51 protein-coding genes (2 of these 51 cut by a window edge) are annotated in these 57671 nt (G+C 55.3%); 37 read left to right on the top strand and 14 right to left on the bottom strand.

What is annotated here, in order from left to right; genetic code table 11:
* The 4 genes from ET33_RS19600 to ET33_RS19615 all read left to right on the top strand — a co-directional run.
* Positions 1-775, top strand: partial view of a Gfo/Idh/MocA family protein gene (locus ET33_RS19600; RefSeq protein ID WP_036685558.1) — the 3' portion only. Its footprint begins 305 nt before the window's first position; 775 of the gene's 1080 nt are visible here — the last part of the coding sequence; the start codon falls outside the window, past its left edge; it ends in the stop codon at positions 773-775.
* A gap of 5 nt (positions 776-780) precedes the next feature.
* Positions 781-1431 carry a trimeric intracellular cation channel family protein gene (locus ET33_RS19605; RefSeq protein WP_036685561.1) on the top strand — a complete coding sequence of 217 codons (651 nt, stop codon included), beginning with the start codon at positions 781-783 and terminating at the stop codon, positions 1429-1431.
* 1 nt (position 1432) lies between these two features.
* Complete coding sequence (locus tag ET33_RS19610) at positions 1433-1951, top strand: hypothetical protein (RefSeq protein ID WP_036685563.1); 519 nt, start codon at positions 1433-1435, stop codon at positions 1949-1951.
* Positions 1952-2031: 80 nt separating this feature from the next.
* Positions 2032-2769 carry a YhcN/YlaJ family sporulation lipoprotein gene (locus ET33_RS19615; protein ID WP_036685564.1) on the top strand — a complete coding sequence of 246 codons (738 nt, stop codon included), beginning with the start codon at positions 2032-2034 and terminating at the stop codon, positions 2767-2769.
* 104 nt (positions 2770-2873) lie between these two features.
* Here the strand turns inward: ET33_RS19615 and ET33_RS19620 are convergent, their stop codons facing one another.
* The gene (locus ET33_RS19620; protein ID WP_036685566.1) at positions 2874-3584 is read right to left on the bottom strand and encodes a response regulator transcription factor; all 711 of its coding nucleotides are present in this window, start codon (positions 3582-3584) and stop codon (positions 2874-2876) included.
* Between the two features lie 190 nt (positions 3585-3774).
* On the opposite strand from ET33_RS19620, the gene ET33_RS19625 reads away from it, so the two are divergent.
* On the top strand, positions 3775-3957 hold the full coding sequence (locus ET33_RS19625) for an aspartyl-phosphate phosphatase Spo0E family protein (RefSeq protein WP_036685568.1): 183 nt from the start codon (positions 3775-3777) through the stop codon (positions 3955-3957).
* A gap of 63 nt (positions 3958-4020) precedes the next feature.
* Complete coding sequence (locus tag ET33_RS19630; protein WP_036685987.1) at positions 4021-4245, top strand: hypothetical protein; 225 nt, start codon at positions 4021-4023, stop codon at positions 4243-4245.
* A 44-nt stretch (positions 4246-4289) separates the two neighbouring features.
* Here ET33_RS19630 and ET33_RS19635 read toward each other — a convergent pair whose 3' ends face one another.
* On the bottom strand, positions 4290-4607 hold the full coding sequence (locus tag ET33_RS19635) for a winged helix-turn-helix transcriptional regulator (RefSeq protein ID WP_010494072.1): 318 nt from the start codon (positions 4605-4607) through the stop codon (positions 4290-4292).
* Positions 4608-4863: 256 nt separating this feature from the next.
* Here ET33_RS19635 and purT point away from each other — a divergent pair, with 256 nt between their 5' ends.
* The 6 genes from purT (at position 4864) to ET33_RS19665 (ending at position 9240) form a co-directional block, all read left to right on the top strand.
* The gene (gene purT / locus ET33_RS19640) at positions 4864-6054 is read left to right on the top strand and encodes a formate-dependent phosphoribosylglycinamide formyltransferase (RefSeq protein ID WP_036685572.1); all 1191 of its coding nucleotides are present in this window, start codon (positions 4864-4866) and stop codon (positions 6052-6054) included.
* A 173-nt stretch (positions 6055-6227) separates the two neighbouring features.
* On the top strand, positions 6228-7016 hold the full coding sequence (locus tag ET33_RS19645; RefSeq protein ID WP_036685575.1) for a TIGR00266 family protein: 789 nt from the start codon (positions 6228-6230) through the stop codon (positions 7014-7016).
* Positions 7017-7082: 66 nt separating this feature from the next.
* On the top strand, positions 7083-7358 hold the full coding sequence (locus ET33_RS19650) for a hypothetical protein (protein WP_036685577.1): 276 nt from the start codon (positions 7083-7085) through the stop codon (positions 7356-7358).
* Between the two features lie 150 nt (positions 7359-7508).
* Positions 7509-8015 carry a metallophosphoesterase family protein gene (locus ET33_RS19655; RefSeq protein ID WP_036685580.1) on the top strand — a complete coding sequence of 169 codons (507 nt, stop codon included), beginning with the start codon at positions 7509-7511 and terminating at the stop codon, positions 8013-8015.
* A gap of 22 nt (positions 8016-8037) precedes the next feature.
* Positions 8038-8379 carry a bacillithiol system redox-active protein YtxJ gene (gene ytxJ, locus ET33_RS19660; protein WP_036685583.1) on the top strand — a complete coding sequence of 114 codons (342 nt, stop codon included), beginning with the start codon at positions 8038-8040 and terminating at the stop codon, positions 8377-8379.
* A gap of 39 nt (positions 8380-8418) precedes the next feature.
* Positions 8419-9240, top strand: coding sequence for an alpha/beta hydrolase (locus ET33_RS19665; RefSeq protein ID WP_036685587.1), 822 nt, complete (start codon positions 8419-8421; stop codon positions 9238-9240).
* 89 nt (positions 9241-9329) lie between these two features.
* Here the strand turns inward: ET33_RS19665 and ET33_RS19670 are convergent, their stop codons facing one another.
* On the bottom strand, positions 9330-14471 hold the full coding sequence (locus ET33_RS19670) for an AAA family ATPase (RefSeq protein ID WP_036685591.1): 5142 nt from the start codon (positions 14469-14471) through the stop codon (positions 9330-9332).
* A 224-nt stretch (positions 14472-14695) separates the two neighbouring features.
* On the opposite strand from ET33_RS19670, the gene ET33_RS19675 reads away from it, so the two are divergent.
* Together ET33_RS19675 and ET33_RS19680 are read left to right on the top strand one after the other, a co-directional pair.
* Positions 14696-15598 (top strand): TIGR01777 family oxidoreductase, encoded by a 903-nt coding sequence (locus ET33_RS19675; protein ID WP_036685593.1) that lies wholly within the window; start codon positions 14696-14698, stop codon positions 15596-15598.
* A gap of 7 nt (positions 15599-15605) precedes the next feature.
* Positions 15606-15914 (top strand): hypothetical protein, encoded by a 309-nt coding sequence (locus tag ET33_RS19680; RefSeq protein WP_036685595.1) that lies wholly within the window; start codon positions 15606-15608, stop codon positions 15912-15914.
* Positions 15915-15939: 25 nt separating this feature from the next.
* Here the strand turns inward: ET33_RS19680 and ET33_RS19685 are convergent, their stop codons facing one another.
* Positions 15940-18084, bottom strand: a complete 2145-nt coding sequence (locus ET33_RS19685; RefSeq protein WP_036685598.1) for a DNA topoisomerase III — start codon at positions 18082-18084, stop codon at positions 15940-15942.
* 118 nt (positions 18085-18202) lie between these two features.
* Here ET33_RS19685 and ET33_RS19690 point away from each other — a divergent pair, with 118 nt between their 5' ends.
* A complete protein-coding gene (locus tag ET33_RS19690; protein ID WP_036685601.1) occupies positions 18203-19762 on the top strand; it encodes a diguanylate cyclase domain-containing protein in 1560 nt (519 codons plus the stop codon).
* 14 nt (positions 19763-19776) lie between these two features.
* Here ET33_RS19690 and ET33_RS19695 read toward each other — a convergent pair whose 3' ends face one another.
* A complete protein-coding gene (locus tag ET33_RS19695; protein WP_036685604.1) occupies positions 19777-20613 on the bottom strand; it encodes an AraC family transcriptional regulator in 837 nt (278 codons plus the stop codon).
* Between the two features lie 137 nt (positions 20614-20750).
* On the opposite strand from ET33_RS19695, the gene ET33_RS19700 reads away from it, so the two are divergent.
* From ET33_RS19700 to ET33_RS19720, 5 genes are all read left to right on the top strand, one after another.
* Positions 20751-21764, top strand: coding sequence for a Gfo/Idh/MocA family protein (locus ET33_RS19700; RefSeq protein ID WP_036685607.1), 1014 nt, complete (start codon positions 20751-20753; stop codon positions 21762-21764).
* A gap of 13 nt (positions 21765-21777) precedes the next feature.
* A complete protein-coding gene (locus ET33_RS19705; RefSeq protein ID WP_051775448.1) occupies positions 21778-22752 on the top strand; it encodes an aldo/keto reductase in 975 nt (324 codons plus the stop codon).
* A 238-nt stretch (positions 22753-22990) separates the two neighbouring features.
* Positions 22991-23716 (top strand): class I SAM-dependent methyltransferase, encoded by a 726-nt coding sequence (locus ET33_RS19710; RefSeq protein WP_235206772.1) that lies wholly within the window; start codon positions 22991-22993, stop codon positions 23714-23716.
* Between the two features lie 5 nt (positions 23717-23721).
* Entirely contained in the window at positions 23722-24585 is an 864-nt protein-coding gene (locus tag ET33_RS19715) for a carbon-nitrogen hydrolase family protein (protein ID WP_036685613.1), read from the top strand.
* A gap of 33 nt (positions 24586-24618) precedes the next feature.
* Positions 24619-25281, top strand: coding sequence for a GNAT family N-acetyltransferase (locus ET33_RS19720; RefSeq protein ID WP_036685993.1), 663 nt, complete (start codon positions 24619-24621; stop codon positions 25279-25281).
* 44 nt (positions 25282-25325) lie between these two features.
* On the opposite strand, the gene ET33_RS19725 is transcribed toward ET33_RS19720, so the two are convergent.
* Both ET33_RS19725 and ET33_RS19730 read right to left on the bottom strand, forming a co-directional pair.
* Positions 25326-27215, bottom strand: coding sequence for an alpha/beta fold hydrolase (locus ET33_RS19725; RefSeq protein WP_036685616.1), 1890 nt, complete (start codon positions 27213-27215; stop codon positions 25326-25328).
* A gap of 78 nt (positions 27216-27293) precedes the next feature.
* Entirely contained in the window at positions 27294-27890 is a 597-nt protein-coding gene (locus ET33_RS19730; protein ID WP_036685619.1) for a TetR/AcrR family transcriptional regulator, read from the bottom strand.
* Positions 27891-28027: 137 nt separating this feature from the next.
* Between ET33_RS19730 and ET33_RS19735 the strand changes: the two genes are divergently transcribed.
* On the top strand, positions 28028-28648 hold the full coding sequence (locus ET33_RS19735; RefSeq protein ID WP_081890393.1) for a superoxide dismutase family protein: 621 nt from the start codon (positions 28028-28030) through the stop codon (positions 28646-28648).
* 57 nt (positions 28649-28705) lie between these two features.
* On the opposite strand, the gene ET33_RS19740 is transcribed toward ET33_RS19735, so the two are convergent.
* A complete protein-coding gene (locus ET33_RS19740; RefSeq protein WP_036685622.1) occupies positions 28706-29308 on the bottom strand; it encodes a DedA family protein in 603 nt (200 codons plus the stop codon).
* A 225-nt stretch (positions 29309-29533) separates the two neighbouring features.
* Here ET33_RS19740 and ET33_RS19745 point away from each other — a divergent pair, with 225 nt between their 5' ends.
* Complete coding sequence (locus tag ET33_RS19745) at positions 29534-30622, top strand: DUF3900 domain-containing protein (protein WP_036685625.1); 1089 nt, start codon at positions 29534-29536, stop codon at positions 30620-30622.
* A gap of 156 nt (positions 30623-30778) precedes the next feature.
* On the opposite strand, the gene ET33_RS19750 is transcribed toward ET33_RS19745, so the two are convergent.
* Positions 30779-31426, bottom strand: a complete 648-nt coding sequence (locus tag ET33_RS19750; protein WP_036685628.1) for a TetR/AcrR family transcriptional regulator — start codon at positions 31424-31426, stop codon at positions 30779-30781.
* Between the two features lie 145 nt (positions 31427-31571).
* On the opposite strand from ET33_RS19750, the gene ET33_RS36515 reads away from it, so the two are divergent.
* The 6 genes from ET33_RS36515 to pepV all read left to right on the top strand — a co-directional run bounded on the left by ET33_RS36515 (position 31572) and on the right by pepV (position 39446).
* Positions 31572-32831, top strand: coding sequence for a M24 family metallopeptidase (locus tag ET33_RS36515; RefSeq protein ID WP_051775449.1), 1260 nt, complete (start codon positions 31572-31574; stop codon positions 32829-32831).
* Between the two features lie 441 nt (positions 32832-33272).
* The gene (locus tag ET33_RS19760) at positions 33273-34925 is read left to right on the top strand and encodes a peptide ABC transporter substrate-binding protein (protein WP_036686001.1); all 1653 of its coding nucleotides are present in this window, start codon (positions 33273-33275) and stop codon (positions 34923-34925) included.
* A gap of 102 nt (positions 34926-35027) precedes the next feature.
* Entirely contained in the window at positions 35028-35963 is a 936-nt protein-coding gene (locus tag ET33_RS19765) for an ABC transporter permease (protein WP_036685632.1), read from the top strand.
* A gap of 2 nt (positions 35964-35965) precedes the next feature.
* Complete coding sequence (locus ET33_RS19770) at positions 35966-36895, top strand: ABC transporter permease (protein ID WP_036685636.1); 930 nt, start codon at positions 35966-35968, stop codon at positions 36893-36895.
* A 54-nt stretch (positions 36896-36949) separates the two neighbouring features.
* Positions 36950-37957 carry an ABC transporter ATP-binding protein gene (locus tag ET33_RS19775; protein ID WP_036685638.1) on the top strand — a complete coding sequence of 336 codons (1008 nt, stop codon included), beginning with the start codon at positions 36950-36952 and terminating at the stop codon, positions 37955-37957.
* A gap of 16 nt (positions 37958-37973) precedes the next feature.
* On the top strand, positions 37974-39446 hold the full coding sequence (gene pepV, locus ET33_RS19780; protein ID WP_036685641.1) for a dipeptidase PepV: 1473 nt from the start codon (positions 37974-37976) through the stop codon (positions 39444-39446).
* Between the two features lie 173 nt (positions 39447-39619).
* On the opposite strand, the gene ET33_RS19785 is transcribed toward pepV, so the two are convergent.
* Positions 39620-41329: a vWA domain-containing protein gene (locus ET33_RS19785; protein WP_036685643.1), complete on the bottom strand. Its 1710-nt coding sequence runs from the start codon at positions 41327-41329 to the stop codon at positions 39620-39622.
* A gap of 74 nt (positions 41330-41403) precedes the next feature.
* A complete protein-coding gene (locus ET33_RS19790; RefSeq protein WP_407668108.1) occupies positions 41404-42711 on the bottom strand; it encodes an AAA family ATPase in 1308 nt (435 codons plus the stop codon).
* 218 nt (positions 42712-42929) lie between these two features.
* Between ET33_RS19790 and ET33_RS19795 the strand changes: the two genes are divergently transcribed.
* From ET33_RS19795 to ET33_RS19810, 4 genes are all read left to right on the top strand, one after another.
* On the top strand, positions 42930-43412 hold the full coding sequence (locus ET33_RS19795; protein WP_036685645.1) for a glutathione peroxidase: 483 nt from the start codon (positions 42930-42932) through the stop codon (positions 43410-43412).
* A gap of 212 nt (positions 43413-43624) precedes the next feature.
* Positions 43625-44479, top strand: a complete 855-nt coding sequence (gene larE, locus ET33_RS19800) for an ATP-dependent sacrificial sulfur transferase LarE (protein ID WP_036685648.1) — start codon at positions 43625-43627, stop codon at positions 44477-44479.
* A 21-nt stretch (positions 44480-44500) separates the two neighbouring features.
* Entirely contained in the window at positions 44501-45493 is a 993-nt protein-coding gene (locus ET33_RS19805) for a 2-hydroxyacid dehydrogenase (protein WP_036685652.1), read from the top strand.
* A 726-nt stretch (positions 45494-46219) separates the two neighbouring features.
* Positions 46220-47485 carry a YheC/YheD family endospore coat-associated protein gene (locus ET33_RS19810; RefSeq protein ID WP_081890394.1) on the top strand — a complete coding sequence of 422 codons (1266 nt, stop codon included), beginning with the start codon at positions 46220-46222 and terminating at the stop codon, positions 47483-47485.
* A 32-nt stretch (positions 47486-47517) separates the two neighbouring features.
* Here ET33_RS19810 and ET33_RS19815 read toward each other — a convergent pair whose 3' ends face one another.
* From ET33_RS19815 to ET33_RS19825, 3 genes are all read right to left on the bottom strand, one after another.
* Positions 47518-49689, bottom strand: coding sequence for a HelD family protein (locus ET33_RS19815; protein ID WP_036685656.1), 2172 nt, complete (start codon positions 49687-49689; stop codon positions 47518-47520).
* An 87-nt stretch (positions 49690-49776) separates the two neighbouring features.
* Positions 49777-51126 carry an FAD-binding oxidoreductase gene (locus tag ET33_RS19820; protein WP_036685660.1) on the bottom strand — a complete coding sequence of 450 codons (1350 nt, stop codon included), beginning with the start codon at positions 51124-51126 and terminating at the stop codon, positions 49777-49779.
* A gap of 100 nt (positions 51127-51226) precedes the next feature.
* On the bottom strand, positions 51227-52324 hold the full coding sequence (locus tag ET33_RS19825) for a GerAB/ArcD/ProY family transporter (protein WP_051775450.1): 1098 nt from the start codon (positions 52322-52324) through the stop codon (positions 51227-51229).
* Between the two features lie 132 nt (positions 52325-52456).
* Here ET33_RS19825 and ET33_RS19830 point away from each other — a divergent pair, with 132 nt between their 5' ends.
* The 5 genes in view from ET33_RS19830 to ET33_RS19850 are tightly spaced (at most 26 nt apart) and all read left to right on the top strand, a layout consistent with a single transcriptional unit that may run on beyond the window.
* Positions 52457-54088, top strand: a complete 1632-nt coding sequence (locus tag ET33_RS19830) for a spore germination protein (RefSeq protein ID WP_063761671.1) — start codon at positions 52457-52459, stop codon at positions 54086-54088.
* Between the two features lie 23 nt (positions 54089-54111).
* Complete coding sequence (locus ET33_RS19835; RefSeq protein WP_036686012.1) at positions 54112-55314, top strand: Ger(x)C family spore germination protein; 1203 nt, start codon at positions 54112-54114, stop codon at positions 55312-55314.
* A 3-nt stretch (positions 55315-55317) separates the two neighbouring features.
* On the top strand, positions 55318-55560 hold the full coding sequence (locus ET33_RS19840; protein WP_036685665.1) for a hypothetical protein: 243 nt from the start codon (positions 55318-55320) through the stop codon (positions 55558-55560).
* Positions 55561-55574: 14 nt separating this feature from the next.
* Complete coding sequence (locus ET33_RS19845; protein ID WP_235206765.1) at positions 55575-56687, top strand: GerAB/ArcD/ProY family transporter; 1113 nt, start codon at positions 55575-55577, stop codon at positions 56685-56687.
* A 26-nt stretch (positions 56688-56713) separates the two neighbouring features.
* On the top strand, positions 56714-57671 hold the 5' portion of the coding sequence (locus ET33_RS19850; protein WP_036685669.1) for a GerAB/ArcD/ProY family transporter. The gene runs 143 nt beyond the window's last position; only the first 958 of its 1101 coding nucleotides appear in the window; its start codon is at positions 56714-56716; the stop codon falls past the right edge of the window.

The raw sequence follows: 57671 nt of genomic DNA on the forward strand, positions 1-57671 counted from the left end.
CGTCAATGCGGCTTCCGCCAAAGAAATTGTCAAGGCACACCTGAAGTCGGGTAAAGTGCTGATGATGTCGCACCAGATGCGTTGGGAATCGCTTAACATGCAGGTGAAGGAACAAATCGACAAAGGCGCGCTCGGCAGTATCTATAATGTAAAAACCGGCTGGCTGCGCCGCAAAGGGATTCCGGGCTGGGGCACTTGGTTTACGCAAATGCATAAATCGGGCGGCGGGCCGCTGATCGATATCGGCGTGCATATGCTGGATTTGTCGCTGCACTTGATGGGCAGTCCGAAGCCGGTCTCCGTCTTCGGGACAACCTATGCCGAGTTCGGACCGAAGAAGCGCGGTATCGGCACTTGGGGCAAGCCAGACTGGAACGGCTTTTATGACGTTGAAGATCTGGCAACCGCTCTGATCAAGCTGGATAACGGCAGCACGCTGTCGCTTGATGTAAGCTGGGCGGCCAATACCGATTTTATCGATAACGGACCTTATATTTACCTGATGGGCTCCGAGGGGGGCGCTTCTCTGCGTGCAGGAAGAGGAACGCTTCATACCGAGCTGTTCGAGCGGACCGCCGACGTAGAGCTGACGATGGATTCGAACGATGAAGGGCCTCGTCAGCGTATGAGCCGCCATTTTCTGGATTGTATTCGGGAGAACCGCGAGCCGCTTACATCTGCGATGTCAGGCCTGACGAACAGTTTAGTGCTGGAAGCGATCTATGAGTCGTCCCGAACAGGTCAACTCGTTACGCTGGATTGGAGCTTAGATTAACCCTTATGGATGAACTGCTTCAAGTAAATTTGCAATTGTTCAGCATTATCGGCACGATCGCGTTCGCTATTTCCGGCGCGGTCGTTGCCATGGAAGAAGAGTACGATATTCTGGGCGTTTTTGTGCTTGCCTTTGTGACGGCGTTCGGCGGCGGGGTAGTCCGGAACTTGCTGATCGGCATACCGGTCAACACGCTTTGGACGCAGGGACTTTACTTGAAAACGGCGCTCATCGCGGCGTTTCTTGTTTTTATCGTTCCCGTCAGCTGGATTCGCCGCTGGAAAACGTGGGAATCCTTGTTCGACGCTATCGGCTTGGCGGCTTTCTCCATTCAAGGCGCATTGTATGCGGTTCAGATGAATGCTCCGCTAAGCGCCGTCATTGTAGCGGCGATGATGACCGGGATCGGCGGCGGGATTATCCGCGACGTGCTGGCCGGACGGAAGCCGCTTGTGCTGCATGATGAGATCTATGCGGTTTGGGGAATGCTCGCGGGATTTCTGATCGGAATCGGCTGGTTCCAAGGGTCGTGGCCGCTGCTCGGACTATTCGCGCTTATTGTTATTTTGCGGATGCTGTCAGTGGTGTACAAATGGCGGCTGCCGCGGCGCACGCTGCGGCTTAATGAGGAATCAAAGCAAGCTAAGGGGGCTTAGCATGATGTCGGAAGCAAACGAATCGAACGCGTCCTGGAGCAGCCGGAAGCGTATCCCAGGCGAAGAAATCGGGGAGCGGCTCGACTCCGTTCGCATGTTGAAAGAAGATGGGCTTGAGCTGTATGAAATCGCTAAAGACAAGGCGACGGGGGAGCATTACCTGCATTACGCCTACTTGCATCGGAATTTGGCCGCGATCCCGGCGGGACCGGAGGCCGCGCAAGAAGAATCGTTTCATCACTTGATGCCGCTGGAAAGCGACGAGGTGCTCGTTTTTTTATTCGGGGAAGCACCATACGATTATCCGGCCCACTGGAGCAAGCCGTTTCTGCGCAATGGCCCCGAAGGCGATTATGTGTGGTTCGATCCTGGCTATGCGGCGGCAGAAGCCGAGCACGAAGCGATCGGCCGCGACATTGCGGAGCAGCTTGCGCTCTTTAAGCAAACGGGAGACGTATCGGAACAAAAAGTCCGCGAGCTGCTGGAGCGGTTGAATCCCGGCGATACCGAAAAGAAGTAGCGCTGCGCATATTTTCCGGCGGGTGATTCATCCTAAGCGTGAGCCTTACGAGGGCACGTCTACAGGAGGGACACGACAGGATGAACACCGTGATACACCGAAGGGGGCTGCTTCTGCTCGCAGTCGCCGGCTGCTTGCTGCTGCAAAGCGCGTGCGGCGGGAACAGGCCGCAGGCCAGCCGGCCCGGCGGCGGGCTGGAGGATTACCGGCAGCAAGCCTTGTATGACCGCGATTCCCGCAATAACGAAGACGGATCGCTTGGGGTCAAGCAGCGTTGGGTAGACGAGCAGCAGGCCCGTCAGGGGAAGGAATACAGCGGACGAAAACAGCTCGATATGACGAACCGGCACTCGGCGAGTACGATGGCATTTGCGCCGCAGATTGCCGAGCGGGTGAAAGGCGTCTCCGGCGTTCGTGAGGCCCAAGTGCTGCTGACGGAAGTGAACGGCTATGTGGCGGTCGTTTTGGACGGTCATAGTCCGGAAGCCGAGGCGTCGCCGGACATGCTGGGATATCAGGTAACGTCGAAAGGCGGAGTCGGGATATTCGGAGGAACCGATAAAGGGCCGAACCGGTATTCGTGGGCGGAAACCGGGGGGTTGTCGACAGGAAAAGCCGATGAAATCCGCAAGCTGGTGCTGTCGATGGCGCCCACCAACATTCAGCAGGTATACGTATCGGCTAACCCGAATTTCGTGCAGCGCGTCCGCTTTTATGCGAAGGAAGAGAAGGAGCGCGGCACCATGACCAATTATATGAACGAGTTCAATACTTTGATCCTGCATGTATTTCCGGACGATGCGAATACCCGCAAATAACGAGGTCGTCGTATGCAAAAATCCGGCCGGTCGCAACACTTGACAAGGTTGCGTGCCCGGCCGGATTTTTTGTGCTGATAAAAATGCGCAATTGGTGAGCCTGGTTAATTCGCCTTCATTGGCATTTCGAATTTATATCCGACACCCCATACGGTTTTGATATATTTGGGCTCTTTAGGGTCCGTCTCGATTTTTTTGCGGAGATTCGTAATATGTACGTCGACCGAGCGTTCGGTCACAAAGGAATCGATGCCGCGAATTTTGTTCAGCAGCTCTTCTCTTGAGAATACTTTGCCCGGATGAAGCCAGAAATTTTTCATGATTTCGAATTCGGAATAGGTCGTTTCCACCGCTTGCCCGTGCAAGTAAATGCCCCGCTTTTCCAAATCGAGGACGATATCCTTCGTTTCCATAGGTACAGGGTCCTCTGCTGCAGGTCTAACCGCTTGGGTTAAGGCGGAGCGGCGCAGAAGCGCACTCGTCCGAGCGGCCAGCTCCCGCATGCTGAACGGCTTACACAAATAATCGTCGGCGCCGATCATCAGCGCGTTGACGCGTTCGGACACCTCGCTTTTGGCGGAAACGATCATGATCGGTACGTTGGAGACGGTGCGAAAGTGCTTGCACAGCTCGATACCGTTCGTATCCGGAAGCATCAAATCAAGGATAACGACATCCGGCTCATGCCGGCTGAACAATTCTTTCCCCTGCTCGCCGTTGGCTGCACAATACACGGTATAATTTTCTTCGCTCAAGTAAATGGATATCATATCCGCAATACTTTGATCATCCTCAACCAGCAATACTTTAGACATGACGTGCCACCTCGACGAAATGAAGTATTAGATAAATGTTAAGAAACTTAATAAAAATCAAATATGCAGCTGCTACTTTTTTAAAGAATGTCTTTCATAATTGACGTCATAGAAAGCCCTAAGAGCGAAGAAAACCACATGGAAACGGCCAACCGTTCGTTCGCGAGAACAAAGCCAAGGAGGTATACCGATGCTGATTCAGGCACAGTTGGAACACCGAATTCGCAGCTGCATCGACGAGTTGAACGCTTTGGTAACCGGCCAAGGCTGCTCGTTGACCGATCCGGAAGTCGTACATAAAAGCATGGAGCTCGACGAGCTCATTTTACTTGCCATGCGCCCGCTGCAGCCGGCCGGGAAAGTCGCCGTATAAAATCGCCGGCAGGAGGCCATACCAAAGAAGAATACGACTTTTTTGGAAGGATGTGCCTCTTCGGTGAGCAGCGCTTACAAAGTTTGTGCTTCCTGCAGCGCTTCAAGCTGCAACTATGCCCCTCAACAAGATGCCTTCCGGACGGTCAGCCATGAATCGTCCTTTTCGCTTGCGTTATTTATGAACGGCTTGAACGAGCTGGACATGAAAATCAAATGCCCGCAGTGCGGGCACCGTATGTTCTATTACCCGGTCACCTGGATGGCCGAGCCTGTCCACCACGATTAACGCTTCTTCCATTGTAGCATGGGAGGGCATGTCAAGAAACGGGGTCATTTGACCCACGTTTCCCCCCACTTTTGAACCGCATTCATGACCGGCTCCAGTGCTTTTCCCTTATCTGTTAATTCGTACTCGATCCGGACCGGCGTCTCGGGATAGACGTGCCGGCTGATTAGTCCGGCGGCTTCCAGCTCTTTGAAGCGTTCGGCAAGCATGCGATCGCTCATCCCGGGAATCATCTCGGAGATATCTTTAAAGCGGCACGGACCTCCCAATAATGCGCGGATAATCAGACCGGTCCAGCGCTTGCCTAAAATTTCAAAGGCGGCTTCGAATTTGGGACATAAATGATGCGGATGATCTGCCATCGTTTTCACCTCTTCTTACTCCTCATTTTAGCATAAGTTACTTGACAAAAGTAAGTTTTTTGTTTTCGTTTTTGTCTGTTTTGCCATCCCGAAGTCCCGGCAGCTCCGTTCGCCCCAGGCGTGGCGGGGCTTTTCCTGGTTCTGAACGAAATTTGTCGATTTTCGTCGCAGAATGGAGTTGAAAAATCGAATAAAGTAAAGTATAACAGCGATAGGACTTTATGAAAATCATACCATCATTCAGGAGGAACCTTCCATGTACGGTGCACCGTTATCGACGAACGCGAAAAAAATGATGCTGCTGGGAGCAGGCGAGCTGGGCAAGGAGGTCATTCTCGAAGCTCAGCGTCTTGGCGTGGAAACGATCGCGGTCGACCGTTACGCGAACGCGCCCGCTATGCAGGTGGCGCACCGATCCTATGTCATCAACATGTTAGACGGCGAGGAGCTGCGCCGAATCATTGAGAAAGAACGCCCCGATCTTATCGTGCCCGAGATCGAAGCGATTGCGACGCCCACCTTGGTGGAGCTGGAAAGCGAAGGTTACCACGTCGTGCCTACGGCAACCGCCGCAAGGCTGACGATGGACCGGGAAGGCATCCGCAGGCTGGCCGCGGAGACGCTTGGTTTGCCGACAGCGAGGTATGCGTTCGCCGACAGCTTGGAGGAGCTGCAGGAGGCTGTCGCGACGATCGGAACACCGTGCGTCATCAAGCCGATTATGAGCTCCTCGGGCAAAGGACAGAGCGTCTGCCGTGTGCCGGAAGACGTAGAAGCTTGCTGGAACTACGCCATGGAAGGCGGCCGGGCCAAAAAGACCCGCGTCATCGTGGAAGAATTCATCCGCTTCGATTCGGAAATTACCCTGCTCACCGTCCGATCCGTCTCCGGAACGACGTATTGCGCGCCCATCGGCCATATTCAAAAGGATGGCGATTATATCGAATCCTGGCAGCCGCATACGATGAGCGAGGCCCAAATCGCGGAGGCCCAGCGGGTGGCGGGAGCGATCACCGAAGCGCTTGGCGGCGCCGGTATTTACGGGGTGGAATTGTTCCTTGCGCCGGACAAGGTGTATTTCAGCGAGGTCAGTCCCCGCCCGCACGATACGGGAATGGTAACGATGGCCTCGCAGGATTTGTCCGAATTTGCCTTGCACGTACGGGCGATCCTCGGGTTCCCGATCCCGAATGTGCGGCTGCTGACACCGGCGGCCTCCTACACCCTGAAGGCGGACCGGGAAACGTCGGACTTTCGCATCGGCGGTCTCGAACAGGCGCTGGCAGTCCCGAATTCCCAGGTTCGCGTGTTCGGCAAGCCGGAGACGAAGCCGGGCCGGCGCATGGCTGTTGCTTTGAGCTCGGCGGAGACGGTGGAAGCCGCCCGTCGGCAGGCGAAGGAATCCGCTTCGCACCTGCGCATCGAGTACGGGACGGACAAGGCTTGAGGCCGCGAAACCGCGGTATCCGGATGTGCGTATAACATCTCATGTGGATCATAGAGTCCGGTAAAGGGGACAAAAGAGGACGAAGCGCTTGCGTAACGGTTGCCTGCTCGCCGGATTTCTGCATTCCATCATTTTGACCACGGGTACAAGCCCCCTAAAAGGAGAGATCGTCCATGAATGCGCATGAAGTGGATTACCGGATTATCGGTTCGGAAATGCAGTTTGTCGAGATCGAGCTGGACCCGGGAGAAACCGTTTTTGCCGAAGCCGGAGCGATGATGATGATGGATCAGAATATTCAGATGGAAACGATTTTCGGCGACGGCAGCGACCAGAACAAAGGCTTCGTCGGAAAGCTGTTCGGCGCGGGCAAGCGGCTGCTTTCGGGCGAGAGCTTGTTCATGACCGCGTTCACGAACCGGGGCTTCAGCAAGGAATGTGTCAGCTTCGCTTCTCCTTATCCCGGCCGCATTTTGCCAATGGATCTAGTGGAGCTGAACGGCAAGCTAATCTGCCAAAAGGATGCGTTTTTGTGCGCGGCGAAGGGCGTTTCTGTCGGCATCGAGTTTCAGCGCAAGCTGGGCACCGGATTTTTCGGCGGCGAAGGCTTTATCATGCAGAAGATCGAAGGCGACGGTCTGGCGTTCGTTCACGCTGGCGGGGCGATTCATGAGCGAGTGCTGGGCCCCGGCGAAATGATCCGCGTGGATACCGGATGTCTGGTCGCGATGACGCAGGATGTGAATTACGACATCGAGTTCGTCAAAGGCGTCAAGACGGCGATCTTCGGCGGCGAAGGGCTGTTCTTCGCCACGCTGCGGGGACCGGGCCGGGTATGGATTCAGTCGCTGCCGTTCAGCCGGTTGGCGGATCGGATGATGAGCGCGGCACGGACAGGCGGACGCAAGGAGGAAGGCAGCATTTTGGGCGGCGTCGGAAAACTGCTTGACGGCGACCGTTAAAAAACGATATGATTGATAGTACGATTATTTTTGCCGCTCACTATATCGTCGAAAGAGGTGCTGTAGATGGCGTACCAACCAACGGTCATCGATGCCAAAATCGTCAGTCACAATCCGAAAAACGGATTGTTCGAAATCGTAGCACAATTGAAGGATCGGACGGTTTGCCGTCTTATTTATGAACGGGACGCCGCAGGCAATGTCACGCCAACCCATATTAACCGGCTGCTGAAAGAGCCTTGCCCGATTTGCCGCAAAGACTTTTTGTGCAACTGCATGTCCAAATTCAAAGAAAACATCTCGTCTCAAGCGCTTGACTTGGCGGGTACTCCGCAAGCTTAAACCGGCGGACCGTTCGAACGACCCGTGGACTTCTATTGTTCACGGGTTTTTGGGTTCGATACGGGCAAGCACCCTCGCGGTGCTTTTTTCTTTTCCCGTCGTTATATGGTAAAATGAAGAAATCAATGTAAATGGAAGGCGGGAGCTGCCATGCGCATCGGAATCGTATCCGATACTCATATGTTCAGCCGGGCCAGAGCGCTGCCGGAGCCGCTTGTTCAAGGCTTGCAGGGGGTCGATCTGATTCTGCATGCGGGAGATTGGGTGGACGAGGCCGTGTGCGATCTGTTTGAGGCGTTGGCCCCCGTTGACGGGATTGCCGGCAACAACGACGGTATGGACATCGTTAGACGCTTCGGCCGCCGCAAGCTCCTCGAGCTCGGCGGGTACCGTATCGGGATGGTGCACGGCCACGGCGGCCGTTCTACGCCCGATACGGCTTACGAATCCTTCCGCGATGCGGAAGGGAACGGGACGGCGGACATCGTGCTGTTCGGCCACTCGCATATCCCTTACAAAGAAGAACACGGGGGCATGCTGCTGTTCAATCCCGGATCGCCGACCGATAAGCGCCGGCAGCCCCGGTATTCCTATGGTATCCTTCAGCTCGGAGACCGGGTGGAGGCCGACCATTATTTTTTTGATAAAACCAATTGATTCAAGAGACGGAGGAAGCGACATGGCACAGTGGAAAGAAATTACAACGAACGAAGAATGGGAACAGCTTTTAACGGCGACGACGGAACAGCCGATCGTTGTGCTCAAGCATAGCACGGCATGCCCGGTCAGCTTCAATGCGCTGCAGGAATACGAGGCTTATCTCGGAAAAACGCCGAACCCGGATGTCGAGTATGTATTGGTCAAGGTGATCGAGTCCCGTCCGGTGTCCAATCAAATTGCCGAGGATACGGGCGTAAAGCACGCTTCGCCGCAAATTTTATATATCAAGAACAAAGAAACGATTTGGAATACGTCGCACTGGGCGATTACCGAAGAACATATGACCGCCGTATTGAACTAAAGCCGGCAAACCGAGGCTAAGGAAAGGGGAACGACCGCTATGGGAGTGACGCCGTTTGCGTTTTTTTCCGGCGCATTGTTTGCGCGCAAGCTATGCTACGTCTATCTTCCCCCGAGCTATAACGAGTCTGAGGACACCCGCTACCCGGTTATTTATTTGCTTCACGGGCTATACGGGAACGAAACGAGCTGGAGCGTGAAAGGAAATGCCGAGCAAACGATCGAAAAGCTTATGGCTTCCGATGACCTTCGCGAAAGCATTGTAGTCATGGTCAGCGACGGAGGTTACGGACACGGCACGTTTTACGTCAACTGGTTTGACGGCTCGGGACGCTTCGAGGATTATTTCTTGTACGATCTTATTCCTGCGATCGACCGCGAGTTTCGCACGATTGCAGCTCCTTCCCATAGAGCTCTCTGCGGCCTGTCCATGGGCGGCTACGGTTCGTTCGTGCTGGCACTGCGCAATCCGCACCTTTTCGGATCGGCGGCTAGTATCGCCGGCGCGCTTATGTCCGCCGGCCTCATGACCGAAGCGTTCCTTCGTACGGATGTGTGCCGGATGATCGGACCCGCACACGGGCCTTACGCGCAAGAGCTGGATTTGCACGTGCTGGCTGCACGGAGGGTGAAGGAAGAAGTCCGTCCCGCACTTCATTTCAACTGCGGGACGGCGGACTCGTTATTCCCGCTCAACTCCGCTTATCAGGCGCTGCTGAAGCAGATCGGCTACTCGCACGAGTATATGGAATTCGAAGGGGATCACAATTGGGAGTATTTCGGAGGGCATCTGCCTGAGGCACTCCGGTTCATCGAGCGCTGTTTCGCTGGATCGGTGCCAAAGCATACTCCGGCGGTTTGACAACCAGTATTGAAAAGCCCGCCGTCTACCGTGGATGAAATGCATCATTTCATCGCTGTAGACAGGCGGGCTTTTGTATACCCAGAGCGTTAATTCAATCCGGCAGCCACAGCGCCCTCATGGATCGTGCCCGGCCCTTTTTTACGCAAGTGCACGGTAAACGTCGTTCCCTTCCCCGGATCGGAATGGCACTCCACGCATCCTCCGTAATGCTGAAGATAATTTTGCACGATATGCAGACCGAGACCGGAATTCGTGACGTCGGATTTGGTGGAGAAGCCTTTTTCGAATATGTTTAACCGATCCTCTTCCTTGACATAGGAGCCGGAATTAAATACGGAAATCGTATACCGGTCTTCGGCTTCTTCGATCGTCAGGCGAACGGTGCGCAGCAAGTCGTCGGCCGGTATGGCCTCCACGGCATTCTTCAGCAGATTGTGCATAATGCTGGAGAAATAACAGATCGGCAGCGTTAACTCTTCGAACGTGCAGTCAAGCTTCCCGGCGACCTGCAGATCGATTTTCTCCGCGATGCAGATAAGCGACAGATTGCTCAGAACGACGCCGAGCACCGGAAATTCAACCGATCCGATGACCGATTGCTGCACGATCTCTTTGCACCAGACGGAAATATATTCCTTCGCCATATCGAACTTGTTCATCATCAGCAGAGCATGAACGGTTTGCACATTGTTGATCAGCTCGTGCTGCGCTTTGCGTATATTCAGCATGGTCGCTTCCGCAGACTGCACCCAGCGTTCTTTCTCGTCAAGCTGCAGACGGATGTTTTTCTCCTGCTCCTCCATGAGCTGCAGCTTGTAATCTTTGTATTTGAGATGGTCGTACAGCTTGGAATTTTCGATCAGCATTGCGACCTCCGCGGCAAGCAGCTTGAGCGTGTCGAGACGCTCTTCTTGAAATACATGGCTGGCGAGGCTGTTCTCCAAATAAAGCGCGCCGATCAGAATGCTCTGCTTAAGAATAGGCACGCAAAGAATCGATTTGGGCTGCTGCGTCAAAATGTAGGCGTCCCGGGCGAAGATGTCCGAGACTGCCGCATCGTGCAAAAGCACCGTTTCGCCGGTCCGGGCGGCATACTGTATCACCGTAACGGCCGCGCTGCGGCAATCGTCCAAAGAGGCCGAATGCAGCGACTCGAACGGGGTGTGGAGCGCCTTTTCCACTTCGACGAACAGCCGGCCGTTCCGTTCAAGCACGAGGAGTCCTTTGTCCGCACCCGCATTTTCCAGCAGGATCGTCATGATGCTTTCGAGCATCTGTTGGAATACGGCTTCGTTCGAGATGGCTTGAGACGCTTTCATCATACAGGAGAGGTCGATCGTCGATTCCCCGGCCTGTGCCCTGCTGAGCAAGGACGGATAGCGGTCGTCGAGATCGGATACCTTCCGGTTGGCGCCCCACTTCGCATATAAGCTTCGCGCTTCCATTAAATAGGAGCGGGCCACCTTGAGTTTGCCGGCCTGCATATAGTACTTTGCGGCATATTCCCCGGCCATTGCTTCGAGCGGCACGAAGCCGTTTTTCGAGGCATGATGAATGGCTTGGTCGTATTTTTCCACAGCCAGCACCGGGTCATCGGAAATGCGATGCCATTCGGCTTCGACAAGCAGCTTCATAGCAAGAAAATTAGCCGGCGAGAAGGCCGACCAACGTTCCAGAAACCGGATGCTTTTGCGGATACGGGCTTTGTAAGCTTTCCGCTCCTTAGCCGACGCCTTGGCGTACAATCCGGCAAGCGCCAAAGCATATTGAAAGTGATGCTGGTGCACGTGCGGCAGACCGAAAACCGACTTGATGCCGGCATCTGCGGTCTCGCAAATGGCTTTGGCTTCGTCCGGGCGCTCCAGCAACAAGTGCGTTTGCGCTTGAAACACGTAATACGTATGGGCGATAGCCTGATTGGTCAAAGCTTTCATTTGCTTCGCTTCGTTCGCGTTCATGAAGGGCTCGCAGCCGTTTGCGCCGGCCGGGGCAGGTAGGACATCTTCCTTCAAAAACATCATATAACGCTGAAGCACGGTATAGATCCAAATCGTATCCCGGTCTTTTGACTTATGTATGAACGTATGGTACTGGTCCGTTTCCTTCAGCACTTCCGCCAGTGGATCGCCTTTAAGCAGCCGCATAAAAAAGCTGAACGCGATCGAATAGCCTGCGTATATGAAATCCCCCGATTCTATACCGTATTGATAAGCCTTGCGCAAATATCGGACATTTGCTTCGATATGCTCCTCGGCGTTGCTCGTAAAGGAGCCGTAAGCAAAGTAGACTTTGCATTTCATGGACAAATCGTTAAACGTATCGCTGAGCTTCGCTCCAAGCCGGCCATATTCCATGCCGGCCTTCAGTCGTCCGAGCAGCGAGCTTAGAATGATTCCGTACGTCGAGCAGGCGAGGGCCGAGCCTTCCGAATGGCCGTGAACGAGCGAGTAATTGAACATTCGCAACATAAGATAAACATATAATTCCGAATTTAAAAAATAAGCCGGAGGCGTCAAATTCACCATGAGCCGCATGACCGCTTTATGGTTCGGGTCCGTCATGACTGGCAGATCGAGCAGTTCTTGAGGATGCCGGGTTCCTACGAGCAGATGTGCCTTCACCAGCGCCCGCCCGATGCTCAGCTTGCCGGGATTCGGCCGGATCGGAAGATCGAACAGCTTCAATCCTTCCAAGCCGATCCGCAACGCTTCTTCATGCTCTCCCATATTGGTGAAGAGCACCACCATCAGGTTGCAGGTTTCCGCTTTTTCCAGCTTCGTCCGAGCATGCTTCAGTACCGTCTGAAACGAACGCTTCGCTTCTTCAAACTGACCGCACAAGTACTCCAGCTCGGCTTGATCCAGCTGCAGGGAGAAGCTCAGCTCGTACTGGTGCACCCAGCAGTCTTCCTCCAGCAATGCGATTCCTTGGGCCGCATAACGCAGCGCGATGTCATAAGCGGAATTGGTCTTCGCTTTCCGGCATGCCGCTGCATTCAAGCGGGCCAATTGATCTTTTTCTTCGGGGAGCGTAATAAGCTCCGAACCGAGATTGAGCTGATTCGTCATTTCGAACAGCCGCTCTTCCTGCGCATCCCCCTGATAATGGTTTTGCAGCAGCCTTCCGATATGCAGATGAATCTCTTTTTTCCGCTCCTTCGGGACAAGCGAGTAGACCGCTTGATAGACCCGGTCGTGCATGAATTTGAAGGAGAGCTTTTCCGGCGGAGCTTGGCGCCCAAGCCCGGCCTGCAGCAGAAGCCCATCGGCAACCGCTTCATGCAGCAGGGGGACGATCGTGTCCGGAGGCCGGCCCAGCACATGGGCCAGCGTATCGGTATCAAAATGGTGTCCGACGCAGGCGGCATGCATCAATACTTGCTGCAGCGGCCCGGAGAGACGGCGGATTTTGTTCATCATAAAATCCACTACGTTGTCGGTAATATGCAGCTCGCCGATTTTGTCGGGGTCCCATTCCCAGCAGCCGGCGTCATAATTGAAGCGCAGCAGCTGATGATCGTACAGCGTCCGGAAAAACTGCTTGGTAAAGAACGGATTGCCTTTCGTTTTATCCATGATCAGGCCCGCCAATTCATTCACCGGCTGGCGGATTGGCCGGAGCGAATCGTTCAGCAGGCGTTCGATGTGCTCTTCCTGGAGCGGTTCGAGCCGGATTCGCATTCTGTTCGGCAGCTTGCTTCGCTCCATCTTGTCCAAGAACGCTTGCAGCGGGGGAGGTTCGCTAAATTCCCGGTCCCGGTAGGCTCCCACGAACAGTCCGTATTGCAGCCCCGAGCCCAACGCCATATCCTCGATGATTTGGACGGAAGACGGGTCGGCCCATTGCAGATCGTCCAAGAAAATAACCAGAGGCTGCTCTTTGGCCATAAGGGCGGACAGAAATTTTTGCAAGGTTAAAATAAACCGGTTATGCGTTTCGACAGGCGGAAGCTTGGAGAGCGGCGGCTGCTTGCCCAGAATCAGCTCGATATCGGGATTCATCTCCACCAGAATCTGTCCGTTAGGTACGACGGCCTCCAGAATCCGCTGCTTCAGCCCCTGGAACCGTTCTTCGGGAAGCGCTAGCAAATGCTGCAGCAGCTGCCGTCCCGCTTGCTGAACGGCATGGTAGGGCGTATCGCGCTTGAATTGGTCGAACTTGCCGGTAACAAACAAGCCGCCGCCGTTCTGCACCGATTGTTGAAATTCATGGATCAAATACGACTTGCCGATCCCGGACAAGCCGGAGACGAGCACGATCTCGAGATTGCCGAGCTGTGCGCGCCGGTAAGCGCCCTGAAGCTGCTGCAGCTCCGCTTCACGACCGTAGATCGCATCGGAGATGCGGAATTGGTCCGACATTTCTGTGCCACTTACGGCGGACTCGTCGATGTAGCCTTCCGTCTGAAACTGCTTCAAGCAGCTCTCCAAATCCCGCCGCAGCGCAAATGCGCTCGGATACCGGTCCTCAGGATGCTTGGCCAGACATTTCATGACAATGCCGGAAACGGGCTGCGGCACCTCATACGCCCGCTCGCCGGGCGGGACGGGCTGCTTCGCCATATGCTGATGTACCAGCTCGCAGGCATCCTCGCTGTCGAACGGATACACTCCGGTAAGCATCCGGTAAAACAAAACGCCCAAAGCATACACGTCCGTCCGGGTATCCGTTCGGCGGTTCATACGGCCGGTCTGCTCCGGGGCTGCGTAGAGCAGCCGTGCCGCTTCGTAACGAGGCGGTTCCGCAGCGGCGTCCGGCAGTGCGGCTACCGGCGTTACGTTATATAAATCGGTAAGCTTCATCTTTTTTCTATCGGATTCGACAAAAAATGCAGACGCCGAAAGGGCCAGGTGGGCGAATTTCAAGTGGTGCAGCTTTCGGATCAGTTCCGACGCCGCAACGGCCCACTGCAAAAAAAGGCCGAGCTCCATAGGCTGCGGAGTCAGCAGGGAAGAAAGAGGGCACCCGTCCGTGTGCTCCATGACAAGCGCGGAAGCGCTGCCGATCGAGATCATCCCGCGCGGGACGAGAATGTCGTCCAATGGAATGGTTTTGCCGATTTTATATTCTTGATGCAGCCAGTCGGGTTGCGATGGCTGGGAATATTCGTCTTTTACGATTTTAACGAGCCTTGCCTCGCCGGAAGGAAGCTCTTCGCCGCGGTAAAGAATCGTGAAGCCGTTTTCGCCGATCGGCTCAAGCGACTTTTCATTTACGTTCCAAGCCAATGGAATGCCCTCCGATAAACTGCTTTGTTCATTTCATTGTACTTATTCACAGGAGTGGAAGCAACCATTAATCCCATTATCCGCCATTAGAAGAAGCCTGCGCCAGCACTTGCGGCACCGGAAACGAGATGGAAAGTAAAGATTTTCGGCGCAGCATGGCTTCACGAAGCGATTTCCGATATAATGAATGTCAAAAAGATATCAGTGTAAGCGGAGGAACATTCATGAAGGTCGCTATTGCAGGGGGGACCGGCTTTGTCGGCAAGCATTTGACCCAGTTGTTTTTACAAAAAAAAGATACGGTAATCCTCATTTCACGGAAAAAGCGACGTTCGGATCATCCGTTAATTCGCCACATGACTTGGGACGAACTGGAAAATAACATTAAACCGCTGGAGGGCGTCGACGCGATCGTCAATTTGGCGGGGGAAACGATCAACCAGCGCTGGACGGAGGAAGCCAAGAAACGGATTCTGGAATCGCGTCTGGATGGGGTTAACCGCGTCCAAGCCCTGATCGAACAACTGGAGAAAAAACCTGTGCTGGTCAATGCGTCCGGCATGTCGATCTATGGCACGTCAGAGACCGAGTCGTTCACGGAGGAGAGCGAGCTGCGCGTAGAGGATTTTTTGTCCGGCGTCGTCGACCAATGGGAGATGGCAGCGGAGCATATCCCCGATACGCGCGTCGTTCTGCTGCGGATGGGACTTGTGCTCGGCAGCGACGGAGGCGCCTTCCCGAAGATGAGTCTGCCGTTTAAGCTCGGTGTTGGCGGACGGGTTGGCAGCGGCCATCAAAAAATGTCGTGGATTCATATCGAAGACCTGTGCCGGATGATTGAGTTCTGTATCGAGCATGAAGAGATCGAGGGTCCGGTCAATGCGACGGCGCCGATTCCGGTGACGAACGACCAGTTCGGGCGCAGCTTGGCCAAGGCACTCCGCCGGCCGTACTGGTTTCCGGTTCCGGCATTTATGCTGAAAGCGTTGTTTGGCGAAATGTCCGAGCTTCTGCTAAAAGGTCAACAAGTATTTCCGAAAGTCGTCACCGACCTCGGATTTCGTTATAAATATTCGGTGATCGATCATGCGCTGGAAAATCTGGTGCGGTCCGGCAAGAAAGGGTGAACGCGAGATGATCGAATACGGTAATCCGGACATCCGGGAGCTGCGGTTCGCGCGGTTTCGTTCCCGGGCAGAGGCGCGCAGCGAGCAGTGGATCGATGTGGAAGTAAGTCTGGAGCTGGAGAAGGGCAGCGAGGCTCCGGAAGAGATCGTTGAACTGGGAGCGCTCATCGTCTGTACGCGCCGGGGAGACATCGTTGAGATCGTCCCGCAGGACGAAGGAAGAGACTGCGAGTACCAGTTCACGGAACAGGAAAAAGCGCAGCTGCGGACGTATTATGAGCAGGAAGTCCGGCCGACGGTGGAAAACATGCGCTAAAAAAAGATTGAAGCCAGTTGCGGCTTCAATCTTTTTTGTGCTTCGTCATCGCGGCTTTCAGCGCTTCTTCCAGGCTGGAGCCGAGCGAAACGTTATCGCTGTACTGCTTGGCGAGCTGGGTTTGCTGCCGCTTCGCTGCGCGTCCGCCGCCGCCGGATTCGCCAAGCATCTCGACTACATTGCATGGACGGCACTGTGCGTATTTGCCCGCTTTGCCCGTATGGATCTCCATCCGCTTATGGCACTGCGGACAACGCTTGTTCGAAAGCGCAGGCTCTGCGGCCCGTTTATAAGCGCATTCCCGGTCGCTGCACACGAGTAATTTGCCGCGCTTGCTCTTGATCTCCTGCAGCGGCTTGCCGCACTCGGGGCAGCGGGAATGGGTCAGGTTGTGCGGCTTGTATTCGGCTTCGCTCGCCTTAACCTCCCGGACAATGGCCTCGGTTTGCTTGCGGATGCTCTCCATAAACTTTCCGGCGTCGCCTTTGCCTTTGGAGATGCGCTCGAGCTCCTGCTCCCAAGCGGCTGTCAGCTCCGGGGTGCGAAGCTCGGGCACGACGAGCTCGATCAACTGGGCGCCTTTGCCGGTCGGCTGGAGCGTGTTCATGCGGCGCTCGATCGTATCGGTCTGCAGCAGCTTCTCAATAATATCGGCGCGGGTCGCCGGCGTGCCGAGGTTGTGCTTTTCCATAACCGAGAGCAGCGCCGCCTCGGTGTATCGGCCCGGCGGCTTGGTTGTCTGCTTATGCTGGCTGAGCCGGAACTCCTTCAGCTCCATCCCGGGCTGAAGCGGGGGCAGCGTTTGCCGGGAGGCCGGTTCGTCTTCGGCCGTATCGTCGTCTTCGTCTGCGCCGGCCGATGCTTCATACAGCGCCTTCCAGCCCGCTTCTTTGACGATGCGTCCTTTGGCGTGGAAATGCTCTCCTCCGACCTCCAGTGTCACTGACGTTTCGTCATAGCGGAACGCCGGAGTGAACAACGCGATGAACCGGCGCACGATCAGGTCGTACAGCTTGCGCTCCTCGGCCGTCAGATTGTGCAGCTGCGGGCGTTCGTCCGTCGGAATGATCGCATGGTGGTCCGATATTTTGCTGTCGTCGACGACGCGCTTGGAGACTGGCAGCGGCTTCGAAAGCAGCGGCTTGATCCAAGCTGCGTAAGGCTGGACGTTCAAAGCCTTCAGCCGATCGGGAAGCGTAGAGACCATGTCCGAGGACAAGTAGCGCGAATCGGTACGCGGATACGTGACGAGCTTGTGCTGCTCGTACAGCCGCTGAAGCACGTTCGACGTCTGCTTCGCAGTGAAGCCGTGCCGCTTATTGGCGTCGCGCTGCAGCTCGGTCAAGTCGTAGGCGAGCGGATGGGGCTCGCTCTTCTCCGTGACTTTAAGCTGCGCAACCTTGGCCGAGCGCGCCTTATTCAAGCGTTCGAGCAGCGCGTCGGCTGCGGCTTTATCGAACAGGCGTCCGTCCGGATGCGCCTGGCTCCGCCATACGGCCTGAAACGAGCCGAACTGCGCCCGCAGCATCCAGTAGTCTTTCGCCTGGAACGATTTGATCTCGCGTTCGCGGTCCATCATGGCCGCCAGCGTCGGCGTCTGCACGCGTCCGGCTGCCAGTTGGGCGTTATGCTTGCAGGTTAAGGCGCGCGTAATGTTAAGTCCGATCAGCCAATCCGCCTCCGCCCGGCAAACGGCGGAACGGTAGAGCGGGTCGTAAGACTGTCCAGGCTTCAGCGAGGCGAAGCCGTCGCGGATCGCCTTGTCCGTTTGCGAGGAAATCCAGAGCCGCTTGAACGGTTTTTTCCAATGAATCATTTCCATGATCCAGCGGGCGACCAGCTCGCCCTCGCGTCCGGCGTCGGTTGCAATGATGAGCTGCTCCAGATCGCTGCGCTTAGCAAGCTGCGCGATGGCTTTATATTGCGGCGTCGTTTCGCGAATGATTTTCAGCTTCATCCGCGAGGGCAGCAAAGGCAAATCGTCTAAATTCCAGCTTTTGTACTTTGGATCATATTCCTCGGGCTCGGCCAGCGTGACCAAATGCCCCAATGCCCAAGTCACCACATAGTCGGGGCCCTCCATATAATGCTTTTGCTTCTGATGGCAGCCCAGGACGCGTGAGATTTCCTTGGCGACGCTCGGCTTTTCCGCCAATACGAGTGATTTCATGACAGGCTCCTTTCAACGGCGTTGTTTATTTTTAACACAATAGTACAATAGCCCTAACACTTTTTTAATACGTGTCTGCTATGATCGACAGCACAGAGAGATGGAGGGGGTGCGGTCTATGTTTCAATTATTTATCGCTAATTTGGCATTATTAACTGCATTTATGTTTTTGTCAAGCCGCCTCCTGCGCAACCAGGAACGGAAGCCGTTTCTGCCCGTTAAGCTGCGTCTCGTTATCGGAGGGGTGCACGGGCTGTTCGGTATTTTGCTGATGTTTTTCAGCGTCAGGGTCGACGGGACGACCATTCTGGATTTTCGGCAGATCTCCATTATCGCGGCGGCGCATTTCGGAGGGATCTACGCATCGGCAGTAACGGGCTTGATCATCGCCACCGGCCGGATCGGGATGTTTGGCGTGAATCCGTCTTCCCTGACGGCAGCCACGACAGCTACGCTTCTCGGCTTCATCAGCGGCATCATTGCGATGCGTATAACGAATTATTGGAAAAAATGGTTGCTTTCCATCGCGGCGAGCATTGGAGTCATCACCACGAGCTTATTTTTTCTGCTCGGATGGCAGAGCTGGAAGGTGAACCTTTACTTTATCGCCATTATTTTGTCCGGCGGTCTGTTCGTTGCTTACCTGATTCGCTATTTGTCCGACGCGAACCGTCTCGTCTATCAATTGGAGGAAAGCGAAGCCAAGTACCGGCGGTCGTTTACGCTGCAGGAGGCGATTTTCCGCTCGGCGACGGGCGTTGCGATTATTTTCATCGATCCGGCAGGGATCACCAAAGTGTTCAATCCAGGGGCGGAACGAATGTTCGGAATTCCCGTCGACGAAGCCATCGGACGGCGGGTTCCAGGCACGATCGTGGACCCGGAGGCGTTTGCGCTGAGAAAACAGGAGCTTCAGCGTCAGTTAGGACGGCCGGTAGAAGATCTGGAGGTGTTCGTTGCAGGGTTGTCCGAAGGGAAGGGCCATGAACAGGAGTGGACCTTCGTCCGACGCGGCGGAGAGCGGATGTACGTACACCTGATGCTCAGCGAAGTCAGGGAGCGGGAGGACCGCTTGCTGGGCTATTTGGCCATTATCGTCGACAGGACGGAGTCGAAGCGGGCTGAAGAGACCATGATGCAGGCGAACCGCATGCTGGAGCAGTTGTCGCGCCGTGACGGGCTGACCGGAGCGGCCAATCGCCGGGCGTTCGACGAATTTCTCGATGCGGCATGGGCGACAGCGGCGATGTATTCGCAGTCGCTATCCGTTATTATGCTCGACATCGATTGCTTCAAAGCGTATAACGATACGTACGGTCATCAAGGCGGAGACGCTTGTCTGAAGCAGGTTGCCGGCGTTCTGCAGCGAGTCGTCGGCAGCATGGACGGTCTCGCTGCCCGCTATGGCGGCGAGGAGTTTGTGGTGATCCTGACGGCCTGCGGAAGGGTACAGGCAGCCGGCGTGGCAGAGAGCATTCGCCGGGAAGTGGAAGCGCTTCGTATCCGGCATATCGGATCGTCGGTATCCGAGTATGTCACGGTCAGCGTCGGTTCCGCTTCGGCCATTCCGTATGCAGGGCTCTCGCCGCTCGAATTGGTCGGGATGGCGGACAAGGCGCTGTACCGGGCCAAGCAGGAGGGACGCAACCGGAGCGAAAGCTATCAGCCCGGGAGTTAACCGGGGTGGCGAGGCTAACGGCGCAAATAGAGCTGCCGGTATTCCGTCGGCGTCATGCCTTCCTGCTCCAGAAACCTCTTGTTGTAATAGCTGACGCTCGGATAGCCGGCGCGCTCGGCAATTTCCTTCACCGTCAGCTGCGGCTCCTCCAGCAGCCACTGCTTGCTGTTCTGCAGACGGCACAGCGTAATAAAGGTCATCGGCGTCAGATGAGTCGCTTTCTTGAACAGGCGGCAAAAATAATAGCTGCTGACGCCAGCCCGGTCCGCCCAATGCTGCAAATCGAACGGCAGGCAGGCATCGCGCTGCATTTCGGGCAAGAGCTCCGAGATCCGGTTGTCGGCCTCGGGGCTTCGGGCTTCGGACCAAGGAACCGCTTGCGTGACGAATTCCGCCAGTATCGCGTAAGTCAGCGTCGAGATGCGGGTCAACTGCCAAAACCCGTTCTGCTCCAGCTCCTCCAGTAAATCCGCCAAAGCCTGTTCGAGCGGCTTCCACTGCCGTATTTTCCACAAGGGCTTCGGCCCGATGCCCCGTTCCAGCAAAAACTCCTTCAGCGTTTTGCCGTAAAAATGAACCCACCGCACTTCCCAAGGATCGTCCTGGCTGCTGTAGTACCTTTGCGATTGTAAAGGGAAGTAGAGGAAGGCGTCTCCCCGGTGAAGCGTATGCCGCTGTCCGTCGATCTCCAGATAGCCTTTGCCGTCCACGATCAGATGGATGCTGAAATTGTTGAGAGCCCCCGCTTTGCGCATCACCTCATGCTCAGGGTCCTTATACCAGCCGGTCGATTCGGGCAGCAACAAATAGTCGTGCTCGGTAAGCGTCGGCAGAAAGCTTTGGCGCCGCATAGCCCAGTTCTCCTTTTGGATGACAATATTGTTTTATTCGAATGCAAAAAGATGCTATTTTCATTTTATTCCAGGTTCAATATAATGACAATATCTTAGCATATTCACCAAGACAAAGCTGAAGGAGCGATGAGGGAATGAGGGGAAGCAAGGTTCGTTGGGGGGTCATCGGCTGCGCCGGTATCGCTGTACGCTCGGTCATTCCGGGGATTCAACAATCGGCTACGGGCGCCGTGGAAGCCATTTCCAGCCGGGGTCTGGACAAAGCGAAAGAAACGGCGGAGCGGCTGAATATCCCGAAGGCGTATGGAAGCTACGAGGAACTGCTTGCCGATCCTGAGATTGATGCCGTTTACATTCCGCTGCCGAACCACCTGCACAAGGAATGGACGATCCGTGCCGCGGAGGCGGGCAAGCACGTGCTGTGCGAGAAGCCGACCGCGATGGATGCGGCCGAAGCCGAGGAGATGGCGGAAGCTTGCCGCCGGGCGGGCGTGACGTTCGCCGAAGCGTTCATGTACCGCTATCATCCGCGTTATGCGGCCATAAAAGCTGTGATCCGGAGCGGGGAAATCGGCGAGATCCGCGCCATCCACGGCGCCTTCACCTTCAACAATGCGAAGGATGCAGGCAACGTGCGCTATAAGCAATGGATGGGCGGCGGATCGATCTACGACGTGGGCGTGTATCCGATCAGCGCGGCGCGGTTCATTCTGGAGCAGGAGCCGGAAGCGGTGACGGTGCATGCTTTCTTTTCGCCGGAGCACGATCATGTCGATATGATGGCTTCGGGACTACTCGAATTTGCCGGCGGCGTTGCGCTTACCTTCGATTGCGGGATGTGGGCGGCCGGACGCAATACGCTGGAGATCGTTGGAACGGAGGGACGGATCGAGGTGCCGTCCGCGTACGTTGTCCATGAAAATGCGCAGGATCATTTTTATGTCATTGCCGGAGGAGAAAAGCGCGAAGTGGAGGTTCCTTATGTGAACCAATATGCGCTTCAAGCCGACGCGTTCGGCCGGAACGTCCTGCACGGCGAGCCCATGCCGTTCGGACCATCGGATGCGGTGAACAACATGCGCGCCGTCGATGCTTGTCTGACATCGGCCCGGGAACGCCGCCGCGTGGAGTTGAACTTATCATCTTGAGGAGGAACGAGACGTGAGAACGATTCGCATTGAAGGTTTGGAAAAACCGGTATCATGCCTGATTCAAGGGTCGGATTATTTCAGCATGGACATCTACGACAAGGTCTGCGGCGTGCTTGACGCGTTCTTCAAGATCGGAGGCAATACGATCGACACGGCTCACGTCTACGGCGGCGGGAACAGCGAGCGCACGATCGGCCAATGGATGAAGGACAGGGGGAACCGGTCCGATGTCGTACTTTTGACCAAGGGGGCCCATCACGACAGCAGCGGCCCGCGCGTGACACCCGAAGCGATCGCCAGCGATTTGAACGAAAGCCTGGAGCGACTGGGCACCGATTATGTGGATTTGTATGCGCTACACCGGGACGACCCGTCCGTACCGGTCGGCGCGATCATCGAAGCGCTTAACGCGCATATCGCGGCAGGCCGCATTAAGGCGATCGGCGCTTCCAACTGGTCCGTGCAACGGCTGCAGGAGGCAAGCGACTATGCGGCGGCACACGGTTTAACCGGGTTCTCGTTCAGCAGCCCGAATTTAAGCCTAGCCAAAGCGAAGGAGCCGTTCTGGGCCGGCTGCGTTTCGGCTTATGCCGACGATTGCGCATGGCACGAGCGGAACCGCTTCCCGCTGTTGTCTTGGTCGTCGCAGGCCCGGGGCTTTTTCACCGGACGCTACACGCCCGAGGTGACGGATAACACCGACCTGGTTCGGGTGTTCTATAGCGATGACAATTGGGCTCGCCTGCGCCGGGCCGAGATGCTGGGCAAGCAAAAAGGCGCCAGCGCGATTCAGATCGCGCTTGCTTATGTGCTGAACCAGTCGTTCCCCGCTTGCGCGTTGATCGGGGCGCAAACGCCGGAAGAGCTGGAGTCGTGCCGGCAAGGAGCGGATATCCGCTTAACGCGGGAGGAGCTGCACTGGTTGGAGTATGGGGAGGGGCATATTCTTAAAATAGCCGGGATGTCCTCTGCAGCTTCGGATTAACGGGAGGGTTACATCCGGGCCGGAAATCGAAAGCGCTATTTGTCTGCAACAGCTTGCATCGGGAATTCCGCTGCCGGCTGTTTTTTTGTTTCCGTATGAACTTACAGATGTGAAAAAGAGGTAAAGACGCTGTATTCGGGCTTCGTCCTTCTCTGAAATCTGAGCGTTCCGGTCCGCTTCGGATTCCGGCGGGTCCGGGATTGTGATATAATGATCGGACAAACGCCACCATTTGGAAGTGAGTGAAGCGCAAAGCATGAACGTGCGGGAGCAGTTCGGAAATATCGATATTTATTTGTTCGACCAGCTGCTGAAAGGGAGAATCGCTCCCGGGATGCGGGTGCTCGATGCAGGCTGCGGGAATGGGCGAAATCTGGTCCATTTTCTGCGCGAAGGCTATGACCTGTGGGCCGTGGACCGGTCGGCCGCTGCGGTGGAGGCGGTCCGCGCTTTGGCTCGCGAGCTTGCGCCGGATGGAGAGTTCTTTCCGTCGGAGGAGCGTTTCCGCATAGAGCCGGTGGAAAAAATGAGCTTCGCCAACGATACGTTTGACGTCGTCATCTCCTGTGCGGTGCTTCATTTTGCGGAAAGCGAAACTCATTTTCAGCAGATGGTATCGGAGCTTTGGCGGGTGCTGAAGCCGGGGGGCCTGTTGTTCGCGCGTCTCGCTTCGGGTGAAGGCCTGGAGGACCGCATCCGTCCGCTTGGCGGCGGCCGGTACGTGCTGCCGGACGGCAGCGAGCGGTTTCTGGCCGACTCCGGGCTGCTGGTGCGCACGGCGGAAAAGCATCATGCTTTGCAGGTGGAACCATTGAAGACGGTGAACGTGGAGAACCTGCGATGCATGACGACCTGGTGCTTGAAAAAGCCGCACATTTTATTTTTCGATCCGATCGAGGAGCGGTCGGAAGAACGATTGCCGGAGGGTACCGGCGAAACGGACGAAACAGGAACAGGAGGATGACTTAGATGAAGCTGAGAGTTTCGGCGGTGCAATATCATTTGCATACGATTGGGAGCTTTGAACAATTTGCCGCGCAGGTGACGAGTTACATCAGGACAGCGGAGGAGTTCGAGTCGGACTTCGTGTTGTTCCCGGAGCTGTTCACGACCCAGCTCATGTCCATAGGCCGGGGGGACGGGAGCGGCGAAGCGCTCAAGATCGGGGAGCTGCCGCAATATACGCGCCAGTACAAGGAACTGTTCCAGGGTCTGGCACGCGAAACGGGCATGCACCTGATCGGAGGAACGCACATTATTGAAGAAAACGGCCGGTTGTACAATACGGCGTTTTTGTTCTATCCGGACGGCCGGATCGCCGAACAGCGCAAGCTGCACATTACCCCGTGGGAAGTAAAAGGATGGAACATGGCGGCGGGCGATTCGCTCCAGGTGTTCGACACGGATAAAGGACGGATCGCGATCCTCGTTTGCTATGATATGGAGTTTCCGGAGATCGTCCGGATGGCCCGGGCGCGCGGGGCGGACGTTATTTTTTGCCCGTCGTGCACGGATGACCGGCACGCTTTTCACCGTGTACGCTATACGTGCCATGCCCGGACGATCGAGAATCAAATCTATGTCGTGGCGACCGGTACGATCGGTTCGCTGCCGACGGTCGATTTTATGCGGGGCAATTTCGGACAGGCTGCGATCATTACGCCGAACGATGTGCCGTTCCCGCCGGGCGGCTTGATGACGGCCGGGGAGATCAACGACGATATGATCATTACCGGGGATTTGGACCTTGCGCTGCTGTATGAGGTGCGGGAAAAGGGCTCCGTTACGACCTGGAGAGACCGGCGTACCGATCTGTATCCGGATTGGAAGTAAGGAGGAACGGCTGTGGGCTCGTACCGGAAAGACATGTACGTATTCGACGGTGACCGTCCCGTTAAGGCGACGATCCGCTCTTACACCGAACGGGACTTTGCCGGCTTGATTCGGATCCAGCAGGAAAGCTTTCCGCCGCCGTTTCCTTCGGAGCTGTGGTGGAACGAGGAGCAGCTTAGGAATCACGTCGAACGGTTTCACGAAGGCGCGCTCTGCGTGGAGATCGGCGGCGAACTGGCCGCATCGGTGACGGGCCTGCGGGTCGATTTCGATCCCGCGCATGCCGATCATACGTGGGAGGAGATTACCGACGGAGGGTATATCCGCAACCATAACCCGTCCGGCAACACGCTGTATATCGTGGACATCTGCGCGCGTCCGGCTTACCGGAAGCTCGGCCTCGGCAAATGGCTGATGCTGTCCATGTACGAGGTGGTCGTCGAGCTGAAGCTGGAGCGGCTGCTCGGCGGCGGCCGGCTGCCCGGGTATCACCGGGTAGCCGGGGAAATGACTGCCGAAGACTACGTTCGCAGCGTATTGGAAGGGGAACGGAAAGATCCGGTGATGACGTTCCTGCTGCGGTGCGGACGAACGCCGGTGAAATTGGTTTCCGATTATTTGGAAGATGAAGAATCCTTGAATTACGCGATGCTGATGGAATGGCGCAATCCGTTTCTCAACGCGAAGCGGGGATAGATGTACTGATAGGGTACGCGCTTCGCACCCACCCGTCCGTCTGGTTACACCTGCTCCGCCAGTAATTTTGCGGTAACCGCCGGATGCGAGACCGGAAACTGATGGCCGTACGAAACGAGCCGAGTCCCGGCTTGAACCCGGTACGTTTCGGGCAACGCATACGCGAGATCCTTCGTACCCCAGACGACTGTCGTATCGAGCGAGGCCGGAAGGGCAGGCATCCATGGCTTTGCTTTTGCAGGCAGCTTCCGGTAAAGCGAATACAGCATATCCGCGTTCGCCGCGGCGATGCGTGGGGAAGTCAAGCTGCGGACGATAGTTTCGACGTAGCCGTCCGGGATTTCCTCTGCCGCTGCAAAAACGCCTTCCCGCAGCATCGTGCTTCGCATCGCCCGGACCGACATGAAGCGAAGGGCGGCGGAAGCCGTGCGGCGGGTGCCGCTGAGCGCACGGCGCAATGCTCCAACCTCGGGGCGATGCAGAACGGGCTGAAGCAGCGTCAGCGTGCTGAGCTTAGCCCCCGCGGCCCCCTTAGCCGTTTCGAGGGCGATTCGCGCGCCGAAGGAGTGCCCGACCAACCGGACCGGAACGGGGGAGTCCGCAATCGCTTCGCTTACCGCTTTCGCGTAGCTTTCCAGGCTGTGGCGGCCCTCCCGCAGCAAGGGCGAACGGCCGAAGCCCGGCAAATCGAGCAGCCACACCGGGTTTCCGGTGCTGTCATGAAGATGCTCGGCGAGCGGTACGAAGTCGTCGGCGCCGCTCAACAACCCGTGCACGATAACCCAAGGCTCACCGAGACCTTCCCGCACAAGCGCGGCAAGGTCTCCTTTGCGTTCGCGGGTCCAACGCTCAGGCTCCGCCGCACCCGGATGTGTGAGCCGGTAATCCAGATCGGCCACGACCATCGGCAGCAGCTCCGTAACCTCCAGCGGCTTCGCTCCCATCCGCTCGATAAGCTTCTCCGTCGTTTTCGTATCGAACGATCGCTCCGTGATAAATGCCATTGATTCGGCGGGAATACCGGTCAGGCGGCCGAGTCCGGTCTTCATGACACCGCGGAGCAGGGAGACCGGCAGAGCTCCCCGGGGGGCGGGAACGGCAAGCTCCCGGGCAATGAGATCCAGCAGCTCCTTCATATTCGGGCCGGCTTCCTTGCGGCCCAGCACGTTATAGGTGCCGCCTTCAGGCTTGGCTTCGTGGGCCAAGTGAACGATCACGCCGGCCAAAGCGTCGTTGGCCACGAGAGGGACCCAGTGGGAAGCGCCGCCGGGAACGACCGGCATCAACCCTTTTCTAACCGCATGAACGAGGATACCGAGTCCGCCGGTTTGCTCCGTTACCCCCGTAGGGCTCGCCCCGACGACCGTGCTCGGGTTGACGACCGACAGCGGATAACCATGCCGCAGCGCCTGCTGCCGAATGAGCAAATCGGCCAAAAACTTCATCCGTTCGTAAGGGCCCTCGCCTTTCATAAAATCATCCATGCGGAACACGTCCGCTTCCGGATCGACGTTCCCGTCGTGAATCGGACTCATGTAGCCGACGACATGGATGAAATGGCGAAGCCCGCGCGCTTTATGAATCCGCTCCGCCAACTCTGCAAGATGACGGGAGCCTTCCAGAAACGTCCGCTGCGCTTTGGCGTTATCGAGCGTAATGCTCATCGGGCCTCCCGCATGAATGATGATATCGGCTTGCAGCGCCCGCTCGTAATCGGCGGGATTCATTCCGAGGTTTGGCGCGGATAAATCGCCTCTCAAGAACTGAACCCGCCCCACGGCATCGCTGCCGCCGAATCCTTGCTTGCTTAGAGTAGCCGCCGCTTTCTCCGGCGAACGGACCAATAGCAGCAGTCGCTCCTCACCCTGAGCCAACTGCTTCAACACTTGCTTCCCAATAAATCCGGTGCTGCCCGCAATCAATAAATCCGACATTGCTGCTCCTCCTCATGACCTCATAACTAGTACTATGTAGTTCTAATAATCATTAAAAAAGATGCTTCCGCTAGCGAGCTAGTGAAGCATTTGGCAAAAGCTGCGTACCGTCGTTTCCATGACCGATAAATCTTTTTTCGTCTCGGCCAGTACGAGCGAGCCTTCCAGACAAGCGATAAACAGCGGGGCGGTCTGCTCGGGATCGAGCTGCTTGCGAAATTCCCCTTTGGCGGCGCCTTGACGGAACAACTTGACGAGCATAGGCTGCAGCTCGGTAAAAAACAGCGCGATCCGCTCTCTCACCGGCACCGCATTTTCCGGGCACTGCAGATAGAGTGTCACGAACGGGCAGCCGCCATGGCCGTTCCGCCGGGCTATTCCCTCGGTTAAACCGTCCAAGAACGTCATGATCCGTTCTTCCACAGACAGCTCGCTCCGGCTGAGCAGGGCGAATAAAGAACGCTCGTAGGACTCGGCCCAATAATTGACGACGGCGAGAAGCAATTCCTCCTTGCTTTTGAAATGGTAGTAAATATTCGACTTGGATACTTGGCTCTCTCGCATGACGTCATCCATGCTCGTATACGAATAGCCGCGCATAAGAAACAGACCGGCGGCCGTTTCAATCACATGCTGGCGGTTGGGCGGCGGGGAAGTGGTTTTGTTCTTGTTCACGTTTAGAACTATATAGTACTATTCAATTGGAGTCAAGCGGTCTTCATGAACCGGTCTTGGACCGAACGTTTATGCCCTCCGGTTTTGGTAAACAATGGTCTAAAGTAGCTTGCGGAACGTTAAGGAGGGAGCAATCTTTGGGAACGCGATGGAAAACCACGGCGATTTCCGCGGTATCGCTGCTTGTGCTGAGCGGCTGTCAGCACGACCTGCGGGCTTGGTTCGGACAAACGGAGAAGCCGCAGCACCGGCATGAGCCTAAGCAGACGGAAGACAGCGCCGCCGTGATGGCGAATGAAGCGAAGGAAGCCATTCATGTGGACATCCTAGGCAAGCAGGGAACGGCGATAGGAAAGGCCAAGCTCACGCCGGCCGGACCGGGAGGCGGCGTGCGGATCGAGCTGGAAGCGGCTTCGTTGCCGCCGGGGCCGCACGGCTTCCACGTGCATGAGACCGGCAAATGCGAGGCGCCGGACTTCGCTTCGGCCGGGGGGCACTTCAATCCCGAGGGCCGGAAGCACGGCTTGAACAATTCGGAAGGGCCTCATACCGGCGACCTTCCGAATCTTGAAGCGGATCAGCAAGGCAAGGTCAAGGCGGACTTTGTCGCCAAGCAGCTGACGCTGGAGGCAGGGAAGTCGAACTCGCTGCGCAAGTCCGGCGGCACGGCGTTCGTTATTCACGAGAAGGCGGACGATTTTAGGACGGACCCTGCCGGCAATGCGGGCGGACGTATCGCCTGCGGCGCGATCCGGTAAATAAACGGCGAATCGGCGGTTAAGAAGCGTACTGTCGATTCGTTTTTTTATTCTGATTTATCGTGCACGCTTAAACCACCGAAACAAGAGAAAGCCTGCCGCGACGCAGCCCAAGCCGATAAAGAACACCTTCAAATTTCGTTCGATCAGCATAAACATATGCTCCCACTGCTCTCCGAAGACATACCCTACCGCAAAAAACGAAGCGACCCACAGCGCGGTACCGGCATACGCATAGGTCACAACCTTGCGATAAGGGACGCGGATGATACCGATAAAATATCCGAGGAACTGCCGGACTCCGGGAATGAAAAAGGCGATTAGCAGCAGCTTGTCCCCGTACTTGTCGTAATACCGTCGCGTTTTCTCCACATGGGCCGGCTTTAGGGACAGCCATTTGCCATACCGCTCGATCAGCGGCATGCCAACCTTGTACCCGATCCAATAAGTCACGGTCACGCCGATGAACGCCCCTGTCAGCGCCGCAGCAAAGGCAGGGAGCCACGAGAGCACGCCTTTGAACGACAAATAACCGGTATAGGCCAAGGTGCTGTTTCCCGGAGGAATCGGCAGCGCAATAAAATCCAAAGGCAGACCGATCAGTAATACGAAATATCCGTACTGCTCAAACAACTGCTGGACGACTTGCAACAGGTTCATCTCTACCTCTCCTCATCACTCCATTCCTTTTATCATAGTAGATCTTACGAGTAAATAAAACCCGAAGGATTTCTGAACGAAGTCCTAAATAAATCTGAATGTTATCTTAAGCTTGGGGCGGGCAAGTTCGAACTTTTTACCTCTATGACAGGGGGCGGCCTTGTAGTATACTAAAATTCGGCCTTTTTACGGCTTGATTCAGATACGACAGAAGGGACGCTCAAGATGAGATTTGACGTGGACTATATTTCGTTTTTTGTCATTCAAGTGGACGGGGAGGACGGAACGCCGGGCAAGCGCAGCAAGCACTACGTTACCATGGACGGTGACGATTACGCGTCGTGCGAGCTCAGCGGATTTCTGGACGGCGAGTTCGCCAAAACGGCGAAGCGCAAGGCCGAGCATCATGCCAAAGCCGATCAGGTGCCGACCAAAATCGGTCGTTTCGCGGTCGAGCCCGGGTACGACCTGGACAGCAACCCGAATTACAACTTGTTCGCCAGATTGCGAGCCGCCGAGACGCTAGAGCATTTCAAGGGGCATGCGGATGAGCTCGTCACAACTTATATGGATGCCAGCGCGATTCGCGGCGGGGCCATGTTTATCGTGCGCGCAAGGCTCAGTCAATATTCTGACGAGCCGTTCCTGTTCGTGTTCAAATGCGACTTCGAGCAAAAGATCGCGCGCATTACGGACGAGCGGAGTCTGCTCAATAAAGTCGAGATGGCGATCAACGCCAAAAATATGAAGTCGATCATGTACCCTTATATGCCGGAACCGGGGATGACGGAGCTGTGGGAGCTGAAAATCCACCAGTCGTCCCATGCGCGGTACTTCGAGGATTTTTTGAAATACGTCGAATATGAAAAATCCGTGCCCGAGCTGATGAACGAGCAGGTGTTCGGCTTCGTGCAGCAGTATGTCGAGGAGGTATTCGAAGACCAGCCGGAGGCCAAAGAGCGGGAGCTTGAGGCGATGGAGCTGTGGGCGTGCAGCGAACAGCGCGAGCTGCAGGAGAAATGGGATCAGACGCAGGTGATGGAAGCGACGTCTGTTATGGTCGAGCAAAAACCGGACCTCGAAATGAAGCTCAAGCTCGGCCACATGTCCGTCCGCGCCTTGCTGGCCGATTTCGGCGACCGATTGCATATCGCCAAGCTTGGCGACCGCTACGTCGTCGTGCTGGAGGGCGATTTGCAGTTCGACCGGGGGATTTCGCCGGTGGAGCTGCTGGCTCCGGAGCCGCTGGAATCGCTGATGGAACGGCTCAAGCGGAAAGCGGCGGAGGAAGAGCGCGAAGGGATCTATGCGTAGACGGCCGATAGCGCCATTATGCGCTGCCGCAGCGTGCGTCTCATTTGGCGCAAGCTGCGGCAGTTTTATTTTTCACACCGCAAGTAAAAATTGACAGACAGTCAGTCAAAAAAATATAATGAAAACAACCTCCGGTTAAAGGCCCGCATAAAATTGTTAGCTCAGACGAACGACTGCGGCTTTTTCTCTGAGCAATGCGAGCTCGAAGGTGCCTGGCGGTACGCCGAACAGCCCTTCCAAAACCGGTTGGATTGCCGTAATTCGTACAATTCTTTCCTCTTTCGTCCAATCGAACAGGGAAGGATTGATCCATTGATGGAAAGAGGTGAGGAAAAATTCCGCGATCAGTGTAGGATTTGAGACGGAAAATAGCTGCTCCTCATTTCCCTGCGTAATGATGTCTGCAATGATCGACGTGAATCTGCAAATCATTTGAATGTCCGCTTTTCGGCGGAGCACGGCGTTATTCGGGTGATGCAGATAGCTGAACATCTCGTTATGGCCGTACGGATCGTCCAGCTCGAACGCCATGACCCAAGCGATTTTATGGTAAGCGGACAGGCCGGGGGCGTATGCAACCCGGGCAAACATTCCGTAAATGTAGCCGAGCTGCCTGTCCACCAAGGCATCGGCAAGAGCTTCTTTGGATTCGAAATAATAATAGAGCGTGCCTTGCGCCACTTTCATTTTTTTGACGATGTCAATGGTCGATGTATGCTCGTAGCCTTTTTGACGGAATAACTCCTCTGCAGCATCCAGAATTTCTTTCCGGCGTTCCTGAGGGTCTTTGGCTATTCTTGGCATGGGGGATCACCTCACGTAATATTTAAACATTTGCTAGAAAAGCAGTCAAACGAGGAATATTAATTGAGTGATAGTCAGTCGATTATTTTTTTGTGAATCAGTAAATCAGCAAAAAAATTCGTCAATCCTCAGGAGGTCTCATTCTATGAAAAATGATCCTATCGAAAGCAAAACCCGGACGAAACCGTTCACCGAGCTCGACATGACCTTCGAACGCATTCCTTACGATTGGGAGAGCCGGAAGGAATGGCTGCAGATGCCGTTCCCGCTCGAAGAATATCAAATGCGCATAGCGAAGGTCAGGCAGGAGATGAGCAGGGAAGGACTTGACGCGCTGCTTATCTATGGGGCGCCGGGGATGCTCAATGGCGATGTGCGTTGGATTTCGAATTTTCTCACTGCTATCGGCAACACGGTCGTTGTGCTGCCCCGGGAAGGCGCTGCGATGCTGACGACCAATTCGATTCTGCATTCGGCCCCGATGCACTCCTTCGTCCATCAGACTTGGATCGAGGATGTCCGGCCGGCCCACCTGCCGGGAACGGTCAAAAACCCCGAAGGCATCGGCAAGCATGTATGCCGTTTCCTCCAGGAGCGCAAGCTGGAAGACGGGCGTATCGGCTTGGTGGGCGAGATGTTCTTCGCGGCGCCGATCCTTGATGAGCTTCGCGCCAAGCTTCCGAAGGCGGAGATTGTATCCGGCTCTCGCGCTTATATGGCCGCTAAACAGATCAAGAGCCATCGCGAAATCGCGGTCATGGAGCAAGTGGGCATGGCTACGGCGGCCGGACTCGAAGCGGTGATGGAGTTGGCCAAGCCGGGGGTAAGCGAGCTTGAACTATCGGCGGCCGCGCATCAGGCGGTAGCGGGAATGGCCGACTGGGTCGTGCATTGCATGATCGCAAGCGGGCCGCGTTCCGGGCTCAAGCATCTTTATCCCTCACCGAGAAAGCTTGAAGACGGGGACATGGTCTTCCTAGACTTGGGCGCTCATTACCAAGGCTATAATACTGACACCGCCCGCACGTTTTGCGCCGGCACGATCGGCAAGAGACAGCGCGAGGTTCTGCAATGCGGTTTGGATATGTTCGAAGCCGCTCTGGAGGCAGCGAAGCCTGGTGTACGCGTGGCCGAGCTGCAGCATATTGCCCAAAGCGTCGCAGAAGAGTACGGTTACGGAGAGCACTATTGGCCGACCGGCTTCGGTCACGGCATCGGCACGAATATCGCCGAGCTTCCCGATTTGCATTGGAAAAGCGAGACCGTCCTGCAGCCAGGACACATCTTCGCTCTGGAGCCGATGATTGTCATTCACGGGTTCGGATGCGGAGTCATCGAGGACCAGATCCTGATCACCGAAAGCGGCGCCCGCTCGCTGACCCCCGCCAGAAGAAAGCTTTGGTGAGGACCACCGCTTCATATGCCGACGCGCGCAATCCCGGCGCGCGTCGTGGCACCGACTTCTCCTTCCGACGAAGCCGTTCCGCACCGGTTTTGTACATCCCGTTTACAGACCACCCGAATCTGTTTCCCCGCATACCGACATCGCCCAAAACAAATGATTCCCTCCTGCCGCATACATTCCAAAAAACAACAGAAAAACAATTGACTTCAAACCTAAATCAATGGTAATATCTTCGATATTAACAGCGCGGTAATAAATAGGCTGATTTGTAATCGCTTACCTAAGGTTTACTATGGTTTAACTGAACAAAAAAGGCTTTATTTCTCTATTTTATTAACGACAGTGGAGAAAATAAAAGAGAAAGGAGTAGGCTTACGTCAATTTTAGTTTGGAAGCGCAAACAGGAAAAATTATCAAATGATCAATCCGGAGGGGTTTTGCATGAAAAAATGGGCATTTTATTTCGTTAGCTTATGGTTAATGTTCAGCGTGTTGTTGTCCGGCTGCAATTTTACCGGCGAAGCTCCCCAAGGCGCAGAATCGCCAAGCGGCCAAACCTCCTCGAAAGACGGGGAGCAGCCGTCAAGCGGAAAAGCAATCACCTTACCCGTGGAAACGGAAATTACGGATTTGAACCAGTTTTCCGCGTCTGACAATGTTGCGTTCGCCATTCTGAACAACGTCAACGAAGGGCTGTACCGTCTGGACCAAAAAAACGTGCCGCAGCCGGCCATGGCCAAAGGGGTAGACATATCCAAAGACGGATTAACCTACACCTTTACGCTGCGCGATGGCGTGAAATGGAGCAACGGCAGCCCGGTGACGGCGGCGGATTTCAAATTTGCGTGGCTCGGCTCGATGAAGCCGGAAACGTCGCTTAGCGGGTACGCCTTTATTTTGACGGATTATATTGAGGGCGGAGCGGAGTACGCCGAAGGCAAAGCGACGGATGTTTCCGGCATTATGGTGAAGGATGACAAGACGCTCGCGGTCAAGCTGAAAAATCCGACGCCTTTTTTCCTCCGCCTGGTTTCCTTTATTCCGTATTACCCGTTGAACGATAAGTTCGTGAAGGAAAAAGGAAAAGACTTCGCGCTGAAACCGGAAAATATGCTGTACAACGGGCCTTTCGTGCTCACTCAATTCGATCCGGCCGGCGGCGCGGTATTGGAGAAAAACCCGAATTACTGGGACAACGGCTCGGTGAAGCTGGATAAAGTCAATATTAAAGTGGTGAAAGAAATGAGCACCGCTTTGAACTTGTATAAGGTCGGGGAACTGGATCGGGTGAATTTGTCGTCCGCCGATGTGAGCGCTAACAAAACGAATCCCGAATTCGGCACCGACATCGAATTTGCGACGACCTACCTGCAATTCAACTTGAAAGCCGGCGACGTATCCAACCCGAACATCCGGAAAGCGCTTCAATTGGCTTACGACAGCAAGGTGCTGGAGCAGCTTTTGAATAACGGGTCGAAGGGAGCCGTAGGACTGATCCCCGATCTCATGAACGGAGCGGGCGGCAAATCGTTCCGAGACATGCAGGGAAAGGTGATTGCACCGGACGCTGCCAAGGCCAAGGAGCTGTGGGCTCAAGGGATGAAGGAGCTCGGTCATGCGCCGAAAATCAAGCTGCTGGTGTTGGATGACACGGTGAATAAAGATGTCGGCACGTTCCTGCAAAGCGAATTCAAGAAAAATCTTGGTGCCGAGATCGAGATCGAGTCGATGCCGAAGAAAGCCCGCAACAAGCTGATGGACGATAGCAGCTATCAGATGGCCGTCACCGCATGGGGAGCCGATTACGACGACGCCATGACGTATCTGGATCTCTGGATCAACCATACGCCTTATCGCGGGAACTACAACAATCCGAAGTACGACCGTCTGATTGCGGAAGCCAAGAAGGAAGCCGATGAAGCGAAGCGCGCGGAAATGCTGCTGCAGGCGGAAAAAATGTTAGTCGGCGAAGATGCGGTCGTGGCACCATTATTTTATAAAGGTCACGCCTTCCTCCAGAAAAAAAATATCGAGGGACTTGTTTATCACCCTTATGGCGCGTCGTGGGATTTCAAATATGCGGCCAAAAAATAACGATGAATCATGAGGATCGGGAGAGAAAGCGGGTTCTTTCTCTCCTTTCCTGTATGCCGACGTGGCGTGAAGATGTGAAGATCGGTACAAAGAGGTGCTGGAATGAAAAAATATATCGCCATTCGGGCTGTGTACATCTTGATCACGCTGTGGATCATTGCGACGCTGACGTTTTTTCTCATGAAGCAGCTCCCGGGATCGCCGTTTGACGAAGAAAAATTGGCTTTGCTGCCAGCTGCGGCGAAAGCGGAGATCTATGCCAAATACAGCTTGGATCAGCCGGTGTGGAAGCAATATGTGCATTATATGGGCAATTTGGCGCGGGCCGACTTGGGCACTTCCTTTTTTTATAAGGGCCGACCGGTGCTGGACATTATCTTGAACCGCCTTGTTCCGTCCGCGCTTATCGGCGTTCAGGCGATTGTGCTCGGGGTTGCGCTCGGTCTAATTCTCGGAGTGGTTGCAGCGCTCCGCCATAATACGCTGTGGGATGCGGTCGCGATGTTCATTGCGGTGATCGGCGTATCGATTCCCAACTTCGTCTTCGCCGCTTTGCTGCAGTATTATGTCGGGATGAAATGGGGGCTGCTGCCGGTCGCTTTTTGGAAAAGCTACTCCAGCTCCGTCATGCCCTCCATTGCATTATCACTCATTGTCATCGCACTAATCGCGCGGTTTATCCGCAACGAAATGCTGGAGGTATTGCAGCAGGACTATATCGTGCTGGCGAAAGCCAAAGGGCTCAGCCCGTTCGCCATCGTATGGAGGCATGCGATCCGCAATGCGCTGATTCCCGTCATTACGATTCTGGGTCCCATCACCGTGAACATTTTGACCGGCTCGCTGGTCATTGAAAGCATATTTAGCGTGCCGGGGATCGGCAGTTTATTTGTCGATGCCATCAAAATGAACGATTACACCACGATTATGGGCGTGACGATTTTTTACAGCGCGTTTTTTGTGCTGATTGTGCTGATCGTCGATCTGCTGTACCGGGTCATTGACCCGAGAATCCGTCTGGCGGGAGGGGTGAAGTGACCATGCTGAACTACGAATCGCGGGAACTGGACCGCTTGTTCGTCCCGACCACCGTCGATGCCCATGAAAGCGAGAGCGTATCCGGTCCTCCCTTAAACGCGTTTCAGGAAAGCTGGCGGCGGCTCCGCCAAAACCGCGGAGCGCTTGTCAGTCTGTACCTTCTTCTTCTGCTCGGTCTCTTGGCCGTGGTTGGCCCTTGGATGAGTCATTATACGTACTTCGATACGAATTACAGCTCCGCTTACCAAGGGCCGAACGCCGATCATTGGCTCGGCACGGATAAATTCGGCCGCGATCAATGGGTCCGAATTTGGCAGGGCACGCGCATCTCGCTGCTGATCGCCCTGCTGGCGGCGGCGCTGGATCTGTGCATCGGCGTCGCGTATGGGGCCGTCTCGGCGCTGCTGGGCGGCAGAACGGATACAATCATGCAGCGGATCATTGAGATTTTGGTCAGCGTGCCGAGTCTGATTGTCGTCATTCTGCTGATGATGGCGATGAAGCCGGGCATTTTTACGATCATTGTGGCGATGGTCATTACCGGCTGGGTCAACATGGCGCGCTTGGTGCGGGCGCAAATTTTGAAGCTGAAAGAGCAGGAATTCGTGCTGGCGGCCCGCACGCTGGGGGCAAGCAACACGCGCCTGATCTTGACGCATCTGGTTCCGAACACGATCGGAGTCATTGTCATCAATACGATGTTTACGATTCCTTCGGCGATATTTACGGAGGCGTTCCTCAGCTTTATCGGTCTGGGGTTGCAGGAGCCCATGGCTTCGCTCGGCGTGCTTATCAATACGGGGTATCAATCGCTGAACACGAACTACTATTTGCTGTTGTTTCCGGCTTTGATCATTATTGCGATTATGGTGGGCTTCAATATATTGGCGGACGGATTGCGGGATGCGCTGGACCCGAGAATGCGCAAATAGTCTGAAGCGCCCTGTCATGGACCTGTGAACGAGAGAACAAGGAGCGATACGGGGATGGAGAAAATTCTGGAAGTCAAGGACTTGGAAATTTCGTTCCAAAGCTACAAGGGGGAAATTCAAGCCGTCCGCGGGGTCAGCTTCGAACTGGCAAAAGGGGAGACTCTGGCCATCGTCGGGGAATCGGGCTCGGGGAAGTCGGTCACGTCCAAAGGCATCATGCGGTTGCTGCCGCATCCGTACGGGAAGATCAAGAACGGGAAGCTTCTGTTAGCGGGAGAAGACTTGATGGAGCGCTCGAATAAGCAAATGCGGAACATTCGCGGGGCCGAAATTTCGATGATTTTCCAAGACCCGATGACGTCGCTCAATCCGACGATGACAGTAGGAAGTCAGCTCATGGAAGGCTTAATGCAGCACCGGAAGCTCGGTAAATCGGAAGCGGCGGAAATCGCGCTGGATCTGCTGAGGCAGGTCGGCGTCCCCAACCCGCAAGTGCGGATAAAGCAATACCCGCACCAATTTTCCGGGGGGATGCGGCAGCGTGTGGTGATTGCCATTGCGCTCGCCTGCAACCCGAAGGTGCTGATCGCGGATGAGCCCACCACAGCGCTGGACGTCACGATTCAAGCGCAGATTCTGGACTTATTGAAGGAGCTGCAGCGGGAAAAGGGGACGTCCATCATTCTCATTACGCATGATTTGGGAGTCGTCGCCAACATCGCTCACCGGGTGGCCGTCATGTATGCGGGGCAAATTGTCGAGACCGGAACGGCGGACGAAATCTTTGTTGACCCGAAGCATCCGTATACTTGGGGCCTTCTTTCCTCCATGCCGAAAATCCATGAGCATACCGAAGCGCTGCTGAGCATCCCCGGGACGCCGCCCGATCTGATCCGTATGCCGATCGGCTGCGCTTTTGCCGCCCGGTGTCCTTATGTCATGGAAGTATGTCGGGCTTTGCCGCCGAGAACGAAGGCCGTCACGGGAACCCATCAGGCCGCTTGCTGGCTGTTGGACGAGAGAGCCCCGCGTATTCAGCCGCCGCAAGGCGCAAGACCATGAAGGGGGAAAGGTAAAGATGAAATCCGTCAACTGGACCGAGGAAGTGTTGAGAAGAAAAGAAGCGCTGCTGAGCGACCTAACGGAGCTGCTGAAAATCCCAAGCGTCAAAGATGTAAGCACCGGTGAAGCGGGCAAGCCGATGGGGCGGGAGATCGCCCGGGCGTTGGAGTTTATGCTGGGGCTTGCCGACCGCGAACAGTGGCGGACATGCAGCTTGGACGGCTACGCAGGCTATGCGGAATACGGCCCGGCCGAGAGCGCCGATTATATCGGAGTGCTGTGTCATCTGGATGTGGTCCCGGCGACCGGACCATGGAATTCTCCGCCCTTTGAACCGGAGGTCCGCGACGGAAAATTGTACGCGCGCGGAGCGATCGACGACAAAGGGCCGACGATGGCGGCGTTTTATGCGATGAAAATCGTCAAGGAGCTGAGCCTTCCGCTGAAGCATCGGGTACGGATCATCTTCGGCACGGACGAGGAGCATACGATGAGCTGCATGGAATATTACCGGCGGGTCGAGAAAATGCCGGTAGCCGGATTTGCACCGGATGCGGACTTCCCGATCATTCATGCGGAAAAGGGGCAGATCAATACGAGAATCGTCCTGCAAAAGAGCGGCGATGCCGGTGAACAAATGGGGACGGGACAAGGGATTGTGGAATTGGTTTCCTTCCATTCCGGGAGTGCGGCGAATATGGTTCCCGAATCGGCGGAAGCTGCGGTGACCGGAGAACTTCCGCTGCTTGCGGCGTTGGCCGGGCAATTTAGTGATTATTGCAATGGAAATCGTTTGAAAGGCACGGCGTCCGTTCAAGATGGGACGCTCGTTCTGACTCTGCAAGGGAAGGCAGCGCATGGCATGGAGCCGCAGTTAGGCGTGAACGCCGGACTCAAGCTCATTCATTTTCTGAGGGATTACGATTTTAAGCCCGATGCACAGCATTTTATCGCCTGTCTGGACGAATATTTTTATGACGATCCTGCGGGGCGGCGCATCGGGATCGGTTGCGAAGACGAGATTATGGGGCCTTTGACGGTGAATGTGGGGATTATGCGGTATGCGGCTTCGTCGGAACCTTCGTTTGCTTACCTCAATATCAGGTTTCCGCTTGTGGCGGATGAACTGCGTCACGTCGAGACCATTCGCGACAAGGTCGGGAAGTACCGTTTTGCCATGGAGCCGCCGATTCTGAAAAAGCCGCATCATGTTGCCAAGGATCATCCAATGATCGCAGCGCTTCAGGCTATTTACCATGAAGAAACTTCGCTGGAGCCCGAACTGCTCACGACGGGCGGGGGCACGTATGCCAGCTTCCTGGATAACGGTGTCGCATTCGGCGCGTTGTTTCCGGGAAAAGAAAACGTCGCCCATCAGACGGACGAATATATCGAGATCGAGGATCTGCTTAAAGCGACCGTCATTTACGCCAGAGCGATTTACGAGCTGGCTAATTTGGATTATGAATTGGTTTATTTAACAAATTGAGCTTTATCGGTACGGGACGGAAAGACCATCTTCCATTTTGCTTGACCGACGATGCGGGCAAAGAAATCGAGACGGGCATTGCGGACAAGGATCAGCCGGAAGGGAGATGTCGTCATCGATCAAAGCAAGGCCAAGCAGGCCACCGAAGCGAAGGGGTAGGGGGAAATTTCCCCCTACCCCTTTGCGCTAAGCACGTCAAGCAGCAGCTCTTCGCTTTGCTGCGTTTCCCATGTCGCGGCGAAGCGTACTTGATGCGATACGCCCAAAATCTCGTACCGCTGGGCGAGATGCTGGCGCGCCGTGCCGACGATCAGCGAGTGCAGGCGCACCTGTTTCGAGCGGCCCAGCTCGGCTAGCGCTTCGCGTACGGGCGGGGACACCGCGCCGACGCCGTCGGTCACCATGACGAAATCGGCGTCATGGTAGCGCGGCTCGGCGGACACGAGCTCGATGCCGCGCCGCAGCGGGGCGTCGAAGTGCGTGCCGCCGCCGAAGGCGAGCTGCGACAGGGCGTAGAACGCCGGCCAGTCGGGCTTGCGCCAGTAGAGCGGGTGCTCGACCAGTTCGCCGCGGGCGCCGAACAGCAGTAGCCGAAAGTCGCGCTTCTCCAGCAGGCTGAAGGCGGCGAACGTAGCGACGAACAGCTGGGCGAGCCGCAGCTTGCTACCACGCATCGAATGGGACGTGTCAAGCATGCAGACGACCGGTCCTTTCAGGGGCTCTTGTGTCCAGCCAGAGACGTTGTAGGTGAGCAGCTTGCGCTCCAGCCACTTGACCATAAAATACGCTTCGTAGTCCTCGTCGGCCAGCAGACTCGCTTCGCTCGGCAGCATATGCGTAATATCGCCGGACTGCCGCAGGTCGTCATAGCTTTCCGGGATGCGTGGCGATCGGACCTTTCGGCGCTGCGCCTTCAGATGCTGTACGTTCCGGCCGATTTCCTGCAAGAAGGTGATGAGCTCGGGGTGGCGCTTCAGCTTCTCGACCCATTGCAGGTAATTGGCGAACTGCTGCCGGTGCAGCCGTCCGAGATCGCTGCCCCAGCGCCGGTTGGCGATCTGTTGGCTCGCCTGCAGCAGCTCGAACAGGTTCAGGCTTTCGCTGTCTTCGCGGCCGAGCGATTCCTGCAGCGCCCGGTTGAGCCAGCCGCCGAGCTGGGCTTCCAGCTCCCGCAGTGTCTCCCGGTCGCGGCGCTCCAGCCGCTCGATCCGCTTCTCGCGCTCGCCGAGCTCGGCTTCGGCCTTTTGGAGCTTCTGCCGAAGTTTGTCCCGCCGGACGAAGTCGGTCCGCATCTCCTCCTGCAGCGAACGGATGCGTTCCTTCAGCGCGCCGATCTCCGCTTCCACAAGCGGCCGGCTGTCCAGCGCTGCCTGCTTTTCTTCGACGTTACGCTTGCCGCGCTGCAGCGTGTAGCCGACGAGCCGCAGCTGCTCGATCTGCTTTTCGTTCAAGCGCTCTTGCACTTGCGGTTGGTCCTCGCCTTGCCCTTGACGGCTCTCGTTTAAGCCGATCGTCCGAAGCTGCTGCTCCTCCTGCTTGCGCCGCTTCACTTCGTCCTCGAACGTTTGCGTCAGCCACATGAGCGCCTTCAGCGCCGTTTTGAATGAGGCGTTGACCTCGCCTGTCGTCCTTGGATGGATCGCGCGGTAAAAGAACTGCTTCTGCAGCTCCGCCACAAGCCAGCGATGGAACGGCGCCGCCTCTCGGCTGCGATCAAGTTCGGGGCGGGCCAAATAGAAGCACATGAAAAAATCGGCAAACAGCTCCACCGAAAACCACGGCGTTTGCGCCTTGGCATCGCGAATCCACTCCTGCGCGGTGCGGGAGGAGTGGACGTACCCGTCAAATACGTAGCGGTCGATTTTTGCCGACCGGATGATCATGCCGAATCACCTCGCTGCCGAGGAAGTCCGGTGAATGCTCCGCCTGCGCTGCGGCATGTTCATTCATCGGGCTTCTAGAGTGTGTAGTCGTATTGAACGCCCGGAATTTCGCGGTCGAACAGCGTCCGGTACAGCCCTTGCATCGATTGCAAAATGCGTTCGCCCTGGATACGCAGGTGCGTATACTTCACCGCATACTCCGCCGTTTGCAGCAGCAGGAAATTGCGGTTGCGGATGTAACCGGGCAAGTCCTTTTCCCGCTGCAGCCACTGGACCAGCTTGCTTTGCAGCTCCCGCGCCTTATCCTCCAGCTCCAGCCGGCATTCCTCCAGATTGGCTCTCGCCTTGTCCTGTTCTTCCTTGCTCAGTCGGCCGCCGACTTCTTTTTTGAACTGAAACGCATGAAGCGCGTCTTCTTCTTCGAGCCAATGCTTGGCGATCCGGTCGTAGCGGCGGAGAGGGAGCTCTTTTTCCGTCTCTTGTTTAAGCCCCTCCTGAAATACCTTCTGAAATATTTCCTTCAGCGTGCCGTAATCCTCCGGCAGATCCCACAGCATATGCGGGGTGTACACGGTATCCCACACGTTGACCTCGCGGCGGCCGTTCAGCGCGGCTGACGTTTTCCACAGCTGTCCGATTTTGCGCCAGCGGCGGTCGGACAAGGCGAATTCCTTCGCTTCCAGCTCGGTTTTGAGCTGATACAGCATATAGATCAGCGTTTCGGGGATGACGACACCCTCGCTTTCCCGCCGCACGGTCTCGGTATCCCGCAGCGAGAGCAGGGCAGGGAGCGGCTCGCCCGGAAGCTGGAACATTTTCTCGTAGCTCGACATTTGTTTCAAGTACCCGACCTCGTAACGGATCAGGAAGCGGTCGTACAGTGCGGCGAGCTGTTCGTTTTCCTCGGGCAGCTCGTTGGAGGCGGCGATCAGAAACAGCAGCGGCACGTCTTGCTTCTCCTGTCCGTTGAAAAACACCCGTTCGTTCAGGATGGACAGAAGCGCGTTCAAGATCGCGCTGTTCGCCTTGAAGATTTCGTCGAGGAAAGCAAAATCCGCCACAGGCAAATAGCCGTCCGTCTGACGGACGTATTGATCGGCTTTGAGCCGCTGCAGCGATACCGGTCCGAACATCTCGTCCGGCGTCGTGAAGCGCGTCAGCAAATAGTCGAACCAGCGACCGCTTCCGAACAATTGGGAGAGGGCGCGGGCAAGCTGCGATTTGGCGGTGCCGGGCGGGCCGATCAGCAGGGCGTTCTCGCCGGCCATCAGACCGAGCAGCAGCACCCGGATCAATTCTTCGCGTTCGAGAAAGCGGGCTTCCAAATGCCCGATCGCTTGCTCCAGTTTATGGCGTATCGATTCCAGCTCGTTCATATCCATCGTCGCATCCCGTCCGGACGCGGAAGCCGTCAGACTTGTATGAAAATTGGACGGAGACGCTTCCTCCCTCGATCGTTATGTTTTCCGCGGCATCCATTTTCATATTGTAGCAGACCGCGGCTCTTTTCACTAATGATTCGGATCGATTTTTCATTCCAAACCGCTTCATGCTACAATAAAGATCAAGGGCATTTATGGAAAAAAAGGAGAGATGGGACATGTCGGTTTACGATTTTTCGGCCACAACGATTCAAGGGGCGGACAAGCCGCTGTCGGACTACCGGGGCAGCGTGCTGCTGATCGTCAATACGGCGAGCGCCTGCGGCCTGACGCCGCATTACGAAGGACTTCAGAAGCTGTACGAAACCTATAAGGATCAAGGTCTGGTCGTGCTCGGCTTTCCGTGCAACCAGTTTGCCGGCCAGGAGCCCGGGACGGAGGCCGAGATCGCACAGTTCTGTGAAACGCGCTATAACGTGACGTTCCCGCTGTTTGCCAAAATCGATGTCAAGGGAGAGCACGCGCATCCGCTTTATCAATACTTGGTCTCGCACGTGCCCGAGCCTTACCGGACCGGGGATATCGAATGGAATTTCGTGAAGTTTCTGGTCAACCGCCAAGGCGAGGTCGTCAAGCAGTACTCTGCGCGCACGGAACCTGCGGCCATCGAAGAAGACATTCAAAAGCTGTTAGGCGAATAAAATGGCGAGGCGAGCAGTCTGTTCCGCACCGGGACAGGCTGTTTTTGCCGTTCATGGGGGGGGGAGAAGCCGAGCCTTCGAAAAAATACACCTTTTTCCGAAAGGAAAAACGGTCTATAATAAACAGGTATGAAGCGGTATATTCGTAGATTGCAAACGTGTGCAACCAGATCGACTGACGCCGCGGCTTGCGCAAAAGGGAGGCTGGACCTATGGCAACCATAGAGCAAGTTATAGATCAAAAATACGCCAAGCTCGGGGAAATTTTGCAGTCGATGAACAAAGTCGTCGTCGCGTTCTCCGGCGGGGTGGACAGCGCTTTTCTGCTCAAGGCGGCGCTTGAATTTATGGGCAAGGACCGGGTGCTTGCCATTACGGCCGATTCGGAGACGTATCCCGAACGGGAGAAGCTAGAAGCGATCGCGCTTGCCGGGAGCTTGGGCGCACCGCATGAGGTTATTCACACCAGCGAGCTGGATATTCCCGGGTATGCGGAAAATCCGACGAACCGGTGCTATTTTTGCAAAAACTCGCTGTTCGATCATTTGATTCCGATCGCCCACGCGCGCGGCTATGAGCATGTCGTGTTCGGCGCCATCGCCGACGATCTCGGGGAACATCGTCCCGGGCTGCAGGCCGCTCATGAGCAGGGCGTCCGGGCACCGCTGCTGGAAGCGGGCCTGAAGAAGTCGGAAATCCGCCATCTGTCCCGCAAATTCGGGCTCGCGACGTGGGATAAGCCGTCGTTCGCCTGTCTGTCTTCGCGTATTCCGTACGGGGAAGCGATCACGGCGGAGAAGCTGTCCATGATCGATCGGGCGGAGGACTTCCTGATTCAGCTCGGATTTCGTCAAGTGCGCGTGCGCCAGCACGATACGCTTGCGCGGATCGAGGTGCCCGCATCGGAGCTGGCTGACGTGCTGGCCGTCGCCGAGACGGTTCACGTGAAGCTGAAGGAGATCGGCTACACCTATGTGACGATGGACTTGAAAGGGTACCGTTCGGGCAGCTTGAACGAAGTGCTTTCGCCACAGGAGCAATCGAGACAAGCGACAGCACAGGCATAAGTTCGGAGAGGAGCCGATTCGATGAGCAAACCGAAAATTTACATTTCCAAAGCGATCCCTGAACCGGCGCTCGCCTATCTGGAGCAGCATTGCGAGTGCCGGATGTGGAACGGCCAAGGCGCCGCATCCAGACAAGGGCTTCTCGCAGAGCTACACGACGTGGAAGGGCTGCTGACGACCGGAGGTCCGATCAACCGGGAGCTGCTGGACCATGCCCACAAGCTGCGGGCGGTCAGCAGCATTTCGGTCGGGTACAATCACTTCGATCTGGAAGCGATGAAAGCCCGCCGCGTCATCGGAACGAATACGCCGCACGTGCTGGACGAGACGGTCGCGGACCTCGTGCTGTCGCTTATGCTGTCCGCGGCGAGGCGTATCCCCGAGCTGGATTCGTTCGTGAAGCAGGGCCGCTGGCAGCGGGGCAAAGGGCTGACCGACGAATATTTCTTCGGCATGGACGTGCACCATCAGACGCTCGGCATCATCGGGATGGGCCGGATCGGCGAAGCGATAGCCAAGCGAGCGGTGGATGGCTTCGGCATGAGCCTGCTTTATCATAACCGCAGCCGGAAGCCGGAGACGGAAGAACGGTTCGGCGCCCGCTACTGCGGCTTGGACGAGCTGCTGCGGGAGTCGGACTTCGTCGTGATGATGACGCCGCTCACACCGGAGACGGAGCGCATGATCCGTCTGGAGCACTTCGAAATGATGAAGCCGACGGCGTTCTTCATCAACGCTTCCCGCGGGAAGACGGTGGACGAGCCGGCGCTGATTCAAGCCCTGCAAACCGGACTCATCCGGGGAGCGGGACTTGACGTATTCGATCCGGAGCCGCCGAGCCTGGACAATCCGCTGCTGCACATGCCGAACGTGGTCACGCTACCGCATATCGGCTCGGCCACAGCCAAGACTAGGCTCGATATGGCGATGCTCGCCGCGCGCAATCTTGTCGCCGCACTGACCGGCGGACATCCGCCGAATGTCGTGCCGGAGCTGCGGGAGCTGCTCGAATAGCCGCCGCCGTCGTATTTGTAAGCTTAAAAGCCGCTGAATGCGGCTTTTTTTGCGTGTCATGATCTATGGAAAATCGAGGGCTATGCAGAAATCCAGAGCCGGTCCGAAGGGTTATCCGATTTATAGCGGAAGATATATGCTTTATTCGTGTCGAAAAATGTTTCTTTGTTGTAAAACACGATTGATAGCTTACTTGAGTTCCTCTACTGCACGAAAAATCGGCAAAATGAAGTATATAGCGAACATCAGTTCCTCTAAGCCTGAAAGCGGCTGCCTCTTCAAGTACGCAGTTCCCGAACCAGAGTCACTGTATTTACGATCTTGTTTTGACGGCGAATCCGCTGAAAGAAATCGGACCAACTAAACAGGATTTGAGCGATATTGGTAATCCCCCGGACACCGACCGTTGCTACCAGTTCAACCCGGTTTGGACGGGAATCTACAGGAATTCTTATGTGGATGGCAGCCAGGCGCACTTTTCTAGGCGATCGAAGGATGGTAAAAGATCTGGACAAATTGAAGGTTCGACAAGGCTCCACTGCGGCCATATCAAGAATGCGAACCAAATGATGATCTCCCTTAGATTGATATTATTGGATGGACATTTCAAATTTTGGGCGTTCGATGCGAATTATCCGTTTAGGTGTTCAAGCATATAGGCACGTACCGTTACGCAATGCAGACTGTGCGTATATATTGCATCATAACAACTAGACGGAGGCCTGTATGAAAAAGTTGACTGTAGGCATTCTTGCTCATCGGCAAGGCAATCTATTTCAGAACTCCAAGTTTTTGAGCGACCTTGTAACGGAAGGGAGGATGCTAGGAGCTAGCGTATACGTATTTTCTCACAAAGACGTAAACGAAGAAAACAGGACAATTCGCGGCTTTACCCCGATATCCGAGGGGAGATGGGCGGGAGCGACTTGCCCGTGGCCGGATGTCGTAATCGATTTCTGCCGAAAGCTGTACAAACCGTTTCGCGATATGCGCCGCCGCAAGGATTTGTTCGTTTATGCCAATCATAAATTTACGTACAAATGGAAAGCGATGAAGCTGTTTACCGAATCCGACAAGTTAAAACGCTGGATCCCCAAAACGTTTCTTTATTCGCCACAAGCGTTAGAACAGATGATTGAGAAGCATGACTTAGTCTATGTGAAGCCGGGGAATGGGACCGGCGGGCATAGCGTTCTTAAAATCAAGAAAACTGGCGGCGGCTACCGGCTTCAAGGACGAAAAAGGTCAGGCCGTATCGTGGTAACGCCGGTCATGACCAAACAGAGGGTCATTCGTTGGACTAATCGTTGGGTGCAAACTGAAAAAATACGATCCGGATCGTTTATGGTCCAGCAAGGACTGGATTTGCAGCTTATCCCCTATCGACAGGTGGATGCCCGATTGCTAATTCAAAAGAACGAACTTGGAAACTGGGAAGTGACCGGGAAAGTTTTGCGCGTAGGCGCTAAGAATAGCCCTACTACGAATTTAGTGTACGGGGATGGAAAAGTGCTGGCATTTCAGACTTTCATTAAATCCCGTTTCGGATTGGATAAGGCGAGAGAAATTGAGCTGGAATCCGAGGAGCTTGCTCATCGGTTGATGGAAGTTGTGGAAGAACGGTTTGGCTCAATGGTCGAGTTTGGATTGGATGTGGGAATTGATGTAAAGGGAAAAGTATGGCTGATTGAGGCCAATCCTAAACCAGGGCACAAGGCCTTCATCAAGGCGAAAGAATTGGCCACTTACCGAAAGTCCATCAGGCGGCCGATTCAATATGCCATGCATTTGGCCAATGAACAATTGATCGAAGAAACAAACGATCCATTTTGTGAACAATTGATCGAAGAAACAAACGATCCATTTTGTGAACAGGTAATCATGGAAACGACGAACCTCGACAATGGATCGACCTCTAGTGTGACGGCTCTCGGACAAGAACAGGACAATGAAGACCAGACAGAGCACCTGGCCTTCATTGAGTTCCCTTAGCTATGATCAAAAGCAGTTTGCCGCCCCCGCGATTACAGCCCGGCCTTCACAAAGTCGCCTTGGACGCCGGCGATCAGCGGGGATGGCTCGCCCGCATAAAACAGCTTCAGCTCGTGCAGAGCCCGGGTGCAGCCGACATAAAGCAGCTTCGCGTCCTGCGGCGTCTGCGCGTAATGGACCGGATCGACGTCCACGAGCAGGACGGAATCGAACTCGAGCCCTTTGGCCATGTATACCGGAACGACGGAGACGCCGCCCTCGTACTGCTGCTGGCCCGGGACGATCAGGTTCACGCCGTCGCATCCGGCGGCGAGTAGCTGCGCGTGCAGCTCGCGGCACCGCTCCTCCGTGCGGGCGAGGACGGCCAGCGTGCCTGTGCCCTCGCGCTGCCGGTGTTCCTGCACGGCTCCGGCGAGACGCCGCGCCAGCGCCGGGCCGTCCGCGTGCGCGAGCTCGACCGGCTCGCCGCTGCGGAATACCGGCACGGCCAGCGTTGGCGGCTCGGCAAGCCCGCGCTTTAGCACTTCGTTCGCGAAGTAGATGATTTCCATTGTCGAGCGGTAGCTGCGGTTGAGCGTATAGTAGGCGCGGTTCTCTTCCGGGAACAGCGCCAGCAGCTCCTGCCAATCCTGAACGCCTTGGTAGGCGTGGATGCCTTGCGACAAATCGCCGAGAATCGAGAACGAACCGTTCTTCGTATGCAGCGCCAGCAGCGCCACCTGGAATGGCGAGAAATCCTGCGCTTCGTCGATGACGGTATGATCGAAGCGCAGATCGCCATGAATACCTTCGAAGCGCTGGCGAATATAGAGCAGGGGGGCGAGATCCTCCGGCTGCACCAGCTTCTTCTTGGCCGCTGTAAGCGTGGATTGCCGCAGGTCCTCGGGAATGAATTGTGCATCCGCCTCTGATACGAAAGGCAGGGCGCCGGACTCCGCCGTGCGGAACAGCTCCTTATAGAAGCCGAACGGCGAATAGGCCGGCCATTGCTTGCCGTAATCGCGAAGACGGGCGAAGCCGCGCTTCTTGTAGTCCTTCTTCAGATGGACCTCCCATACTTTATCCAGCTCCATCTCCAGCCAACGCTTGATCCGGGCCAGCACCCGCTCGCGGCGCTTCATGAGCGGCTCGTGCTTGTATTCCACCGTGTACCAGTCGCGGATGGTGCGGTAGGGGAGCTTGGCGCCGTCCCACGGAACAAAATCCGTCTGCGGCACCGCCTGCTGCTCGTATGCGTTCAAGAGCCCGTCCAGCCACTGCATGAAGCGGATCGAGCCCTTAAACCGGCCGGGCGCCGTATCGTCTATGACCGGACGCGCTGCGCCGACGGCGAACCAATGCCGCAGCGCCTGTGCCGGATCGGCCAGCTTGACCTCGTGGTCCAGCAGCTCCAGCGCCCAGTCGGCGAAGGTAGTCTGCTGGATATGCCCGACGCCAAGCTCCGGCAGAACGCCGGAAATATAATCGAGAAACATGCGGGAAGGGGCGAAAATGATCATTTTTTCCGCTTTGACTTGATCCCGGTATTGATAGAGCAGGTAAGCGAGCCGGTGCAGGGCCACGGTCGTTTTCCCGCTTCCGGCGACGCCTTGAATAACGAGCGCATGGTTTTTGCCGGCCCGGATGATCGCATCCTGCTCCGCCTGGATCGTCGAGACGATATCGCGCAGCTTGTTGTCCTTGTTCTCGCCGAGCCGGTACAGCAGGAACTCGTCCGTGACCGCCATCGCGTCCGATTCGCGGTCAAACGTATCGACCACGCGCTGTAAAATTTGCTTGCGGATCACGAGGTTGCGCTTCAAGTAGACGAGCCCTTGTACGACACCGTCGGGCGAATCGTAGCTGGCCGCTTCGGTGCCTCCCGTGAACGAATAAAAAAGGCTCGCTACCGGAGCGCGCCAATCGATCACCATCAACTCGGGAGAGTCCGCCTTTTCCACGCCGGACTTGCCTATATAGAGCGGGGCCGGACCGGGCTTTCCCGTTTCGTGAAAATCCAGTCTGCCGAAGTAGGGCTCGGGCAGCGCGAGCGCCAAGCTGCGCCGCTTGTTTTCGCGGATCGACTCCAGCACCTGCTCCGTCATGTCGTGTCCCGTATAGGGCGGTATAGCCTGAAGTGCCTCTAGATGCCTTTCCATTTCTTGTATGGTTTGCTCCAGCCGTTCTTTTTCCTCCAAGTAAGCGCTTTGCAGACCGGATTCCATGGGTCCGTACCTCCGTTCGTGTTATGAATTCCCAAAAATGGACAGGAGTAATACTATAGCACAACAGAGGTTGGCGTTGCAAGCGTTTTACAACGGCGGAATGCTTTGAGCAAAACGGAACACGTTATCCGGGTCGTATTTCCGCTTGATTCGGCGCAGCGTGTTAAGATTGGAGCCATAATACGCTTGAGCCCAGTTGGGGTCGAAGACGTTCGGGTAATTGACGTACTGGCCGAACGTATAAGGCAAAAGTGTCTTCCGAATGCCTTCGGCCCAGCGGAGGTGCGCTTCGTCCGCCGCCGGATCGTCCCATTGGGTAATATACTGCATATGAAAGCTTGCCCGGCGATGTACGAATGCGGTTGCAGGAGGGGGAATCCGTCCCAGATGGCCCCCCAGGCTCTCGAACACGATCATGCAGAGCGGACTCGGGGCCGCATGAAGGAAAGAGGCAATCGTCGATATCGCCTGAGGCGGCAGGGGACGGTACACGAAGGCGCCGCTGTTTTTGAACCGGTGCCGGTGCTCAGGAGTCATCTGCCACTGCGCATGCTCCTTTTTCAAACCGCCGAAACGATACATCGCCTCAAGATAAGGGACGGTCATGATTTCCGTTTCCAAGGGCGTTCCAACCGACAGCAGCGGAGCGAGCAGCTCGCGGAGCCGCCGCTCCGGTCCGACATATTGACCGGAGGAATAGCAATAGTCATTCGAGCTGGCCGACAGGACAAGAGAAGGGGTTAGCCGTTCGTCGACCGACGGCGCCCAATGCTGCCATGCGTTCAGCAGCAGCGGCAGATCCCGCCAAGGCCAGGCGATCCGGTAGATGGCAACGTTCGATACCGGGTATACCCGAAACGTAAACGAAGTGGCGATGCCGAAATTCCCGCCACCTCCGCCGCGGGAGGCCCAGAGCAAATCCGCATGCTTGCGGTCGTTGGCGCGGATCACTTGGCCGTTCGCAAGCACCGTTTCAACCTCCAACAGTTGGTCGCAGGTCAATCCGAGCATCCGGGAGAGAAAGCCGTATCCGCCGCCAAGCGTCAGCCCTGCGATCCCAACAGTCGGGCATGTGCCGCCCGGAACGGTGACGCCCTCTTGCCACAGCGTCTCATAAAGCGGGAGCTGACGGATGCCGGTTTGGACCACGGCGCTCCGCTTCTCCGGATCGAGCCGCACGCCGTTCATCGGACTGACATCGATGACGATTCCGCCGTCTGCGAGCGTGAAATCCTCGTAGCAGTGCCGGCCGCTGCGCACGCGGAGCGGATAGCCGTTCTTCCTTGCCCAGCGGACCGCATTCGCGACATCCTCGACATGCCCACAAAAGACGATGGCCGCCGGATATTTCGAGAACCGGGCATTGGTATTCATCCGTGCGTCCTCATAACCAGGATCTCCCGGGCGGACAACGCGTCCCGTAAGCGTTGTGGTCATCCGTATGACCTCCTCTGCCGCTTTTCCGTTTTCTCCCATTGTATTCATGTTCAGGCAGGCGCATGAGCAAGACAGCCAGAATCGGCACCCGTTGCGTCCGTTATCTCTTGCTTGTGGAAACAAGCGACTTGACTTTAGGGATGCCGAGCAGCAGCAGCGGCAGAAGAAGCCCCTGAGTTAGTGTATAAGGCCACCAGGTTTGGATAATGAGCGCATTGAAATAAGAGGCATTCGGTACAAGGATCAGAGAAGCCGCAACGACCAGAATGGCCGAGGGGAACGATAATATTTTGTAATCTTTTACTTTGAACAACTGTGCCGTTTCCCGGATCGCTGCGTGAAAACAAAGGGACAATTTGAAGTAAAGGGTAAAGATCCAGATGGAGGCAATAACGACTTCGATTCGTTCCAGAATGCCGCCGATGCTGATTTTCTGCGCCAAGATGTAGGTGGGAAATATATTCATGACGGTAATGTCTTTTCCGAGCACTAAAATACAAATCAGGATCGTCAAGGCTAAAACGGACGAGCCGATCAGCATCCCCTTCCGTAAAACATTGGATAGGTTCCCCGTATGTTTGAAATATGGAAAAAGGGAAATCAGGACGATGGACTCCAAATAGTATCCGATTAATAAAAGAGAACCGCGAACGATCGGACCGAGTCCGTTTTCCGCTAACGGCTGAATGTGACGGCCTTCCAAATCGGGAGATAGCATCACCATGAACAGAACGAAAAGCACCGCGCTCCACCCGAAAATAATTTCAGAGGCCCTTCCGAGAATCTCCGCCCCCAAACGTACCCCCATAACAATAATCGCGATAAACAGGATCAGGCTGGCTTGGATCGGTGTGTCCACCAGGATGTGGGTGGACATAAAATCGCCGATTTGCCAAAGAAGTACCCCGGAATCGATAAAGAAAAACAGAATCACCCACAGGCCGACCGCCTTCCCGAGGAAGCGTCCGAACGCGCTTTCGCAAATATCGATCAGCAGTATACAAGGGTATTCCTTCCCTAATTTTCCATACAGCGACACCAGCAAAAGACCGGCGCAAGCCGCAATCAAGCCGGAAATCCAGGCGTCCCGACCGGCGACAAAAGCGACATTGGAGGGAACGTACAAAATCGTGTCGCCAATAACGAATAATGCCGCCAAAATCATAAACTGACGAGCGGTCAATGAAGAAAAATGCACGATTGTTCCCCCTTCCCGTGTAAATCGTTACTATATTTTGTTCGTTTTGCCGTCCGTATGCATCTTATGGAATAAAGCGACTATGGAGGATGAATAATAATGGCAACACATAAGATTTGAGGTCGAGGAACCGTGCAATTTTTCTTTCGCAAAAACAAAAGCGGCATGAATCGTTTGCCGGCCTCGCAGCTAACCGGACAGCAGGAGGGCAGCAAAGCCAAGTCCAACGACAACGCGCCGCTCAGCGGCCTCCTGCAGGCCGATCTTCAAGAGCTGCGGCAGCAGCTCGGGAACAGCTCCGATCTGATCGTAAGGGAAATGATGATAGGACCGGATAACGAAATTCCGTGCGCCTTCGTCTTCATTGCAGGCCTTACGGAAGAACAATCCGTTTTCCGATTAATGGAAACCTTTTATACGCATTCGGAGAAAAGCGAGTGGGGGGACCCTCGCAAGAATGCAGGGAATATGGAGTGGATTTTAAGGCATTTTCCGTTTGCTGTCGGTGATATCAAGCTCACCCGCCATTTCCAAGCCGTCAAATCAGCCGTGCTTGTAGGGCATACCGTTCTATTGATCGAAGGCTGCAACCAAGCGCTATCGGTCGACACAAGTGGAGGCCAGCGACGGAACGTTACGGAACCCACATCCCAGACCACTGTCCGCGGACCGCAGGAGGGCTTTACCGAAGCGCTTCAAACCAATATCGCCCTGATCCGGAGAAAAATCAAAAGTCCGAACATGAGGGTGGAAACGAGACAAATCGGACGTGTGACGCAGACGGATGTCAGCATCATGTTCATCGAAGGCATCGCCGACGCCGATATCCTCCGTCAAGTTCGCGACCGACTCGGACAAATTAATATCGACGGCATTTTGGAAAGCAATTATATCGAGGAGTTTATCCAGGATAGTAAATATTCTGTTTTTCCGACCGTAACGAATTCCGAGCGTCCGGATTCGGTAGCTGCTGCGCTGCTTGAGGGACGTGTCGCCATCTTGATCGACGGCACGCCGTATGTGTTAATCGTACCGGCGGTATTCGCCCAGTTCATGCAGTCTGCCGAGGACTACTATCATCGGGCCGACTATGGACTTATCCGCCTGCTCAGGTATGTCGCGTTGGTGATATCGCTGCTTGCGCCCTCGCTTTATATTGCGATCACAACCTTTCATCAGGAGATGATTCCGACTTCCCTGCTGGTCAGCCTTGCCGCTCAGCGTGAGGGTATTCCGTTCCCGGCCTTCATCGAGGCCCTAATGATGGAAGTCACGTTTGAGCTATTGCGGGAGGCGGGGATACGGATGCCCAGAGCCGTCGGAACGTCGATATCGATCGTCGGCGCACTTGTACTGGGATCGGCTGCAGTAGATGCGGGATTGGTCTCGCCTGCGATGGTCATCATCGTATCGATTACGGCCATATCGGGGTTCATCTTCCCAAGCTTTGATATGGGGATTTCCGTTCGGTTGCTTCGCTTTGTATATATGGGGTTAGGGGCGTCCTTCGGAATATTCGGGATCATCGTCGGACTCATAGCCCTTGTCCTGCACATGTGCCATTTGAGCTCGTTCGGGGTTCCATACATGTCGCCTATGGCGCCGTTCAAGCTGGCCGATCAAAAGGACGCGATTGTTCGGGTCCCATGGTGGCAGATGTATACTCGGCCTGAAGCACTGCATCCCGGTAACCTGCGGCGCGCCCCGAAAGGCACTGCATCTGACTCGGCGCGGCAGGACGGAGGAGAACAAAATCAAGGGTAAAGGGGGGGACGGCCGTGCGGCGAATGGTTCTACTATCCCTGTGCTTCCTGCTGATGGGAGCACTGCTTGCCGGTTGTTGGAGCCGCAGAGAGCTGAACGACTTATCCATTGTCGGAGGCATAGGGATCGATAAAAGCGGCGACCAATACAAGCTGTCCGCGCAAGTCGTCGTTCCCGAAGCTATGGTTTCAAAGCGTGGCGGGAGTCCTGGCACTCCCACCGCCATGTTTCGTGCGTCAGCGCCTTCCATGGTGGAGGCCATTCGACAGATGGTCCGGTCGTCTCCGAGATATTTTTACTTGTCCCATTTGCGGGTTTTGGTCATCAGTGAACAAGTAGCGCGGGAAGGAATTAAAGACATACTCGATTTTTTTTCTAGAGATAATGAGCTTCGCGCCGATTTTTATATTCTGATAGCAAAGGGAGAGCAAGCCGAAAAAATCCTAAGTGTCGTCACACATACGGAAAAATCGCAGGCGATCAAGCTTTTTAAATCGATGGATTGGAACAAGAAAGTCACCGGAGAAACGGCCAACGTGTACTTGGACGATCTGTTGTCCGACTTGATCAGCCCGGGGAAAATGGCAGTACTGACAGGGGTGGAAGCGATCGGAAGCAAGAAAACGGGAGAGAAAATGAGCAATGCTTTGAGGAACAACGATTATACCCATTTCAAGTTTTCGTCGATCGGGGTTTTTAAAGACGATAAGCTCGTGGGCTGGCTGAATGAAACCGAGAGCCGGGATTACAACTACATCATCGGCAAAGTAAAGAGCACGGTGGAAAGCTTGGCTTGTCCGAAAAAAGGTACCTTGGATCTTGTCGTGAACCGCGTTAATAGCAAAATTAAGGGGAAGGTCACGAACGGAAAGCCAGAAGCGAAAGTGAAGCTTTTTATGGAAGCGGACGTCACGGAGGTCAAATGCCTCATCGATCTGAATAAGCCGGAAACGTTGTACGGTTTGGAAAAAGAATTGAAAAAAAAGCTGACGGCTTCTCTGCAGCATGTGATCAACAAAGCTCAGAAAACGTTCGGATCGGACATTTTCGGTTTTGGGAACGCGATTCACCGTTCGAATCCGAAAGCCTGGAAACAGCTTAAGAAAAACTGGCAGCAGGAATTCGTGAATTTGCCTGTAGAGCTTTCCATCGATGTCAAAATCAGGCGGACCGGCACGCAGACCAATTCCTTCATCAATGATATGAAAAAGAAAGAGGAGCAATAAGTCATGGTGGCCATTGCCGGAATTCTCGCTGTGGGCGCGGCGATCGTTTGGTTGGAAGTGCCGTCGCTTGTGCGGACAAAAAGGAAGAAGGAACTATGGGTCTTTTCGCTCTTGCTGGCACTCGGTCTCGGTTTAAGCATCGCCAAAAGCCTGCGGTTGAATATCCCGAACCCGTTGGATTGGATTGCATATCTATACAAACCGGTGAGCGATTATGTATTCGAAATATTAAAACCGTCGGAATAGCGTGGTGATTGTACGTGGATAACCAGATCACCTCCAGGCAGCTTATGCTGCTTGTCGTTTTGTTTACGATCGGCAGCTCTGTCCTGTTCGTTCCCGCAGGAGCCGCAGCGGCTGCCAAACAGGATGCTTGGATTTCGATCCTTGCCGGAATAGGGCTAAGCCTTTTGCTCGTCGTCTTGTACAATGCCGTGGCTGGCCTGTATCCTGGTCTGACTCTGGTGGAAATTAGCGAGAAGCTTCTTGGCAAGTGGCTTGGTGCCATCGTTTCGCTGTTTTTGATTGTGAATACGTTTGCGGTCGGAGGCGTATCGTTGATCGATTTCGCCGGAACCTTCGTGACGCGGCAGATTATGCCCGCCACACCGGTCATCGCAGCGAATATTCTTTTTGGAGTCGTGGCCGTTTGGGGCCAGTATCTTGGGCTGGGAACGGTAGCTCGCGCGGCGGAGGTGTTGTTTCCGGTGGTTACCGCGTTATTCATCGTGATGATCTTGGCCGTATCGCCCAACATGAAGCTGGAGCATTTACAGCCTGCTTTTACTGCCGGAGTCAAGCCGCTGATCAAGTCCTGCATTTCGTATTTGAGCTACTCCACGTTTCCGGTGGTTTTCTTTTTAATGATTAATCCGACCAGCGTAAAAGAGACTAGGCAGGCTTCCAAAGCTATGTTGGCCGGAACTCTGGTCGGCGGATTGTTTTTGCTGGCCATTACGACGGCATGCGTTGCCGTGCTTGGGGCGGAGGGCACCTTCAGACAGGCTTACCCCAGCTATACGCTGGCCAAAAAAATCAATATCGCCAATTTTATTACGCGCATCGAAGTGCTTATGGCGACGCTTTGGTTCCTCTCACTATACTTTAAGCTGATGATTTATTTTTTTGCGGGCATGAAGGGCATGACTCAATTGTTAAAGCTGCGGGACAATCGCGCGCTTGTGCTGCCTTTGGGACTTCTGTCCATCGTCTTCTCGCGCATATTTTATCCTAGCGCCGCTTACCGGCAATTGTGGGATGAGAAAATATGGCCGCTGTATGTGGGAACTTCAGGCTTAATTATTCCCTTACTGCTGCTTGCCATTGGAATAATACGAAAAAAAGGGACGATGCACAGAAAAAACAATTCGTGACGTCGGCCGGTTTGGGGGGTGAGACGGTGAACGGCGATAACAATATAACGGTAAGGCAATTTCTGCTTATGGTAATTCTTTTTACAATTGGGAGCTCGCTTCTGGCTATTCCTTCGAATGCTGCGGTTAGCATGAAACAAGGGGCATGGATTCCCATTATTACGGGAATGGGATGCAACTGCCTCATCTTACTCATCCTCATGAAAACCGTTCATCGCTATCCCAAGCTGACGTTTGTTGAAATCAATAGCCTGTTACTGGGAAAATGGGTGGGCACGCTCGTGTCCTTGATGTGGATCTTGACCGCTTTTATTGGAGGCGTCTGCCCGCTGGTGTATTACATGGGCCATTTCATTACAACGCAAATTATGACCACGACCCCCGACTACATCATCAATATCATATTTTCCGCCCTTCTGGTCATGGGTCTTCTTCTCGGCCTTCAGACAATGGCCCGCGCAGCGGAAATATTGTTTCCGGTCGTTGCCGTGCTGATTGCCGCTCTAATCGGTTTCGTTTCTCCCAAAATTCAACTCGAACATTTTCAACCGGTCTGGGAAGCGGGAGTTAGGCCGATACTGAAAACGACGTTGGACTATGTCAGTTTCGCAGGCTTTCCGCTTGTCTTTTTTTTATCGATCTATCCCTCTTCCGTTCGGACGGGAACCAAAGCCTCAAAGACATTTGTGCTGGGAAGCCTCATCGGAGGAATGCTGCTGCTTCTTGCTACTGCGGCCTGTATCGGGGTGTTGGGGGCCGAAACGACAGCCCGGTTGTTTTATCCCAGCTACGCGCTCGCCAAAAGAATCAACATCGCGGAATTTATTACGCGCATTGAAGTCATTGTTGCCGCCATATGGATCATCACGCTTTTTTTCGAAACGATCATTTACTTTTACGCTTCGATGAAGGGACTGGCCCAACTGTTGAAACTGTCCGACGAACGTGCGCTTGCGCTTCCCCTTGGAGTACTGGCTGCGGTAT

Source organism: Paenibacillus tyrphae, from assembly GCF_000722545.1.
GTDB classification, from domain to species: Bacteria; Bacillota; Bacilli; order Paenibacillales; family NBRC-103111; genus Paenibacillus_G; species Paenibacillus_G tyrfis.

What these genes read in the sequence shown, in the direction of transcription:
- pepV (WP_036685641.1), top strand. Translation starts at nt 37,974, where the DNA reads ATGAAATCCGTCAACTGGACCGAGGAAGTGTTGAGAAGAAAAGAAGCG.
- ET33_RS36515 (WP_051775449.1), top strand. Translation starts at nt 31,572, where the DNA reads ATGAAAAATGATCCTATCGAAAGCAAAACCCGGACGAAACCGTTCACC.
- ET33_RS19835 (WP_036686012.1), top strand. Translation starts at nt 54,112, where the DNA reads ATGGTTCTACTATCCCTGTGCTTCCTGCTGATGGGAGCACTGCTTGCC.
- ET33_RS19765 (WP_036685632.1), top strand. Translation starts at nt 35,028, where the DNA reads ATGAAAAAATATATCGCCATTCGGGCTGTGTACATCTTGATCACGCTG.
- ET33_RS19625 (WP_036685568.1), top strand. Translation starts at nt 3,775, where the DNA reads ATGCTGATTCAGGCACAGTTGGAACACCGAATTCGCAGCTGCATCGAC.
- ET33_RS19790 (WP_407668108.1), bottom strand. Translation starts at nt 42,711, where the DNA reads ATGGATATGAACGAGCTGGAATCGATACGCCATAAACTGGAGCAAGCG.
- ET33_RS19680 (WP_036685595.1), top strand. Translation starts at nt 15,606, where the DNA reads ATGATCGAATACGGTAATCCGGACATCCGGGAGCTGCGGTTCGCGCGG.
- ET33_RS19840 (WP_036685665.1), top strand. Translation starts at nt 55,318, where the DNA reads ATGGTGGCCATTGCCGGAATTCTCGCTGTGGGCGCGGCGATCGTTTGG.
- ET33_RS19655 (WP_036685580.1), top strand. Translation starts at nt 7,509, where the DNA reads ATGCGCATCGGAATCGTATCCGATACTCATATGTTCAGCCGGGCCAGA.
- ET33_RS19740 (WP_036685622.1), bottom strand. Translation starts at nt 29,308, where the DNA reads ATGAACCTGTTGCAAGTCGTCCAGCAGTTGTTTGAGCAGTACGGATAT.
- ET33_RS19750 (WP_036685628.1), bottom strand. Translation starts at nt 31,426, where the DNA reads ATGCCAAGAATAGCCAAAGACCCTCAGGAACGCCGGAAAGAAATTCTG.
- ET33_RS19810 (WP_081890394.1), top strand. Translation starts at nt 46,220, where the DNA reads ATGAAAAAGTTGACTGTAGGCATTCTTGCTCATCGGCAAGGCAATCTA.
- ET33_RS19795 (WP_036685645.1), top strand. Translation starts at nt 42,930, where the DNA reads ATGTCGGTTTACGATTTTTCGGCCACAACGATTCAAGGGGCGGACAAG.
- ET33_RS19715 (WP_036685613.1), top strand. Translation starts at nt 23,722, where the DNA reads ATGAAGCTGAGAGTTTCGGCGGTGCAATATCATTTGCATACGATTGGG.
- ET33_RS19745 (WP_036685625.1), top strand. Translation starts at nt 29,534, where the DNA reads ATGAGATTTGACGTGGACTATATTTCGTTTTTTGTCATTCAAGTGGAC.
- ET33_RS19700 (WP_036685607.1), top strand. Translation starts at nt 20,751, where the DNA reads ATGAGGGGAAGCAAGGTTCGTTGGGGGGTCATCGGCTGCGCCGGTATC.
- ET33_RS19785 (WP_036685643.1), bottom strand. Translation starts at nt 41,329, where the DNA reads ATGATCATCCGGTCGGCAAAAATCGACCGCTACGTATTTGACGGGTAC.
- ET33_RS19635 (WP_010494072.1), bottom strand. Translation starts at nt 4,607, where the DNA reads ATGGCAGATCATCCGCATCATTTATGTCCCAAATTCGAAGCCGCCTTT.
- ET33_RS19815 (WP_036685656.1), bottom strand. Translation starts at nt 49,689, where the DNA reads ATGGAATCCGGTCTGCAAAGCGCTTACTTGGAGGAAAAAGAACGGCTG.
- ET33_RS19775 (WP_036685638.1), top strand. Translation starts at nt 36,950, where the DNA reads ATGGAGAAAATTCTGGAAGTCAAGGACTTGGAAATTTCGTTCCAAAGC.
- ET33_RS19665 (WP_036685587.1), top strand. Translation starts at nt 8,419, where the DNA reads ATGGGAGTGACGCCGTTTGCGTTTTTTTCCGGCGCATTGTTTGCGCGC.
- ET33_RS19675 (WP_036685593.1), top strand. Translation starts at nt 14,696, where the DNA reads ATGAAGGTCGCTATTGCAGGGGGGACCGGCTTTGTCGGCAAGCATTTG.
- ET33_RS19650 (WP_036685577.1), top strand. Translation starts at nt 7,083, where the DNA reads ATGGCGTACCAACCAACGGTCATCGATGCCAAAATCGTCAGTCACAAT.
- purT (WP_036685572.1), top strand. Translation starts at nt 4,864, where the DNA reads ATGTACGGTGCACCGTTATCGACGAACGCGAAAAAAATGATGCTGCTG.
- ET33_RS19685 (WP_036685598.1), bottom strand. Translation starts at nt 18,084, where the DNA reads ATGAAATCACTCGTATTGGCGGAAAAGCCGAGCGTCGCCAAGGAAATC.
- ET33_RS19610 (WP_036685563.1), top strand. Translation starts at nt 1,433, where the DNA reads ATGATGTCGGAAGCAAACGAATCGAACGCGTCCTGGAGCAGCCGGAAG.
- ET33_RS19770 (WP_036685636.1), top strand. Translation starts at nt 35,966, where the DNA reads ATGCTGAACTACGAATCGCGGGAACTGGACCGCTTGTTCGTCCCGACC.
- ytxJ (WP_036685583.1), top strand. Translation starts at nt 8,038, where the DNA reads ATGGCACAGTGGAAAGAAATTACAACGAACGAAGAATGGGAACAGCTT.
- ET33_RS19820 (WP_036685660.1), bottom strand. Translation starts at nt 51,126, where the DNA reads ATGACCACAACGCTTACGGGACGCGTTGTCCGCCCGGGAGATCCTGGT.
- ET33_RS19805 (WP_036685652.1), top strand. Translation starts at nt 44,501, where the DNA reads ATGAGCAAACCGAAAATTTACATTTCCAAAGCGATCCCTGAACCGGCG.
- ET33_RS19620 (WP_036685566.1), bottom strand. Translation starts at nt 3,584, where the DNA reads ATGTCTAAAGTATTGCTGGTTGAGGATGATCAAAGTATTGCGGATATG.
- ET33_RS19605 (WP_036685561.1), top strand. Translation starts at nt 781, where the DNA reads ATGGATGAACTGCTTCAAGTAAATTTGCAATTGTTCAGCATTATCGGC.
- ET33_RS19690 (WP_036685601.1), top strand. Translation starts at nt 18,203, where the DNA reads ATGTTTCAATTATTTATCGCTAATTTGGCATTATTAACTGCATTTATG.
- ET33_RS19720 (WP_036685993.1), top strand. Translation starts at nt 24,619, where the DNA reads ATGTACGTATTCGACGGTGACCGTCCCGTTAAGGCGACGATCCGCTCT.
- ET33_RS19760 (WP_036686001.1), top strand. Translation starts at nt 33,273, where the DNA reads ATGAAAAAATGGGCATTTTATTTCGTTAGCTTATGGTTAATGTTCAGC.
- ET33_RS19645 (WP_036685575.1), top strand. Translation starts at nt 6,228, where the DNA reads ATGAATGCGCATGAAGTGGATTACCGGATTATCGGTTCGGAAATGCAG.
- ET33_RS19695 (WP_036685604.1), bottom strand. Translation starts at nt 20,613, where the DNA reads ATGCGGCGCCAAAGCTTTCTGCCGACGCTTACCGAGCACGACTATTTG.
- ET33_RS19725 (WP_036685616.1), bottom strand. Translation starts at nt 27,215, where the DNA reads ATGTCGGATTTATTGATTGCGGGCAGCACCGGATTTATTGGGAAGCAA.
- larE (WP_036685648.1), top strand. Translation starts at nt 43,625, where the DNA reads ATGGCAACCATAGAGCAAGTTATAGATCAAAAATACGCCAAGCTCGGG.
- ET33_RS19615 (WP_036685564.1), top strand. Translation starts at nt 2,032, where the DNA reads ATGAACACCGTGATACACCGAAGGGGGCTGCTTCTGCTCGCAGTCGCC.